Source organism: Streptomyces chisholmiae, from assembly GCF_031845445.1.
In the GTDB taxonomy this organism is placed as follows: Bacteria; Actinomycetota; Actinomycetes; order Streptomycetales; family Streptomycetaceae; genus Streptomyces; species Streptomyces chisholmiae.
This window is the reverse complement of sequence record NZ_JAVREO010000017.1, coordinates 1-57,200: the sequence shown is the minus strand read 5'-3', so window position 1 is coordinate 57,200 and position 57,200 is coordinate 1. Positions and strand designations below refer to the sequence as shown.

The following is a 57,200-nucleotide window of genomic DNA, read 5'->3' as shown; positions in this document are numbered from 1 at the left end:
AATGCGCCCGTGGATACTCCTCCACCTCATGGGTGGCCACGCCCCGGAACGGCTCCCCCTTCGACTCGGGACACGACCGGGACGGGGCCTTCGCGTGACGGTGCACCTAGGTTGGGAGCCATGTCCGCAGAGAATCCGCAGGGTGGGGCCGGGGCTCGGGTCCGGGTGGTGGTGGCCGACGACCAGACCGTGGTCAGGGCCGGCTTCCGGGCGCTGCTCGAACTGAGTGACGACCTGGCGGTGGTGGCCGAGGCGGCCGACGGGGAGCAGGCGGTGTCGGCGGCCCGCCGTACCCGCCCTGATGTGGTGTTGATGGACATCAGAATGCCCGGCGTGGACGGCCTGGAGGCCACCCGACGGATCGCCGCCGAGCCCGACCTGGCCGGCACCCGGGTGCTGGTGCTCACCACCTACGAGGCGGACGAGTACGTCTTCGAGGCGCTGCGCGCCGGTGCCGCCGGCTTTCTGCTCAAGGACGTCGAGCCGGCGGAGTTGCGCGAGGCGATCCGCACGGTGGCCGCCGGCCGCAGCCTGCTGGCGCCGGCCGTCACCCGCCGGGTGATCGAGGAGTTCGCCCGGCTGCGCGCGCCGCTGGCCGACGGGGCCCGCCGGCTGGCTCCGTTGACCGGACGGGAGCGTGAGGTGATGGCGCTGGTCGCCGGCGGGCTGAGCAACGACGAGATCGGCGCCCGGCTGCTGATGTCGCCGCTCACCGCCAAGACCCATGTGAGCCGGGCGATGACCAAGCTGGGCGCCAGGGACCGGGCCCAGCTGGTGGTCATCGCCTACGAGACCGGCCTGGTCAGGGCGGGCGCCGGGGAGTGAGCCCGGCCTGCTCCCGGCCGGCGGCGGGCGTACTCCCGACGCGGTAGCGGCCGACTCCCGGCGGCGGATGGCGGGCGCCGGCCCCGCGCCTAGCGTCGGCGGTGTGATCGAGGTACACGAACTGACCAAGCGCTACGGGGAGCGGACCGCCGTGGACCGCCTCTCCTTCGCCGTGCGCCCGGGCCGGGTGACCGGCTTCCTCGGCCCCAACGGGGCCGGCAAGTCCACCACCATGCGGCTCGTCCTGGGGCTGGACACCCCGAGCGGGGGCAGCTCCTGGATCGGGGGGCGCCCATACCGTTCGCTGCCCGCGCCGTTGTGCGCGGTCGGCTCGTTGTTGGACGCCAAGGGCGTGCACGGCGGCCGGTCCGCCCGGGCCCATCTGGCCGGGCTGGCGGCGGCGAACCGGCTGCCGCGGCGCCGGGTGGACGAGGTACTGGAACTGGTGGGGCTCGACCCGGCCACCGCCGGCCGCCGCACCAGGGGCTTCTCGCTGGGCATGGGGCAACGTCTGGGCATCGCGGCCGCGCTGCTGGGCGACCCCGAGGTACTGATGCTGGACGAGCCCGTCAACGGGCTGGACACGGACGGCATCCGCTGGATCAGGGAGCTGATGAAGTCGCTGGCCGCCGAGGGCCGCACCGTCTTCCTCTCCAGCCATCTGATGAGTGAGCTGGAGCTGACCGTCGAGCAGCTGATCATCATCGGGCGGGGCCGGCTGCTGGCCGACACCCCCATGCGGGACTTCATCGAACGGCACTCCCAGGCCGGTGCCCTGGTCCGGTCCCCGGAGCCGGAGCGGCTGCGGGAGGTGCTGGTGGCGGCGGGGGCCACCGTCCGGCCGGACGCCCGCGGCGGCTGGCTGGCCACCGGCCCCTCGGCCGCGGCGATCGGCGAACTGGCTCGGGCCAACGACCTGACGTTGAGCGAACTCACCCCGCATCGCTCCTCGTTGGAGGAGGTCTACACGGCGATGGTGGCCTCGGCCACCGAGTACCGGGGGCGGGCGGAAGAGCGCGGCCGGGCAGCCGGGCGCCGGGATACGGGGGAGGCGGGCGAATGAGCGACACGCTGGTGGTCGGGGAACGTCAGCGGGCGGTGCCGGTGGGCCGGGCCGGGTTCCGGGAGGCGCTGGCCTTCGAGTGGGTCAAGTTCCGAAGCCTGCGCTCCACTTCCTGGGTGGCCGCGGTGGCCACGCTGCTGCCGGCCCCGGGCGCGGCCTTCGTGGCCGCGACGGAGAGCCTGCAACCGGACGACACGGTGCTCGGCGGCAGCCTGACGCTCAGCCTGCCGGCCCTGTTGCTGGCCGCCGTGCTGGGTGCGCTGGTGGTGTGTGGCGAGTACGGCAGCGGCACCATGCGGGCCACCGTCGCCGCCGTGCCCCGGCGGGGCACGGTGCTGGCGGCGAAGGCGGCCCTGCTCACCGGGGTGCTCTACGTGCTGGCGTTGCCGTCCTGCGCCGCGGCCTACCTGGTGGGGGACGCCCTGTTGGACGACTCCTACGCGCAGGGCGATCCGCTGCCCGCGCTTTTCGGGGTGGCCGCCGCGTTCCCGCTGGCCGGACTCCTCGGGCTGGCCCTCGGCACCCTGATCCGGCACGGCGCGGGGGCGATCACCGCGGTGGTCGGGGTGCTGCTGCTGCCGGAGCTGCTGGCGCCGCTCTTCGGCCCGGCGGAGCCCTGGATCGCCGGCGTCTCGCCGACGGCGGCGCTCCAGAAGCTCACCCAGTCGTCGGACGCCTCGACGGCGGCGATGGGCTCGCTGGGCGGCTGGCCGTCCCTGCTGCTGGTCGCCGGCTACACGGGTGTCGCGCTGCTGGCCGCCGCCGCCCTCTTCGGCCGGCGGGACGTCTGACGGACGGACCCCGACCGGCGGGACGCCTGACCGGCGGGACATCTTCTGACGGGCGAGACGCCTGACCGGCGAGGCGTCTTCTGACGGGCGGAACGTCTGACGAGCGGGACCCCCAACAGGCGTGGTGTCCGAGGGGCGGGGTCCGCGGGCGAGACGGGGGCCTGGCGGGCCGGCGGGGGGCCGGCCGGACGGGCCACGGCGAGCGGGGGCGGGCAGGGCGGGCCAGCGGGGGTGGGGACCGGCGGCCGCGGGGGTGCGCCGGTCCCCACCCCGGTGGCCGGCCAGCGCGTTCACCCGGCTGGCGCACCGCCGGGCCGGCCGGCGCCCGGCACCGGCCGGGCGGGCCCGGGCCGGGGCGCCCGGTGCGCGGCGGCCCCGGCCGCCGCGCGCCCCGGTTGCCCGGCGGGGGCCGGCGCCGCACGGTGACAGCAGGCGTCTGCCCCTGCCCAGGAGGTGCCCATGGACGTGCTCGTACTGATCGGCCGCATCCTCTTCGTGCTGCTCTTCCTCAACTCGGCGATCGGCCACCTCACCCAGACCAAGGCGATGGCCGGGTACGCCGGCTCCCAGGGGGTGCCGTTCCCCTGGCTCGCGGTCTTCGGCTCCGGGCTGCTCCAGCTGGTCGGCGGGCTGATGGTGCTGCTGGGCGTGTGGGCGGACCTCGGCGCGCTGCTGTTGCTGGTCTTCCTGCTGCCGACCGCGCTGCTGATGCACCGGTTCTGGCGGGAGGAGGACGCCGAGGCGCGGCAGAACAGCCTGGTGCAGTTCCTCAAGGACCTGTCGCTGGCCGGTGCCGCGCTGATGCTCTTCGCCTTCTTCGCGCACGCCGGGGACGACCTCGGGCTGACCGTCTCCGGTCCGCTCTTCGACCTCGACTGAGCACCGGGCTTCCCCGTCGCGCCCGGCGGCCGATCGACTACGATCGTCGATCACCGTTAGTAGCGAAGCTCATGACCGTCACTGGTCGCCAGGTGCCGCCGGGAACCCTCGTTCCGGCCCTGCCGTTCCATAACCGACGAACGGGGCGAAGGGGGGTGCCGGGTGAACGCGCTGGATGTGCTGCTGCTGGTCGCGGCGCTCGCGGCGGCGGTCTCCGGGTTCTACCGCGGGCTGCTCGCCGGGGTGATCTCGCTCGCCGGGTTCGTCGGCGGCGCCGCCCTGGGCGTCTGGCTGCTGCCCTTCTTCGTCGGCGAGCTGACCCCCGGATCGGTCGCGGCCACGGTGGTCGCGCTGCTGGTGGTGCTGTTGCCGGCGGCGGTGGGCCAGGCGCTGGCCTGGCCGCTGGCGCTGCGCCTGCGGAACGCGGTGCGCTGGGCGCCGGCCCGCTGGCTGGACGGCGCGGGCGGCGCGGCGTTCAACGCGGTGGGCGTGCTGCTGGTGGCCTGGATCGCGGCCAGCGCCCTGGTGCCCACGCCGTCGCCCGGGCTCAACCGCGAGGTGCAGGGCTCGGCGCTGCTCGGCGCCGTGCAGGACCGGATGCCGGCGCAGGCCCCGACGTGGTTCAGCCGGGCCACGCACGCGCTGAGCGACGCCGGCTTCCCCCAGGTGTTCAACCCGTTCGAGAACGACCCCACGGTCGACGTGCCGCCCCCCTCGGGGGACAACGTCACCGAGGCCGCCGCGATAGCCGCCGAGCAGAGCACGGTCAAGATCGCCGCCAGCGCCGGCTTCTCCAGCGGGCAGGAGGGCAGCGGCTTCGTCTACGCCCCGGAGCGGGTGGTGACCAACGCCCACGTGGTGGACGGCGCGACGGTGGTCACGGCCCAGGTCGGCGGCGTCGGGCAGCGCCTGGAGGCCCAGGTGCTGCTGCTCGACCCGAGCATCGACGTGGCGGTGCTCGCGGTGCCCGGGCTCCAGGCCCCGGTGCTGGAGCTGGCCGAGGACGCCGAGCGGGGCGACCCGGCGGTGGTCGCCGGCTACCCGGAGAACGGCGGCCTCGACCTGCGGGCCGCCACGGTGGCCAGCCGCACCACGGCGCAGGGCCAGGACATCCACGGCCAGAGCGTGGTGAGCCGCGACATCTACTCGGTGCGCGGCCTGGTCCGCCCGGGGAACTCGGGCGGACCGCTGCTGACCACCGAGGGGCAGGTGTACGGCATGGTGTTCGCCCGCTCGGTGACCCACTCGGAGACCGGCTACGTGCTGACCGCCGACCAGATCCGCCCGCACCTGGCGCAGGCCGGCTGAGTCGGCCCGCACCGGGTGCGGGGCGGCCGCCGCGAGGCGCGGTCGGCTAGCCGGCCAGCAGCCGCCGGACCGTCGTCGGCGTCCACCACTCGCTGGCCCCGGGCCGGCCGGCCAGATAGGCGGCGGCCCGCTCGGCCGACCAGCCGTGCCCGCCCATCAGCCCGGCGCCCAGCGTCCGCAGGTAGGCGGCGGCCGGCGGGTTCCCCGGGTGGGTGGCCAGGCCCCAGGGGGCGGTGAAGGTCAGCATCGGCACCCCGGCCAGCACGCCCACCCGCACCAGCGTCTCGTAGCGCCCCGGCCCCAGGCGGGCCCGGTCGGCGGAGCCGAGCAGCGCTTCGAGATCGAGGTCGACCCCGACGGGCCGGCCCATCTCCTGCGCCGCCAGGTCGGAGAACTGCCCCACGGTCAGCAGGTGGGCGAGCGCCGGCGTGCGTCCCTCGGCGTCCGGGTCGAGGAACGCCCGGCCGCCGCTCCAGACCGCCGACTCGGTGGCGAAGTAGAGCGCGCCGGGCAGCGTCACCGGCGCCGAGCTGACCGGTGGGCTCGGGTCCCGGCAGCCGGGGTGGGTCCGCACCCCGCCGGGCGGGCGGCCGCCCCTGAGGTAGCAGTCGAGCCGCTCGGTGCACATGTTGGAGCCGTAGGCCGCGTACCAGACCAGAGCCGGCGGCGCCACGCCCGTCAACTCCGCGCCGGGAGGTCGTCGATCCAGGCGTACCGCGTGCCGCCGCCCTCCGTGGACCGCAGCTGGTAGAGACCCGAGCCGGCGTCCTCCTCCCGGCCGCGCCCGGCGGCCAGTATCAGCGGCAGCGGCACCTGCCCGGTGATCAGGAGATCGACCGTCCGGCCATGGCGCGGCCCACCGTCGAAGCGGACGCGGATCACATGGGGCGTCGAGGAGGTCTCAGCCATGGCGCCAACCTAACCAGGAGCCACCGACGGCGACATGGCGCGCGGGATGGGCCCGACCGCCCCCGACCCGCTGTTTTCCCGGCCCGCCGCCGGCCGCGCCCGCTCCAGACTCGCTCGAAAGAGTGAAGCCGGGAACGTCCGTAGCAGCGCGCGGCGCGGCGGCCCGCCCCCGCCGGTCAGGGCGCCGGGCGGCAGACGGAGCGCTGCCGGCCCAGCCCCTCGATCTCCAGCTCCACCACGTCGTCCGGCGCCAGGTAGGGGAACCGGCCGGAGAGCGCGACGCCCTCGGGCGTCCCGGTGTTCACGATGTCCCCCGGCTCTAGGACCAGGTACTGGGAGAGGTGGTGCACCAGGGTGGCGACCGAGAAGATCATGTCGGCGGTGGTGGAGTCCTGCCGGGGCTCGCCGTTGACCCAGGAACGCATCCGCAGCCGCTGCGGGTCGGGCACCTCGTCGGCGGTCACCAGCACCGGGCCGAGCGGGTTGAAGGTCTCGCAGCTCTTGCCCTTCGACCACTGCCCGCCGGAGTCCTCCAGCTGGAAGGCGCGCTCGGAGACGTCGTCGCTGACCGCGTACCCGGCGACGTGGGCCAGCGCGTCGTCGACCGAGTCCAGGTAGCGGGCCCGGCGGCCGATCACCACGGCCAGCTCCACCTCCCAGTCGGTCCGCTCCGCGCCGCGCGGGATGAGCACGTCGTCCCGCGGGCCGACCACGGTGTTCGGCGACTTGTAGAAGATGATCGGCTGCCGCGGCGGCTCGGCCCCGGACTCGGCGGCGTGCGCCGCGTAGTTCTGCCCGACGCAGAGCACCGCCGACGGCCGGGCGACCGGGGCGCCCAGCCGTTCCCCGTCGATCTCGGTGCTGGGCAGCAGGGACAGGTCGGGGATCAGTCCCGGGTCCTCGGTCAGCGCGGCCAGGAAGGCGCCGTCGATGTCGTCGGTGACCGGCCGCAGGTCGCGGTAGCCCTGACCGTCCGGCGCCACCAGCACCGGTCGTTCCCGTCCCGCCTCACCCACGCGCATCAATCGCATAATCGGCTGACTCCCCTGCTGTAGCTGCCGTTACCGGACATGTGATCCAAAGGGGCACTCTTCCCCAAGCGGCGGCCCGCGCTCAACCACGCGGCCCGGATTGCCGGGCCGGCGATGTTGTCCACAGCCTGTGGACAACGCGGGCGCCGCGACCGCCCCGCCGGCCGCTAGCGAGGCCCGGGCGCGGCCTCGTCGTCCCGCGGCGGCTCCCACCCGTCGGCCGGGCCGGCACCGGCCCGCCCAGTCTCGCCGCCGGCGGCGGCCCCACCCGGGCCGCCACGCGTCGACTGGGCCACCCGGCGGCCGAACGGCCGCCAGGCCACGGCGGTCAGCACCGCCATCACCCCGGCCGCGAGCCAGAACGGCCCGGTCACCCCCAACACCCCGGCGATCGGGCCGCCGACCAGCGCGCCGCGCGGCAGGTTGACCACCACGATCAGCCGTCGCCGGTCGAGGCGATCCACGAAGACCCCGCTGATCAGGGAGAACAGCAGCCAGGGCAGCTGTTGCACGAAGACCGCCCACCCCACCAGGGCCGGGCTGTCGGTGAGCGAGGCGACCAGCAACGGTGCCGCCGCGAGCGTCACGCCGTCCCCGATGTTGCTGACGACCGCCGCGGCCCACAGCGTGTGGAACGGCCGCCCGAGTCCCGCCCGCCGGCCCCCGCCGCCCCCACGTCGCATCAGCGCAGCCTAGGCCGTGCCCGCGGAGTCCGACCAGGCGCCGGGCGGTGACCGACACCCCGTCAGGGACAACCGGCCGGCTGAAGCAGCGGGTCAGCGGCTGCTGTCAGACCCCGCGGCTAGGGTCGGCCGCATGACAGACCGTGAGACCTTCGCCCCCCTCGTCCTCCTTGAGTACAGCCACCGCCCCGGGCACTACGGCCTGATGCTCACGGATGACGCCATGTTCGCCGTGGAAGGCGTGCTGGCGGAGTTCGGGCACGAGTCCAACGGCTACGCGTGGGCCGGCATAGCCAGGGCGGCCGTCGCCACCCGGGCGCCGGAGATCGGGGAGCGGATCAGCTTCGACCCGGAGGCGGGCATGTTCGTCGCCTACGGCGAGGACGCGGCCGCGCTGCGGACGCTGGGCGCGCTGTTGAAGGAGGCGTACGAGGACCCGGCGGTGTTGCGGGAGTTCGTCACGGCGGGCGAGCCGAGTTCGTTCGACTGACCGCCGGCGGGGTCGCCATGGCGGACGGGCCCGAGGCCGGTCAGGGCTCCAGGGGCGGGGGTTCGCCCTTGGTGGTGGCCACGTCGATCACGGAGAGGGAGGCGCCCTGTGGGTCGGTGATCGCGGCCATTCGGCCGAACGGGCTGTCCGTCGGCCCGTTGCGCACGGTGCCGCCCAGCCGCTCGACGGTCGCCACCGCGGCGTCGCAGTCCGGCACCGCGTAGTAGACGTCGATCCGGGGCGCGACGGTGGGCTCGTCCGGCGCCGGGGAGTAGCGCCCGCCGACCATCTGGTCGCCGACGTTCCAGACCCGGTAGTCCATCCCCTCGTCGCCGCCCATCCGCCGGGCGCGGAACGGGAAGACCTTCGGGAAGAACGCGTCGGCCGCCTCCGGGTCCCGGGTGACGACCTCGCTCCAGACGAACGCGCCCGGCGCGTCCACCTTGCCGAAGCCCCGGTGCCGGCCGGGCTGCCAGACGCCGAAGAGCACTCCGCCCGGGTCCCAGCCCAGCAGCATCGCGCCCAGGTCGCCCACCTCCATCGGCTCCGCCAGCAGCTGGCCGCCCTGCTCCCTGATCCGGGTGGCGGTGGCCGACACGTCGGGCGAGGCGAAGTAGAGCACCCAGGCCGGCGGCACCTCCTGCCCGGGCAGCTGCGGGGAGAGACCGGCCACCGGAACGCCGTCCGAGAACGCCTGGGTGTAGTGCCCGAACTCGGCGGCGCCCTCGTCGAAGGTCCAGCCGAACAGCTCGCCGTAGAACGCCTTGCCCGCCGCCAGGTCGGGCAGGGTGGCGTCGGCCCAGCAGGGCACCCCCTCGGGATAGGTGGGCATCAGAGCGACCTCCTGAACGGCTCGCGAGGGCGGCGTGCGCGCCCCGCGCACCAGGCGCGGGGCGCGGCTTTCGCGCCGGTCTGTCCCCTCCACGCTAGCCACCGGCACGCCGTCCCGCAGTTCCACCCGCCTCCCCACCCGGTGCCGCGGGCGTCTCGGGCCGGGGACAATGGGCGCGATGAGCACGCGCACGCCGCCCCGCCTCCCCGAGCCGTTCACCGAGCGGTTCACCGCCGACCCGCACGCGGCGCTGGCCGCGTTGCGCGAGGCCGCGCCGGTGCACCGGGTGGCGCTGCCCGACGGCTCCCCGGTCTGGCTGGTCACCCGGGACGCCGACGTGCGCCCACTGCTCGCCGACCCCCGGCTCTCGGTCAGCAAGCGGCACGCCCGCACCCCCTGGCGTGGCTTCGCCCTGCCTCCCGAGCTGGACGCCAACCTGCTCAACCTGGACGGTGCCGACCATCTGCGGCTGCGCCGGCTCGTCTCGCACGGCTTCGCCCCGCGCCGGGTCGCCGCGCTGCGTCCGGCGATCGAGGCGGCGGCGCGGCGCCACGCCGAGCGGCTCACCACCGACCTGGTGGCGGAGTACACCGGCCCGCTGCCACTGACCGTGATGAGCGACCTGTTCGAGGTGCCGGAGGCCGACCGCCGGCCGTTCGCCGACTGGATCTCCACCCTGCTGACGCCGCCCAGCGCGCGGGCCGCCGCCGAGGCGCTGGCCGGGGTGCGGCGCTTCCTGTTGGCCCTGGTCGCCGACCGGCGGGCCGCACCCCGCGACGACCTGCTCTCCACGCTGATCGCCGCGCGGGACGAGGCCGACCGGCTGTCCGAGGACGAGTTGGTCTCACTGGCCTTCCTGCTGCTGGGCGCCGGCATCGAGAACGTGCGGCACACGCTGAGCGCCGGGCTGCTCGCGCTGAGCCGGGAGCCGGCCCAGCTGGCCGCGCTCCAGGCCGATCCGGCGCTGCTGCCCGGCGCGGTCGAGGAGTTCCTCCGGCACGGCCACCCGAACCTGATGGCGCTGCGGCGCTTCGCGACCGAGCCGCTGACGGTGGCGGGGGTCACCGTGCCGCGCGGGGACACCGTGCTGCTCGGTCTGGCCTCCGCCAACCGCGATCCGCGCCGGTACCGGGAGCCGGACCGTTTCGACCTGCGCCGGGCCGATCCGGCCGGGCAGCTCGCGCTGGGGCAGGGCGTGCACTACTGCCTGGGGGCCCCGCTGGCCCGGCTGGAGCTGACGGTCGCGTTGACCACCCTGCTGCCGCGGCTGCGTCCCGGCTGCTTCGGCGCCCCGGGCTGGGCCACCAACGTCCGCTCGCACGCCCTGGCCCGCCTGCCGCTGGCCGCCGGCTGGTAGCCGCGGCCACCCGCGTCCGGGACGCGTGGGACCCGGCCCGGACGCGGCCGGGACGGCGACGCGGGGCCTCTGGTCCCCTGGGGCGGTAGCCGCTCGACGGCGGGTGGACGTCACCGGTACGGATGAACCACGGCCCGCCGGCGGGCCGGGCCCGGCCCGTCAAGACCGCGCCGGGGCAAGCCGGTTCGGCCACCGGCCGCCGACCGGGGCCGCATGGGCACCCCCGTTCGTTGTGTCACCATCTGCCGCGTTCGACACGTTCGTCGGACGGCTCACTCGACCCTGGGCCGCCGCCCGTCCGGGGCGGCGCCGCCGCACCGGAACTCAGGCGGAGACCGTGAAGATCACCTTTCTGCTGCACAACGCCTATGGCATCGGGGGCACCATCCGCTCGGTGGCCAACCTCTCCGCCGCCCTCGCCGAGCGCCACAGCGTCACGGTGGCCAGCCTCTACTGCCACCGGGACACCCCGGGCCTCGACTTCGACCACCGGGTTCGGATGGTGGGGCTGATCGACCAGCGGGAGGGCTCAGCCGACCTCCAGCTGCCGGCCGCCGGGCAGCCCAGCGCGCTCTTCCCGGCCTCGGTCGGCTCGGTGTCCGCGCTGACCGACCAGCGGATGGCGGACTACCTGACGCACTGCGACGCGGACGTGGTGATCAGCACCCGCCCGGTGCTCAACGTCTACCTGGCCAGGTACGGGGTGCCGGGGCGGTACCTGCGGATCGGGCAGGAGCACTCCACGCTGCGGGTGCGGGAGGAGGCCGGGCACCGGGAGCTGCAACTGGCCGCCGTCGCCCAGCTGGACGCCTTCGCGCCGGTCTCCAGCCACGACGCGGCGGCCTACCGGGCCGCGCTGCCGGAGGCCGCCGGCCGCATCCGGCACATCCCCAACTCCTCGCCGGCGGCGGCGGTGAGCCCGGCCACCGGGGAGAGCCGGCTGGTGGTGGCGGCCGGCCGGCTGGTCGCCCAGAAGCGCTACGACGTGCTGATCGACGCCTTCGCCCGGCTGCGCGCCGACTTCCCCGACTGGGAGCTGCGGATCTACGGGCGGGGGCCGCTGCGGGACCCGATGCTGGCGCAGGTGGACGAGCTGGGGCTGGCCGGGCGGGTCCGGCTGATGGGCGCGGTCGCGCCGATCGACACCGAGTGGGCCAAGGGCGCCATCGGCGCGGTCTCCTCGTCCTGGGAGTCCTTCGGACTGACCATCGTGGAGGCGATGGCCTGCGGGCTGCCGGTGGTCTCCCGGGACTGTCCCTACGGGCCGAGCGAGATCATCACCCCGGGTTCGGACGGGCTGTTGGTGCCCATGGAGGAGGGCGCCGACGGGCTGGCCAAGGCGCTGGGCGCGCTGATGGCCGACCGGGGGCGCCGGCGCGAGATGGCCGCGAACGCGGTGCGCACGGCCGCCCGTTACGAGCCGGCCGTGGTCGCCGAGGCGTACGAGGAGCTGTTCGCCGCCCGGCCGCGCGGCGGCGGGCTGCGGCGGCTGCGCACCCGGCTGCGCCGCCGGCCCGACCGGCGGCTGGTGGTGGCGGCGAGCGCCGAGGCGCCCGCCCGGCCGGCGGCGCACTGCGTGGCCACGCCGGCCGGTGGCTTCACCGTGGCGCTGGCTCCGGCCGAGCCGGGCGATCTGGTGCTGCGGCTGCGGGACGACCCGGAGGGCCGGCAGCTGCGGCTGCCGCTGGACCGGGAGGGCCGGGGCGCCGTGGACCGGGCCGAGCACCAGCTCGCCGAGGGGCGTTGGGACTGCTACGTGACCGCCTCGACGGCGGCCAGGGCCCGCCGGCTGGTCGCCCACCGGGTGGAGCAGGCGGCCCTGGTCGACGCGGTGCCGACGGTGGGCGAGCACGGCGTGACCGCGTGGATCCCCTACACCACCAAGGAGGGGAACCTGACGATCCGCACCTGGCAGCGGCCCACCCACGCCGAGGTCGCCGACATCACGCTGGACGAGGACGCCGCGCTGATCACCGCCACCCCGCACGGGCCGCCGCCGGAGCTGGCCGTCGGCGTGCGGCAACAGGAGCCGGACGTACTGGACTTCGAGATGCCACTGCGGCTGCTGCCGACCGGGCGGGTGCAGCTCACCATCCCCTACGAGCGGGCGCTGGCCGCGCCGCACGGCCGCTGGAACCTGCTGGTCCGGGCGGCGGACGGGACGCTGATCCCGCTGGGCCGGATCGGCGGGGACACCGTGGACCGGGCGCGGACCGATGTCTATCCGCTCGTCACCCGGGGCGCGAGCACGCTGCGGCTCAGCTACACCGGCGACCACGACCTGGTGCTCACCACGGCGCCCGTGCGGCCGACGGAGACCGCGCACTGAGGGCGGGAACCCGGGTCCGCCGAGCCCGGGCCGCGCCGGCCGGGCTCAGCGGACCCGGCCGGGCGGCAGCGGCGAGGCGCCCGGTATCGCCCGGCGGGTGAGGTCGCTGGCACAACCGTCGCAGAGCGCCGTGATCCAGACCTCCCCGCCGCCGCCCCGGAACCGGGGCCGGCCGGCACCGCCACACAGCTCACAGGTGCGCTCGGAGGCGGTCTCCGTCGAGTCGGTCAACTGGGTGGCCAGGTCGGCCCACTGACCGTCGAAGTCGCCCTGGTCGTCGAAGCGGTCGGCGACGCAGATCCGCAGGCCGCCGAGGCCGCGCTCACACTTCTCGATCCGGTAGTCGGGGGCGAGGGCGAACAGCTGCTGGTGCAGCCGGGCCAGCAGGGCCGCCCAACCGGGCCCCACCGACTCCGTCCACGCGGGAAGCTGCCACTCATCGTGGATGACGAGGTCTGCCATACCCCCATGCTGGCGTATGGGTCTGACAATGCGGCCGGCGAAGGACCGCCCACTTCCCGACAGGCGGCAATCGGCCAGGCCGCCCACCGCTCCCCCGTCCCGTCCCCTCGTCCTCGCCCCTCGTTCCGGCCCGCCCCGCCCCGGCCCGCGCCGGGTCAGTGCTGGTGGCACCAGCAGTCGCAGGCCAGGTAGATGACCGGAATGCCCACCGGCGGCGGCGGGGCCACCGCCTTGGTGCAGGAACGATGCCCCCCGATGTGGCACTCGACGGTCCGATAGGCGTCCGGGGGGCGCCGACCGCCCACCGCGACCACCGCCAACACCGCGTGCAGCACCGCGGGATCGGTCAGGCAGAAGCCGCGCGGCGGGATCAACCAGCGGGCGCACGGCCCCTCACTGCGGGACGGCGGGGGGACGGTGAGCCGCTCACCGGCCCCCAGCACCGCGATCCCCGGCAGCCGCCAGCCCTCGGCCGCACCCACCGGCACCAGCCAGAACATCGCGTGCTCCGCCGGGAGATGGATCACCGGGCCGGTCCGGTCGCCGAGCCGCGCGATCGCCCTGGCCCCCTCGGGGCCGCCCGCCCTGACCGCGTCGAACCACCTGCCGCAGGGCAGCACCCGCGCGCCCTGGTCGGCGGTAGGCAGCCACGCTGGATAGGGAAGTTCCGTCTGCACAAAGCACCTCCGGCATCTCTGGCGAGCGACCCGCTACCGAAAGTACCCATGTCATTACTATCAGCATGAGGGAGAGGAATACGAGCTGTTCAGCGGCTCTGATTCGATCGGCCGCCGCCGACCACCGTCAGGCCCGCAGGTGGAACCGCGCGGACATCCGGCGCAGCTGCTCCCGCACCCCGGACCGCTCGCCGCAGATGATCCGCCGCAGCGTGGCCCGGGCGATCGGATGGTTCCTGACCAGCTGCGGGGCGGTGCGCTCGGCAGCCGACAACTCGGCCACCGCCAGCTCTCGTTGGCCCGACCAGAGGTAGGCCCTGGCCAGGTCCATCCGGTAGTGGCCGCGCCGGGAGGCCGGCAGGGCGGCGACGACCGAGGGGTCGAGCCGCTGGTGCAGCCGCAACGCCTCGTCCTGGCGGCTCAGTTCGAGGGCGATGTTCACCCCGTGGATGCCGACGTTGCCGGCGCTGAAGGTCAACGAGTGCCGGTCGTCGGGAAGTTGGGCGGCCACCGCGACCCGCTTGGCGGCCTCGCCGGCCAGCGACAGCCGGTGCCCGGCCTCGCCGGCGTTGCCGGCCCTGGCGGCCGAGACGGCGGCCCGGAGCTGGAGCGATCCCCAGACCCGGAGGGCGGGGGGATCACCGCGCTCGTACGCCTCGGCGGCGCCGCGCAGCGCCTTGTCGCCCAGCGCCAGCGCGTCCTCCCAGTCGGCGGTGGCCCACATGTCCCAGGCGCGCATCCAGTCGACGACCGCCGGCAGCAGCGGGTCGCCGGACCGCTCGGCGGCCCAGGTGGCCCGCTCGGCGGCCAGGGTGATCAACTCGGGGTGCCCCAGGGCGTGTGCCGAGGTGTGGGCGAACTTGCAGGCGACGGCGTAGACCGCGAAGGCGGCCTCGCGCTCGCCGCCGGTCGAGGTCTCGGCCAACGCCCGTGCCTCGCACAGCAGGTCGGGCAGCAGGCTGAGGATGCCGGTGTTGTCGGCGTCGTCGCGCAGCCGGTGCAGCCGGCGCATCGCCGCCCAGAGCGCGGCGGAGGAGCGCGGGGTGCCCTCGAAGCTCGGCGTCAGGTCGTAGCGGCGCAGCTCCCGCAGGGTCATCGCGGCCGAGACCCGCCACTGGTTCTCCGCGGTGCTGCCGTTGAAGGGGCGCTCGATCAGTTCGTTGGGGTGGATGTGCAGCACGCCGGCGAGCGCGTTGATGACGCTCGCCCGGTCCAGCTCGATGTCGCCGCTCTCCACCTTGGAGACCCAGCTCTGGGTCCGCCGGAGGCGGGCGGCCACATCGGCCTGGGTCAGGCCGAGACGCAGTCGGGCCCGGCGCATCCGCTGCCCGATGGACTCGTTCTCCTCCGCCATCACCAGCCCACCCCCGGGCCGTCAACGGCCATACCTGTCAAGGGAGTTGTCGGGAACATGCATGTCCTCCAGGAGCGACCCGGCACTTGGCACCCCGGACGCTACCCCCGGCGTCGGCCCGGTCACCCCTCCTCCTCCCACCCGCGACACCCGTTCGACCGGCCACCCGAACGGAACGAACTTTCGGACCAGGTCGAAAGGGCGGTCGTTCTGCTCGGGTGGGATCAGGATGCGATCGACTCGCGGGTCAGGAGCGGTCGTTCGGATCGTCGCGGGGCGCGCGTCGATCCCAACGCCGTCCCTCAGCCCCGCTCGGGCGGGGCCTCCTCGCCGGCGCCCTCCGCACTCTCCGTCTCCTCGGCCGCCGGCTCGGCCGGGGTGAGGCCCTTCTTCGCGGCCTTGGCCGCGGCCCGACGCTGGGCCCGGTTGCCCTGCGGGTCGGGGGTGACCTCCTCGGCCTCGGTCAGCGGGCGGAAGCCCTGCCTGGGCTGGAAGTTGCTGCCGCGCTGCGGCTGGGGTGCCTTCTTCGCCACGGTGGTTCCTTTCTCGGTGATCAGCTGGTCTGGGTGATCGGATGGTCCAGTCTGCCGGTACGGGGCGACCGGTCGCCCCCCATATAGCGGGGGCAACGCCAGGACTTCCGCCGGGCCGACGGCCCGCCGACGGTGGTGAACGGTGGTGGTGCGGAGGTGCGCCGGGGCGCGGGGCCGATCCGGCGACCGCCCTTCCCGCGCACGACCGAGGCGCTCGCGCGCGGCACGACCGACGAGCGGGCCGCCGGGGCGGGGCCACAAACGAGCAGTGGGCCCGATGCCTAGGCATCGGGCCCACCAACCGTGGTAGCGGGGACAGGATTTGAACCTGCGACCTCTGGGTTATGAGCCCAGCGAGCTACCGAGCTGCTCCACCCCGCGTCGTGATCTCAACTCTACGCCATCCCGGAGGGTGCTCACGACCATCGGGCTTCCCGGCCCCGCCCGGACCTCGCGCGGCCCCCGCGGGTCAGCGCTCGGCCGACCGCGTCGGGTACACGCCGGGCAGCGGCGGCAGGCCGGTGACGCTCGTCATCAGGGAGTAGATCGTGGTGGTGCCGGCGATGAACATGCGGTTCCGCCGGGGGCCGCCGAACCGGATGTTGGCCACCGTCTCGGGGACCAGCAGCCGGCCGAGCAGCGTGCCGTCCGGGTGATAGCAGTGGACGCCACCCTCCAGGGCCGCCGCCCAGAGCCGGCCCGCGTCGTCGAAGCGGATGTTGTCGAACTTGCCCTGGACGCACGTGACGAAGACGCCGTCGTCCCGGAGCGTGCCGTCGTCCAGGACCGTGAACGAACGAATGTGGTTGGCGACGCTGTCCGAGACCAGGAGCCGCTTCTCGTCGGGCGAGAAGACCAGGCCGTTCGGGCCGAGGAAGCCGTCGGCCACCAGGCGCACCTCGCCGGAGGCCGGGTCCACCCGGTAGACGTTGCGGGCGCCGATCTCGCTCTCGGCCCGATGCCCCTCGTAGTCGCTGCTGATGCCGAACTCCGGGTCGGAGAACCAGACCGAACCGTCGGAGCGCACCGCCGCGTCGTTGGGGCTGTTGAGCCGGCGGCCCTGGAACCGCTCGGCGAGCACCGTGACCGAGCCGTCGTGCTCCGTCCTGGTGACCCGGCGGTTCCCCTGCTCGCAGGTGACCAACCGGCCCTGGCCGTCCAGCGTGTTGCCGTTGGGGAAGCCCGCCGGGGCGCGGAACACGCCGACCTGCCCGGTGGTCTCGTCCCAGCGGAGCAGCCGGTCGTTGGGGATGTCGCTCCACACCAGGCCGCGGGCGGCCGGGAGGTAGAGCGGGCCCTCCGCCCAGCGTGAGCCGCGGTGCAACGTCTCCAACTGCCGGTCTCCCCGGTCGCACCAGCCGGTCGAGAAGCGCTCGTCCAGCACCTCGTACAGCGCGGCCCGCGCGTTCACCACGGACATGCCCTCACCTGGCCCTCCGTCAGCCCTGATCTCCGGTCTCCGGGCCATTGTCGCCCCGAGCGGCCGAGCGGCCCACGGCCCGGACCGTCAGCCGCCGGCCGCGGCGGCCGGCACCCGCTCCGCCCGCTGGCCGGAGCCCGCGGCCGACCCGGCCGCCACCGGGCGGCCGCCCCGCCCGGCGCGCTGCCCCCAGAGGACCCCCGAGAGGACCAGCAGCAGACCGACCACCTGCCAGCCGGTCAGCGACTGCCCCAGGAGGAGGAGCCCGGCGAAGGCGGCGACCACCGGGTTCGCCAGGCCGAGGAAGGACATCGACGAGGCCGGCAGCCGCTCTATGCCCCGGAACCAGAGGGCGTAGGCCAGCGCCGTGCCTATCAGCCCCAGGTAGGCGTACCCCACGAGATGACTCGCGGTCGGCACCGGCGGCGCGCCCTCGACGATCAGCGCCACCGGGGCGAGCATCAGGCCGCCGGCCGTCAACTGCCAGCCCGTCAGGGCGAGCAGCGAGACCCCCTCGGGCCGGCCCCAGCGCTTGGCGAGCACCACGGCCAGCGCCATCAGCGCCGTCGCCAGCAGCAGCGCGGCTATCCCCGCGCCGTCCAGCGCCGCCTCCGAGCGCAACACCAGCAACGCGACGCCGACCACCCCCACCAGCGCGGCCGGGACCGTGCCCCGACCCGGCCGCACCTTCAGCACCACCAGGCCGAAGCCGGCGACCAGCAGCGGGGAGAGCGCGCCGATCGTGGAGGCGACGCCGCCGGGCAGCCGGTAGGCGCCGTAGAAGATCAGCGGGAAGAAGGCCCCGAAGTTCAACAGGCCGAGCACCGCGGCCTTCCACCACCACTCGCCCCGGGGCAGCCGGCGGGTGAAGGCGAGGAAGAGCAGCCCGGCGGGCAGCGCGCGCAGCGCGGCGGAGAGCAGCGGGCGCCCCGGCGGCAGCAGCTCGGTGGTGGTGACGAAGGTCGTCCCCCAGGCGGCGGGGCCGAGCGCCGCCAGGCCGGCGACGGCCCAGGGCCGACCGGCCAGCCGCCGCCACACGCCGGGCGCCCCGCGCCGCGACTCGCGCTCCGCCATGACCACCACTTCCTCTCGCTCCCGCCTCCGGAGGCCAACCTCTCAAGGCTGGTCTTCTCAAAGGTGATCTTCTCAACGTTGAGCTAACTTAGGGTAGTCTTGCACCCGGGATTCCCCTACGTCAAGTAGCTGAAGGTTAAGCTAGTGCTCCCACACCCCCGGCCGGCCCGGCCTCCCGAGACCCGAAGGACCGACCCCGATGAAGGACAGCCAAGAGCGGCCGGCGGCCGACCCGGACAGGGCCACGGACGCCGTGGACGAGCTGACGGCGCAGTGGCGGCGGGAGCGGCCCGACCTCGGCGATCTGGAGACCATGGCCCTCGTGGGCCGGATCAACCGCGCCTCGACGCTGCTGTACAAACGGATGAAGCCGGTCTTCACCGCGCACGGGCTGGAGAACGCGGAGTTCGACGTGCTGGCCACGCTGCGGCGCGCCGGCGCGCCGCACGAGCTGACCCCGAGCGAGCTGGTGCTCTCCTCGATGGTCACCTCAGGCGCGATCACCAACCGGCTGGACCGGCTGGAGCACAAGGGGCTGATCGAGCGCCGCCCCGATCCGCGCGACCGGCGGGCCGTCCGGGTCCGGCTCACCGACCCGGGGCTCGACCTGGTGGACCGCACGGTGGTCGCCCATCTGGCCAACGAGGAGCGGCTGTTGACCGCGCTGCCGGAGGCCGAGCGCGAGGTGCTCAACACCGCCCTCCGGCGACTGCTGATCGCGCTGGGCGACACCCGGCTGGGCTGACCCTGGTCCCCGACCGACCCGGGCGGACCGGGGCGGAGGCCGGCCCGCCCCGGGCAGGCGCCAGGGCCGGGGCCGGGTGCGGCCCACCGGGCCGGGGCCAGTGCGGGCGCCGGGATCGAGCGGGCACGCCGGCCAAGGTGGACACCGGGGCCCAGACCGCGGCGGGGCGCCCGGCCAGGCGCGGGAGCCGGGGCGGAGGCCGACACCGGGGCCGGGGTTCAGACGCGGGCCGAGGCCGGGACCGGCGCCAGGTCGGACGCCCGGGGCCCGGACCACGCCGCCGGCGCCCCGCCAGGCCGGACGCCCGGGGGTCAGCGGAGGTGGCGGCGCATCGCCAGCCGGGGCCAGCGGTCCAGGCCCAGCTCCGCCTCCCGCCGCCGCACGGCGCGCAGCTCGGGCCCCAGCTCCTCCGGCGCCAGCTCGGCGAAGCCACACCGGCGGTAGTAGGGCGCGTTCCACGGCACGTCGGCGAAGGTGGTCAGGGTCAGGGCGGGCGCGCCCCGCTCCCGCGCGTACCCGGCGAGGTGCTCCAGCAGCGCGCGACCGATCCGCCGGCGGGCGTGCTCGGGATGGACCGAGACCTGCGCCACATGGACCTCGTCGTCCACCCACTCGGCGATCAGATAGCCGATCGGCCAATCGTCCTGGTCCACCGCGACCCAGGCCAGCCCGGCGGCCAGGTGCTCGGCCAGCTCGGCCACGCCGGGTGGTTCGTCGTCCGCGATCTCCGTCATGCCCAGCGTGCGGAAGGGCTCGCCCGCCGCGCGCTCGATGTCCCGCAGCAGCGGCAGGTCCTCGTCGGTGGCGCTCCTGATGCGCATGCGCCCAGTCTGCCGTCCCCGGCTCCGGCGCGTGACGGCGGGCGCCCCCCGCCGGCCGGGGGTGGCCCTGACAGACTTCCGGTGACCGGCGGGTGCCGGCCCGCGCCGCCGGGCGGGGCGCTCGGGAGCGAGTCGGAGGAGAGGGAGGCGTCAGGGCCATGGCCTCGACCAGTTATGACGCGATCGTGCTGGGCGTCGGCGGCATGGGCAGCGCCGCCGTGCACCGACTGGCCGCGCGCGGCGCCCGCGTGCTGGGCCTGGAGCAGTTCGGCCCGGCGCACGCCAGGGGCTCAAGCCACGGGGGTTCCCGGATCATCCGCCAGTCCTACTTCGAGGGCTCCGCCTATGTGCCGCTGCTGCTGCGCAGCTACGAGCTGTTCGCCGAGCTGGCCGAGGAGAGCGGGCGCGAGCTGCTGCTCAGCTGCGGCGGGCTGATGATCGGCGCGCCCGACAGCCAGACGGTGGCCGGTTCGCTGGCCGCCGCGCGCGACTGGGACCTGCCGCACGAGCTGCTGGACGCGCGGGAGGTGCGGGCGCGGTTCCCGACGCTCACCCCGGCCGCGGGCGAGGTGGCCTTCTGGGAGGAGCGGGCCGGTCTGGTCCGCCCCGAGGAGACGGTGCGGGCGGGCATCGAGGCGGCCACGGCGGCCGGCGCCGAGCTGCGCTTCGACGAGCCGGTGACGTCCTGGGAGGAGCTGCCCGGCGGCGCCGGCGTCCGGGTGCGCACCCCGCTGGGCCGTTACACGGCCGACCAGCTGGTGCTCTGCCCCGGCGCCTGGGCGCCCGGGCAACTGGCCTCGCTGGGCGTCCCGTTCGCCGTCGAACGGCAGGTCATGTACTGGTTCGAGCCGAGCGGCCCGGCGGGCGTCACGCCGTTCCTGCCCGACCGGCACCCGATCTACATCTGGGAGGAGTCGGACGGCACCCAGCTCTACGGCTTCCCGGCGATCGACGGTCCGGAGGGCGGGGCCAAGGTCGCGTTCTACCGGATGGGCGAGGGCGCGTGCACGCCGGAGACCATCGACCGGGTGGTGCGGCCCGACGAGGCGGCGGCCATGGCGGAACACGCCGGCCGGCTGCTGCCCACCCTGCCGGGGCGGCTGCTGCACGCCGCCACCTGCATGTACACCAGCACCTCCGACGACCACTTCGTGATCGCGCGGCATCCTGGGTACCAGTCGGTCACGGTGGCCGGGGGCTTCTCCGGGCACGGCTTCAAGTTCGTTCCGGTGGTCGGCGAGATCCTCGCCGAGCTGGCCCTGGACGGCGCCACCCGGCATCCCATCGACCTCTTCGACCCCGCCAGGTTGACCGGCCCGGCCCCAAGCTGAGTCCACCGCCGGCCGGACGGCGCGGCAGACGCCGGGCGGGCGGACGGCGCGGCAGACGCCGGGCGGGCGGAGGGCGCGGCAGACGCCGGGCGGGCGGACGCCGGGCGGGCGGACGCCGGGCGGACGGCGCGGCGGTTGACCAGGGGGCGGCGTCCACCATGCAACAAGTGGCCGCGCAGAATGCAGGAAGGTGCGTTGGCTGCCCATCGATTATCGACCTTCGCGGCGGCAGAGTTGTCCCCATCGAGAACGCGGCAACCGAACTGCTCCGAAGGGGACATCATGCGAATCCAGGCTCGCGGTAATGCTCTCGCGAACGACAGGTTCAAGCTCCGTCAGTTCGTGTTGTATTCGCTGTTCGGAACGGTCCCGTTGGCCCTCGCGGGCGCCGGCACCGCATTCGCCGCCGCACCGGGACCGGAATGGTCGGTCAGATCCGCCGACCAGGGAAGCACGGCGGTGGGCGCCGACCACGGCCCGGTGGTGGGCGTGTTCGGCGCCACCGACGACGACCTCGACCCCGACGTCCACGACTGGGGCTGAGCCCCCGCAGCCCAGTGCCCGCAGGGGCGCCCGCCGACTCCGCGGCCCGGCACCCGCACGGCCGGAGCGTCACGGGGCACTGCCGGAGCACTGCCGGAGCACCGCTTGGCAGTCGCCGGGGCGCCGCCCCCGGAGCACCACGGAGCGCCGTCGCACCACCCGCACCACCGCCTGGCGGCGGAATCGGATCCCGCCACGATCATTCCCGTGGGATTCCCGCTTCCGACCGTGAATTGACCGGGCCGGAATGTGTCGGCCACCGAAAGTCGATCACCTTCCGCCCCGCGCCTCGACCGCCCCGGACTTCCGTCCGTCCAAACACACCGGAACCGGCCGTCGAACGAATGTCCCGGCCCAGTGGGCAAGTTGGCCGAGCCCGTCGGATTTCCGGCCCGAGCAGGGAATCCGCAACGGTCCGGCCGGCCGCCCGGGCCACCCGGCGCGTCCCCCCGACAGCAGCCGCCGCCCCCGCTCACCGCCCCGCCCCGCTCACCGCCCCGGTGGCCGCGCCCCGCCGGGTGTGTCCCGGGCGGACCGCCCCCAGGTGACATCCCCACCACCCTCACAAGGAACACGATGCAGAGACACCAGGTACGGATCAAGGCCACCCCGGGGTCCCCGCCCGGGGCCGCCCCGGAGACGGCCGCGTTACGGCTGATCACCCTGCTGCCCGGGCAGTGGTCGGCGACGCTCCTGTCGTGCACGGAGGACACCGCCACCCTGGCGCTGACCCGCCCGCGCGGCACGTCCCAGGAGGCGTCGGAGGCCGTGGACCGGACACTGGGCGAGGCCGCGATGCGCGGCTGGGTCAGGGACGGCGAGGTGCGCACGCCACCCGACCACCCGGTGAACACGTGGGAAGGGAAGCGGTCATGACGCAGGAGCCCGAGGAGCCCCGGGACCCCCAGGAAACCCAGGAAACCCGGGGAACCGAGAACCCCCGGAGGACCGAGGACGCGAGCCGGCCGGCCGCCGACGCCGCGGCGGGCGACGCCAAGGCCCCCGCCGCCCCGGCGGTGGACGCGGCCGAGGCCGAGGTGCCCTGGCACGCCGACCCCACCCTGCGCCTGCTGGTGGTCGGCAGCCTGCTCAACGGGCTGGCGTTCTTCGCGACGCTGCCCTTCCTCGCCCTCTACCTCTCGGACATCTCCACGCTCTCCGAGGCCCAGATCGGTCTGGTGGTGGGCAGCGTGGCCCTGGTCTCCTCGTTCGGCGGCGCCGTCGGTGGGCTGTTGACGGACCGGCTGGGCGGCGTGCGGCTGATCCAGTCCGGCCTGCTGTTCAACGTGGGCGCCTACGCGGCACTGGCCGTGACCCGTGAACTCTCCCTGATCATCGTGCTGGTGTGCCTGCTGGGGGTCGGCCGGCTGCTCACCGAGCCGGCGATGAAGAAGCTGCTGTCGCTGGCCGCGACCGGCTCCGGCGAGGCCGTCTTCCGCATCCGCTATGTGACGCTCTGCCTGGCGGCCACCGTCGGGCCGCTCGGCGGCGCCGCGCTCTACGCCGTGGCCAACTGGATGATCTTCCTGACCCCGGCGGTGATCTTCGCCGGCTACTACCTGCTGGTGCTGACCCGCGCCCAGCCGCTGCGCGCCCTCGACCTGCGCCCGCGGGACGGGTCCGACGGCCAGGACGGCGGCTGGCGGGTGGCGGTCCGCGACCGGCTGCTGCTGAAGGTGGTGACCGCCGGGCTGGTGCTGTTCCTGGTCTTCTCGCAGTTCGAGTCGATCATCCCGCTGTACATCAAGAACGTGCGCGGTGAGGACGCGGTCACCTACTTCTCGCTGCTGCTGGCCCTCAACGCCGCGCTGGCCATCGCGATGCAGTGGCCGGCCACCTGGCTCTCCAAGCGGATGACGCAGCAGCGGCTCGCCCTGCTCGGCTGTGTGGCCTTCATGTTGGCGGCGGTCTTCTTCCGGGGGCTGGAGACGCATCTGCTGCTGCTCTTCGTGGGCGTCGTCTTCTGGACGATCGGCGAGGCGCTGCTCTTCCCGATGCCGGACACGGTGATCCACACCATCACGCCGGACTCCAGGAAGGGCGCCTACTTCGGCTTCGCGGAACTCCGCTACCTGGGCTTCTTCGCCGGCCCCGTGGCCGGGGGCGCGCTGCTCGGCGCCTCGTCCACGCTCTACTTCGGCGCGATGGCGGTGACCATCTTCGGCACCTGGGTGCTGCTGCGCGACCGGCGGCTCTACCCGAACCAGGCGGCTGGCGCCGGCGCCACGACCAGCCCGGCGACCGACGCCGAGACCGTGGCGGCCAAGGCCGAGGCCAAAGCCGAAGCCGGCTCCGAGACCGAAACCGGTACCGAAGCCGGCTCCGCAGCCGGCGCCAAGGCCGAGACCCGGGCCGAGACCGGGGCCGAAGGCGGCGCCGGGCAGGCCACCAGGGTCACCAGGCCCCCGGCCAACTCCATCCAGACCTAAGGAGGCAGAGCAGATGAGCGGAATCCTGATGGCTCATCGCATCCCGTCCACCGTCACCCCGCTCGGCGACTGGCTGCACCCGGTGCGCGACGAGTTGACCCTGATCACCAGCGCCGAGGCCAGGGACTCCTACGCCGGCACGCTGCCGAGGTTGCTGTCCTTCGACGGCTACTCCGAGACCCCCGAGGTGGAGGAGCAGCTGGAACGGCTCTGCGCCGCGGGCGGGGTGCGGACCCTGGTCCACGTCACGGAGGACGACATCCTGCGCTGCGCCCGGGTCCGCGACCGGCACGGCCTGCCCGGGCTGCGGTACGCGGACGCGCTGCCCTGGCGCGACAAGTTCGTGATGAAGCGGGCGGTCGCCGCCGCCGGGGTGCCGACGCCCGAGTTCCTGGTGCCGAGTTCGGCCGCCGACGCCGCCCGGTTCGCGGAGCGGGTGGGCTACCCGGTGGTGGCCAAGCCACGACTCGGCTACGCCTCCATGGGGGTGCGGCTGGTGCGGGACGCCGCCGAGCTGGCCGCGGCGGCCGCCGTCTGGGACCCGAACGACGTGCTGCTGGAGTCCTTCACCGAGGGCGAGGTGCTGCACATCGACGGCTTCGCCAGGGACGGCAAGGTGCTCTTCGCCGCCGCCTCGCGCTATCTCAACAACTGCCTCTCCTTCCACGAGGCGTTGCCGCTGGGCAGCGTGCAGCTGGACCAGGGCACGGTGGAGCACGCCCGGTTGACCGAGTTCGCCGAGTGGGTGGTGAGCGCGCTGCCCGGGCTGGACTTCAGCCCCTTCCACCTGGAGGTGTTCCGCACCGCCTCCGGCGAGCTGCGGTTCTGCGAGATCGCCTGCCGGCTGGGCGGCGCGCACATCATGGAGACCCTCACCTACGCGACCGGCGTCAACCCCGCTCGGCTGTGGATCGAGCACCAGATCGGACTGCGGGACGGCGCCGAGGTGCCGCTCGTGGACACCGGTCGGCGGTACGGCTGGCTGCTGGTGCCGCCCCGCCGGGGCCGGCTGGTGGCGGTCCGGCGGCCGCCCGCCGAGGCGGACTTCGTCAGGGACTTCATCGTCAAGACCGCGGTGCCCCGGGTGTTCGACGGAGCGCACGGCAGCACCGACTCCTATCTCGCCTTCACCGTGGAGGGCGCGGACGAACAGGAGGTCGAGAAGCATCTCCGTCAGTGCATGGAAATCGCCACTCACTGCAGCGAATGGGAAGAGCTGGATGTCTGAGTTCGAGTTCTCCGGGCGGCACGTCGTCGCCGACGTCTACAACATCGCCCCCATGGTCATCAACAACGAGGCCCTGATCATGAGAAGCCTGGAGGCTGGTATCCAGCGTTCCGGGGCCACCGTCTGCGGCACGCAGGTCAAGCACTTCGAGCCGAACGGCTTCACCGCCATCTATCTCCTCTCCGAGTCGCACGTCTCCGTGCACACCTATCCCGGGGAGCGGTCGCTCTTCTTCGACGCCTTCACCTGCGGGCAGCGGTGCCGGCCTGAGCTGATCATCAGCGAGCTGGTCGGCGCACTGGGTGACTGCCAGCACCACGTGCAGGTGCTCGACCGTGGGGTGGAGCCGGAGCTGCGGGCCAAGCTGAACTCCGAGGTGAAGGACAAGGTGGCGGCCGAGATCAAGGCCGCCCAGCTGGTCAGCTGAACCACCGAAACGCCGAGCGGAACCGAGCAACACCGAACACTCCCGGAAAAGCACCCCCAGAACAAGCACAGCACGGAAAGCAGCACCAGCAAGGAACGAACTCCGAGCCCGCGAAGGGAAACGCAGTGAAGCTCAACCCGAACAACGGCTTCATCAAGTTCGACCAGCAACTCCCGGTGTACAACTGGCTCTATCCGCTGAAGGGGCAGGAAACCGACACCATCCAGTTCCGGGACGCGTTCACGCGTCTGGACACGAGGCCGATCCGCAGCCGGGCGCTCTACTTCCACATCCCGTTCTGCGAGACGATCTGCACCTTCTGCATGTTGAACCGGGGCGTCGGGGCCGAAGGCAGCGAGGCCATCGAGCTGTACGTCCAGGCGCTGATCAAGGAGGTGCGGACGAAGGCGGCCTGGGAGTCGATCACCGGAGTCCCGCCGCGCGTCATATGGTTCGGCGGGGGCACGCCGAGCATTCTCACCCCGGACCAGATCCGCCGGATCGGCGCGGTCATCCACGAGTGCTTCGACCTGTCCCGGCTTGAGGAATTCACCATCGAGATGGAGGTGAAGAGCGTCACCCGGGAGAAGTGCGAGGCGTTCCGCGACATCGGCGTGAACAAGGCGCGGCTCGGGCTCCAGACGTTCAACCCGCGCTACCGCGAGCTGTTCAACATCACCGCCACGCTGGAGGACACCTACCGGGTGGTCGACCTGCTCGGCGAGTACTTCGACTACCGCAGCTTCGACATTCTCTACGGAATGCACGGCCAGACCACGGCCGATTTCGCCGAGGACATCCAGAAGGCGATCGACCTGGGCACCGAGTCCTGCGAGTTCTATCCCATCAACCACCTGGTCACGCAGAACGCGCTGCACACCGGATACGCCGGGAAGAAGCTCAAGGCGCTGAGCTACGTGGACAAGATGGGGCTGACCGTCTTCGCCAACCACTACCTGCGCAACTCCGGCTTCCGGCTCTACAACGGCCACGGCTACGCCCGGCTGGAGAACCCCGAGCAGGAGAGCGAGTTCATCAGCCAGCGCTACACCAACAAGTACCACGAGTACTGCTGGGCGCACTGGGACGACGACCTGATCGGGTTCGGCGCCAGCGCCACCACCCAGTCCCTGGACTGGACGATCATGAACGACGAGAGCCGCACCAGCTATGTCCGCAACCTGCTGGACAAGGACGACCTGAAGGTCAAGGTCACCCAGGCCGACCACGTGCCGTACGAGCGCGGGCTGGTGCTGAGCCTCCCCTACCACGGGCGGATCGCCAAGGACCGCATCCCGTGGGACCGGGTGCCGGGCGAGGTGGCGGACCGCTTCCACCAGCTGGTGGCCGCCGGCATGTTCGAGGAGCGGGCCGACTCGTACCAGATCAACGAGCTGGGCTGGACCTGGTACGTCAACACGATGTACTACATGTCGCCCGCCGCCGACCGGAAGATCCTGGACGAGTTCGTCGAGGCCAGGTCGAAGAACGGCGGGATCAGCGACGGCGACCGGCGGATGACGTCGATCGACACCAACCTGCTGCGGGCCGAGGTCGGGAAGCCCCTGCCGCTGACCCCGATCGGCTGAGGCGGGGCGTCATGGTCGCCAGAACAGAACCGACGAAGAGCAGGGAACAGCTGTGGGCCGAGGGCCGGCGCTATCTCGCCGGCACCGAGTGGCCGGCGGCCGTGGCGCGCGCCGAGTCGCTGGCCGCCGCCGGACTGGCCAGCAACATCGGCTGGTTGGCGGCGGCGGAGGCGGCCGACGCGGGCACCGCGGACGCCCAGACCGCGCGGTACGCCGAAGTGGCCCGGGCGCTGGGCGGGCTGCCCGGCTCCAGCTGGCTTGAGGTGGACACCCCGCACGTCGGCGTCGACGTGTCCGTCGAGACGTGCGTGCGGGCGCTGCGGACCATCGCCGACGCGCTGCCCGCCGGGCGGATGGTCCAGGTGGGCGCGGAGGACGGTGGCCGGGCCGAGGCCGTGCTCCGCGCGGTGCTCGGCGCGCACCGGCTGGGCGTGCCGGTCCGCGCGACCGTCCAGGCCAACCTGCGCCGGGCGGCGGCCGACCTGGACCGGCTGGTCGCCGCCGGGGTACCGGTCCGGCTGGTCAAGGGCGGCTTCCGGGAGACCGCGGCGACGGCGCTCCAGGACCGGGCGGAGATCGACACGGCGTTCGTCCGGCTGGCCCGCCGGGTGGCCGCCGCCGGCACGCCGCTCAGCCTGGCCACCCACGACCACCGGATGTGGGGTCGGCTGCTGCCGGAACTGCCCGGGGCCACGGTGGAGTTGCTGCTCGGCGTGCGCTCCGACGAGGCACTTCGGCTGGCCGCGGCCGGGGTGCCGGTCCGGTTGTACGTGCCGTTCGGCACGGCCTGGGAGGGCTATGTCGCCAAGCGGGTCGCGGACGCCGAGGAGGTGGCCCGCCGGGAACCGCCGGCGGGCCCCGCCGGGGCGGACCGGAAGACGTGGCAGGCACGGGAGAAGGAAGGGGTGCGCGGGTGAACGAGCATGTGCTGGTGGTCGGCACCGGCGGCGGGCCCGCCCCGCTGCTGCGCGAGCTGGGCGCCACGACCACACTGATGTGCCGGATCGACTTCCTCGGCTACGCGCCGGCCCTGAGCGCCCACCACGCGGTGCTCGGGGTGGCCGGGCAGGCGGCGGACGAGCAGTGGACGCAGCTGGCCAAGTCCGTTGACCAGGACCGCCCGTTCACCCGGGTGGTCGCCTTCGGGGAGCTGGACCAGGACCGGGCCGCCGCGGTAGCCGGCGCGCTGGGGCTGCCGGGGCACGACCCCGAGACGGTGCGGCTGGTGGCGGACAAGCGGGCGATGCGGGAGCGGCTGCGCGAGCGCGGGGTCGACCCGACGCCGTCGGCGCTGGTCGCGGACGCCGGCGAACTGCTGGCCTTCCTCGCCGAGCACGGCGGCCCGGTGGTGGTGAAGCCGCTCCAGGGCGCCGGCAGCGTCGGCGTGACGGTGCTGCGCGAGCCGGACGAGGCGGCGGCGGTCGGGGCCTTCGACCGGGCGGCGGCCGGCTTCGCCGGGGTGCCGCGGGCCGGGGTGCTGGCCGAACGCTTCCACGAGGGGCCGCAGTTCAGCGTGGAGGCGCTCTCCGAGGACGGCGAGCACCAGGTGCTCGCCGTGGTGCGGAAGTTCTACGAGCCGGACGGCTACGTCGAGTTGGGGCACCTGGCGCCGGCCGGGCTGGACGCCGCCGCCGAGCTGGCGGTGGCCGGGCTGGTGGCCGCGACGCTGGACGCGCTCGGCGTCGGGCACGGGCCGACCCACACGGAGGTGGTGTTGACCGCGGCCGGTCCGCGGGTGATCGAGACCCATCTGCGGCTGGCCGGGGACGAGATCCCCGAGCTGGTCGGCGAGGTGACCGGGCTGGACTACCCCCGGCTGGTGGCACGGCAGGCGCTCGGCCAGCGGGTGCTGCCGGAGGTGCGGGCGGCGCTGGCCGATCCCGGTCCCGAGCGGTACTCGGCGATCTGGTTCACCCTGCCGACCGGCGGCGGCACCCTGGTCGCGGCCGAACCGCCGCCGCCCGGCGCGGTCCCGGCGGGCGGCTCGGTGGAGACGCATCCGCTGCTCGACCCGGGCGACGAGATCGCCCACCCCGCCAACTCGGACTCCCGGGTGGCCGCCACGCGCAGCCGGGCCGGCACCGCCGCCGAGGCGGTGCGGGCGGCCCGGGCGGCGGCCGAGGCGGTGCGGGTCCGGGTGGCTCCGCCGCTGGTCACCCGGGTGCTGGGCACGGTGCCCGCGGACGGGGGGCCGGCATGAGGACCATGGTCGAACCGTCGGCGAGCCCGGCGGCCGGCGCGGGCGGCCCCCGCCTGACGGAGCCGGTGGTGCTGGTCGACGCGGTGCTCAACGGGGCCCCGTTCAAGCGGGCGGCGGCCGACCTGGGCCGGCCGGTGATCGGGGTGTACACCTACGACCGGGACACCGTGGCGGCGATGGACCCGGAGCACCGGCGCGGCGACGCGGTCAGTCTCTACGGCGACGACCCGGCCCGACTGGCCGCCCGGGTCCGGGAGTTGACCGACTCGGTGGCGGCCGTGGTGCCGGCGACCGAGCCGGGGGTCGGCCGGGCGGCCGAGCTGGCCGAGCTGTGCGGCGTGCCGGGGAACCCGGCGGCCAGCGCCCGGGCCTGCCGCGACAAGCGGCTGATGCGCGACCTGGCGCGGCGGGCCGGGCTCCGGGTGCCGGCGTACCGGGTGGCGGCCGACGCGGCCGGGGTGGCGGCGGCCGCGCAGGCCATCGGCTTCCCGGTGATCGTCAAGCCGGCCACCGGGGCCGCGTCGCACCACGTCCGGCTGGTCCGGGACGAGGCCGAACTCCACACGTTGGCACCGGTGTTGGACAGCGACCGCCGGGACCTGTTCGGCGGCCGGGTCGACCAGTGGCTGGTCGAGGAGTACGTCGGGGGCCAGGAGTTCGCGGTGAACACCTTCACCGTGGACGGCCGGCACACTGTGCTGGACACCTGGGAGTACCGGCTGCCGTCGGCGGGCGACTACGACAACCCGTACTGGGACTTCGTCCAGGTCGACGGCCGGTCGCCGGCCAGGGCCGAGGTGGAGCGGTTCGCGCTGGCGGTGCTGGACGCGTTCGGCGTGCGGCTCGGGCCCTGCCATGTGGAGGTCAAACTCGACGCCTCGGGACCGGTGTTGATCGAGATCGGGGCGCGGCTGCCGGGCGCCGGCATCCCGGTGATGTGGCAGCGGCACAGCGACTGGCGGCCCTACCACGACACGCTGGCCTGCTACCTGGGCCGCCGGCCCGCGCTGGCCGACCGGCCGCCGCGGTTCGACGCGACGATCGGCATGTGTTTCCTGCGGAACGACGGCCCACCCGGGGTGCTCAGGTCGCTGACCGGCCTGGAGCTGGCGCGCCGGCTGCCGGGGGTGGACGAGCTGCTCGTCCCGCACCGGGTGGGCGACCGGGTGCCCACCACCCGTGACCTGGGCACCGAGTTGGCCAAGGTCCGGCTCTCGGCCCCGTCGGGGCCCGCGCTGGCCGCGCTGATCGGCACCGTGCGGCGCACCCTGCGCTTCGAGGTCGCGGAGCACGTCTCCGCCTGACCACTCCCCGGTCACCCCGTCCCTTCTCGTCGTCCACCGCTGTCCATCCGGCGCGCGGCCGCCCGCACGACGGCGTACGCGCGGGCGCGCGCCCCGACTTTCACCCCTCTTCACCCCACCCGCCCCATCCACCTCTCTGGAGAGTCATGTCCCGCAGACTGTTCACCTCGGAGTCCGTGACCGAGGGGCATCCCGACAAGATCGCCGACCAGATCAGTGACACCGTGCTCGACGCCCTGCTGCGCGACGACCCGGGCGCCCGGGTCGCGGTGGAGACGCTGGTCACCACAGGACAGGTGCACGTCGCCGGCGAGGTGACCACCACCGCGTACGTGGACATCGCCGCCCTGGTGCGGGAGACCGTGCTGGGCATCGGCTACGACTCGTCGACCAAGGGCTTCGACGGCGCCTCCTGCGGGGTCTCCGTCTCGCTCGGCGCCCAGTCACCCGACATCGCCCAGGGCGTGGACACCGCTTACGAGGCCCGCACCGCCGGCGGCGCCGACACCCTCGACCAACAGGGCGCCGGCGACCAGGGGTTGATGTTCGGGTACGCCACCGACGAGACGCCGGAGCTGATGCCGCTGCCGATCCACCTCGCGCACCGGCTGGCCGACCGGCTGACCACGGTCCGGGTCGACGGCACCATCCCCTACCTGCGGCCGGACGGCAAGACGCAGGTCACCATCGAGTACGACGGGGACACCGCGCTGCGGCTGGACACCGTCGTGGTCTCCACCCAGCACGCGCCGGACATCAGCCTGGAGGGGCTGCTGGCGCCCGACATCCGCGAGCTGGTGGTGGCCCCGGTGCTGGCCCGGCTCGACGACGACGGCGTCAAGCTGGACACCGGGAACTACCGGCTGCTGGTCAACCCGACCGGCCGGTTCGAGATCGGCGGCCCGATGGGCGACGCCGGGCTGACCGGCCGCAAGATCATCGTGGACACCTACGGCGGGATGGCGCGACACGGCGGTGGCGCGTTCTCCGGCAAGGACCCGTCGAAGGTGGACCGTTCGGCGGCGTACGCGACGCGCTGGGTGGCCAAGAACGTGGTCGCCGCCGGGCTGGCCAGGCGGTGCGAGATACAGGTGGCCTACGCCATCGGCAAGGCCGAGCCGGTCGGGCTCTTCGTGGAGACCTTCGGCACCGCCGCGGTCCCCGTCGAGCGGATCGAACGGGCCATCGCCGAGGTCTTCGACCTGCGGCCGGCCGCCATCATCCGTGACCTGGACCTGCTGCGCCCGATCTACGCCCAGACCGCCGCCTACGGCCACTTCGGCCGGGAGCTGCCGGACTTCACCTGGGAGCGCACCGACCGGGTCGACGCGCTGCGCCGGGCGGTGACGGCATGACCAGCCAACCTGCCACGTCCGCACGCGAGTTCTCGGTCGACTGGGCGGACGGCGCGGTACTCGCCATCGACCAGCGGCGGTTGCCGGCGGAGACCAGCTGGCTGCGGCTGACCGATGTGGACCAGGTGATCGAGGCCATCCAGACGCTGGCGGTGCGCGGCGCGCCGGCGATCGGGCTGGCCGGCGCGCTCGGGGTGGCGCTCAGCGCCCACCTGCACGCCGGCGCGGGCCCGGCGGCTGACGCGCGGGTGCGCGCCGACGCCGAGCGGCTGATCGCCTCCCGGCCCACGGCGGTCAACCTGGAGTGGGGCGTGCGCCGGGTGCTGACCCGGCTGCCGGACGGCCCGGCGGCGGTGCTCGCCGAGGCGGTGGCGATGCTCGACGAGGACGCCGCGCTCAACACCCGGGCCGTGGCGCGCGCCGCCGAGCTGGTTCTCTCGCTCACCCCCGACCGACCGCTGCGGCTGCTGACCCACTGCAACACCGGGCGGCTGGCGACCGGTTCGGTCGGCACCGCGCTGGGCGCCGTCCGCCGGCTGGCCGACGCGGGCCGGGTGGCCGAGGTGCTGGTGGACGAGACCAGGCCGCTGTTGCAGGGCGCCCGGTTGACCGCCTGGGAACTGGCCGAGGCCGGGGTGCCGTACCGGGTGCTGGCCGACTCGGCGGCGGCGGCCGCGATGGCCCAGGGCCTGGTGGACTGCGTGCTGGTGGGCGCCGACCGGATCGCCGCCAACGGCGACACCGCCAACAAGATCGGCACCTACGGGCTGGCCGTGGCGGCGGCCAGGCACGGCATCCCGTTCGTGGTGGTGGCGCCGGAGTCCACCTGGGACCGGCAGCTGCCGGACGGCTCGGGCATCGTGGTCGAGGAGCGCGCGAGTGAGGAGGTCACCACGTTCGCCGGGGCGCGCACCACTCCGGAGGGCGCCGGGGCGTACAACCCGGCGTTCGACGTCACGCCGGCCGAGTTGATCACCGCGGTGGTCACCGAACGGCAGGTCTTCCGGCCGGCCGGCGGCCGGACCACGCCGGCCGCCACCGCGGGCCAGGCCACCACGCCGGGCCCGGCCGCCACCTCGGAGGCGACCGCGGTACCTGAGGCGACCGCCACCTCGGAGGCAACCGCCACTCCGGAGGCGACCGACGGCGAGGTCGCCGCGCGGATCGTCGGCCTGCTGCGCGGCTACCCCGACCACCCACGGCCCGGCGTGGTCTTCCAGGACCTCTCGCCGCTCTACGCCGAGCCCGGCCTGCTCGCCGAACTCGCCGACCGGGCTGACGCGTTGTTCGCCGGCGCCTACGACCGGGTGCTGGCCGTCGAGTCCCGCGGCTTCGTGCTGGGCGCGGTCATCGCCGCCCGGCGCGGCGTGCCGCTGACGCTGGCCCGCAAGCCGGGCAAGCTGCCCGGCGCCACCCACCAGGCCGCCTACACGCTGGAGTACGGCACGGACAGCCTGGAGTTGCAGCGCGACGCCGTCGCGCCCGGCGACCGGGTGCTGGTGGTGGACGACGTGCTGGCCACCGGCGGCACGCTGGCCGCGGTGGCCGAGCTGGTGGCGGCGGCGGACGCCAAGGTCGCCGGGATGGCGGTGGTGGTCGAGCTGACCGGGCTCGGCGGCGCCGAGCGGCTCGCCGACCACCGGGTGGCCGCGCTCAGCGAGGTGGCGGCCTGATGAGCGGACCCCAGCCGAACCGACCGTCCGACACCGCCCTCGCCGCCGCGGCCGGCCGTGAACTGGCCACGTTCTCCCGGGTCCTGTACGAGCGGGGCTGGATGCCCGGCACGTCGGGGAACCTGTCGCGGCGCGGCGACGGCGCGCGGCGCGACGTCGCGCTGATCACCGCGAGCGGCCTGGCCAAGGGCGAACTCACCGCCGACGACATGGTCGCGGTGCACGCCGAGACCGGCGTCGGGCTGCGGCCCGGCGCACCCCGGCCGTCCGCCGAGACGGTGATCCACGCCGCGATCTACCAGGCGACGGACGCCGCCGCGGTGATCCACGTCCACTCGCCGCACGCCACCGCGGTGGCCTGCCGGTACGCCGACCGGGGCCGACCCGGCACGCTGCCGCTGGAGCGCTTCGAGCTGCTCAAGGGGCTGGGGCTGGCCGACCCGAGCCGGGCCGAGGTGCCGGTCTTCCCCAACTGGCCGCAGGTGGCCAGGATCGCCGACGAGGTGGCGGAGTTCCTCAAGGGCGCCGACCGGCCGCCGCCGGGGCTGCTGATCGCCGACCACGGGATCACCGTCTGGGGCGCCAGCCTGGCGCAGGCCCGCGACCGGCTGGAGTGCTTCGAGGCGATCGCCCAGCTGATCACCCTGGGGGTGCCGCCGGCCGGCGGCCCGGCCCCGCGGTCGTCTCCCGCCCTGACCGCCCCGACCTTCCCAGGCCCCGCGCGGGCCGCCGCACCCACGAGCAGAAACGGACACCGGCATGACCAGCACGACTGAGACGGCGGAGGTCGCGGTCATCGGCGGCAGCGGCTTCTACGAGCTGCTCACCGACGCCGAACGCGTCACCGTGGACACGCCCTTCGGGGCGCCTTCGGACGCCATCACGGTGGGCACCGTGGCCGGGCGCCGGGTGGCGTTCCTGCCCCGGCACGGGCAGGGCCACCGCTACCCGGCCCACCGGATCAACTACCGGGCCAACATCTGGGGGTTGCGCGCGCTGGGCGTGCGGCAGATCCTCGCGCCGTGCGCGGTCGGCTCGCTGCGCCGGGACTGGGGGCCGGGCACGGTCGCCGTCCCCGACCAGCTGGTGGACCGCACCACCGGCCGGACCCAGAGCTACTACGACGAGGGCGCGGTGCACGTCTCGTTCGCCGACCCCTACTGCGCGGAGGGCCGGGGCGCGGTGCTCAAGGCGGCGGCGTCCGCCGGCGCCGAGGTGCGGGACGGCGGCACCATGGTGGTGATCGACGGGCCGCGCTTCTCCACCCGGGCGGAGTCCCAGTGGTACGCGGCGGCCGGCTGGTCGCTGGTGAACATGACCGGCCACCCGGAGGCCGTGCTGGCCAGGGAACTGGCCCTCTGCTACACCTCGGTGGCGCTGGTCACCGACCTGGACGCGGGCATCGACGCGGCGGAGAGCGTGGCCCAGGACGAGGTGTTCCGGGTCTTCGCGGCGAACATCGACCGGCTCAAGGAGCTGGTGCTGCGCACCGTCGCCGCGCTGCCGACCAGCCGCGACTGCCCCTGCACGCACGCCCTTGACGGCATCGACCCGCCGCTGGAGCTGCCGTGACGGCGAGCGGCCGGCGGCACCCCCGCCGGCCGCGCGCCTTCGGCACCACCGTCTTCGCGGAGATGTCGGAACTGGCCGCCAGGACCGGAGCGATCAACCTGGGCCAGGGCTTCCCCGACCAGGACGGCCCGGACTCGGTGCGGGAGGCGGCGGTGGCCGCGCTGCGCGCCGGCCGGGGCAACCAGTACCCGCCGGTGGCGGGTGTCCCCGAGCTGCGGGCCGCCGTCGCCGACCACCAACGGGCCCGCTACGGGCTGGCGTTCGACCCGGAGCGCGAGGTGCTGGTGACGGCCGGGGCGACGGAGGCCATCGCCGCGACGCTGCTGGCGCTGGTGTCACCGGGCGACGAGGTGGTGGTGCTGGACCCGGCCTACGACGCGTACGCGGCGGCCATCGCGCTGGCCGGCGGGGTCCGGGTCTCGGTGCCGCTGCGGCCGGAGCGGGGCGCGTTCCGGCTGGACCCGGCCGAGCTGCGGGCGGCGGTGACCCCCCGCACCCGGCTGCTGCTGGTCAACTCGCCGCACAACCCGACCGGCACCGTGCTGACCCGCGCCGAGCTGACTGGCATCGCCGAACTCGCCGTGGAGCACGACCTGCTGGTGGTGACCGACGAGGTCTACGAGCACCTGGTCTACGGGGTCGAGCACCTGCCGCTGGCCGGCTGGCCCGGGATGCGGGAGCGGACCGTCACCGTCGGCTCGGCGGGCAAGACCTTCTCGTTCACCGGCTGGAAGATCGGCTGGCTCACCGCCCCGGCCGACCTGTTGGGCGCGGTCCTGGCGGTCAAGCAGTACCTGACCTATGTGCCGGCCGGGCCGCTCCAGTACGCGGTGGCCAAGGCGCTGCGGCTGCCGCCGGCGTACTTCGACGGGCTGCGCGCGGAGCTGGCCGACCGGCGGGAGCTGCTGGTCGCCGGCCTGGAACGGGCCGGGTTCGGGGTCTTCCGGCCGGCCGGCACCTACTTCGTGACCGCCGACATCCGGCCGCTCGGGGAGCGGGACGGCGTCGCCTTCTGCCGGGCGCTGCCGGACCGGGCCGGGGTGGTCGCGGTGCCGAGCGCCGTCTTCTACCAACGTCCGGAGCTGGGCGCCCCGTTCGTCCGCTTCGCCTTCTGCAAGCGGCCCGCGGTGCTGCGCGCGGCGGCCGACCGGCTGGCCTCGCTCGGGCCGGCGGGCGGCCGGCCGGCGGCGGCCGACAGCCCGCTGAGCACCGTCTGAACCACCTCGGCCGAGCCGCTGGCCGAGCCACCCGCGGACCGCCACGGACCGCCCCCGGATCACCAGACAGCACCAGACCCCACCACCCAGACCAGGAGAACCGCCATGACCCTGCTGACCAGTTGGCCGGAGTCGGGCCCCGAGACCACGGTGCGCCGGACCACCGACCCCACCGAGATCCGGGCCGCGCTCGCCCCGCTCGGCGTCCGCTACGAGCGGTGGCCGGTGCGCGACGACGTCCCGCCCGGCGCCGACCCCGCGACCGTGCTGGCCGCCTACCGGACCGAGGTCGAGAAGCTGAACGCGGAGGAGTCCTTCAGCACCGTGGACGTGGTCTCGCTGCACCCGAGCGACGACCCCGAGTGGGCGGCCAAGGCCGCCGGTGCCCGGCAGAAGTTCCTCAGCGAACACACCCACGACGACGATGACGAGGTCCGCTTCTTCGTGGCCGGCGCCGGCGTCTTCTACCTCCGGGTGGGCGGCGAGGTGCACGCCGTCTACTGCGAGCGCGGCGACCTGCTGGGCGTGCCGCGCGGCACCGCCCACTGGTTCGACATGGGCACCCGTCCCTCCTTCACCGCGATCCGCTTCTTCCACGAGGAGGACGGCTGGATCGGGAACTTCACCGGCGACCAGATCGCCACCCGCTTCCCGGACTTCGACACCCTGGCCGCGGACCGGGCGGCCCTCGGGTGACCGGGCACCGGGAGCGGGCGGCGTGCGTGGTGCTGGACATCGAGGGCACCACCAGCGCCACCGGCTATGTGGTGGAGGTGCTGTACCCGTACTCCAGGGCCCGGTTCGGCGCACTGCTCACCGAGCGAGCCGACCACCCCGAGGTGCGCCGGGCGGTGGCCGCGGTGCGGGCCGAGCTGGGTGAACCGGCGGCCGGGCCGGCCCGGATCGAGGCGGTGCTGGCCGGCTGGCTGGCCGAGGACCGCAAAGCCACCCCGTTGAAGTCGCTCCAGGGCCTGCTGTGGTCGGAGGGCTTCGCCCGGGGCGAGCTGGTCGCGCACTTCTACCCGGACGTGCCGCCGGCGCTGCGGCGTTGGCGGGCCGCCGGACTGGACCTGCACGTCTACTCGTCGGGCTCGGTTGCGGCCCAGCGCGCCTGGTTCGGGCACGCGGCCGGCGGCTCGCTGCTGGAGCTGGTCGGGCGGTGCTACGACACCGAGAACGCCGGCCCCAAGCTCGAAGCCGACTCCTATCGACGGATCGCCGACGATCTGGGACTGCCCGGCGAGCGGATTCTCTTCCTTTCCGATCGGGCCGGCGAGCTGGACGCGGCGCGCGCCGCGGGCTGGCGCGCCGTGGGAGTGCGCCGCCCTGGTGAGCCGCACTACCGGGCGGGCGTCGGGGACCATCCGGCGGTGCGCGACTTCTCCGCCCTGACGGTGCGTCCCCCGGCGGTCGTTGGCTAGACCGCGCCCGCACCGCGCGTGCCCGGGTGGCGGCTCCCCGCCACCTGGGCACCTCGTGCTTGCTCCAGGGTTCGGGACGGGGCACCATCGTTCGGTGCGGGGAGCCGTCTCCTCTCGCCCCGGTCGGGGCGGGGTGGCCGGCGCGCCGCCGGGGGCGACGGGGGCTCAGCTGGCGCCCACACCCACGGCTGCCCGGCGTGACCGGATCGGATTACCACCTGACCGCTTCCGGCCCGTTTTATAACATGTGCCACCAGCACGACTGATCGCCGCCGTTCCGTATCGCACCACCCGTGCCCGTTCACGCACCACCGAGGCCCGTTCGCCGTGCCCGGCCGCCGGAGCATCCGGGTGGCCGGCCCGGGCGACCGCGGGCCACCCGCTTCGGCCCCTCCCCTCCGCGTCCCGACCCCGGCCGCAACTCCCCGCGGCGGCCGACCCGCTCGTCCGTCCGACCGTCGTCGACGAAGACTAGGGAGTGCTATGGCGCAGGCGAACCTCGACTTTCTGGGTGTCCCGCCGGACGACGAGGAGGTGTACCGGCTCTTACTCCGCAAGGGGCACTTCCGGCAGTCCGAACTCGGCCGCAAGCTCTCCGGGGACGCCGTCGCCCAGGACGACGTGGTGGAGATCTACCACCGGCTGACGGAGTGGGGGCTGGCCAGGGAGGCCCCCAGCGGCCAGCTGGCGCCGATCTCGCCGGCCAAGGCGGTCGAGGGTCTGGTGGAGCGGAAGGTCGCCGAGTTCCGGGCCGAGTTGGAGGCCGAGGCGTCCCGCAGGGGGGTGGTCGACTCGCTGCTCGCCGACCACGAGAAGTCGCTCACCGAGGCCGCCAGGACCACCGACGTGAGCGAGTCGATCCAGTACATCGAGGGGATGTCGGCGGTCCGGGCGGTGATCGACGAACTGACCTTCTTCACCCGCACCGAGAGCGTCACCACCAACCCCAACGGGGTGCTCACCGAGGAAAGCATCGCGCACGCCCGGTTACTCGACACCAGGGTGCTGCGCCGCGGGGTGTACATGCGGAGCATCATGGGCGCGGCCGCCCTGGACTCGCCGGTCACCATGAACTACGTGCGGGAGTTGACCGCGCTGGGCGCCAAGATCCGGATCTCGTACCAGCCGCTGGAGCGCCTGATCATCTGCGACCGGGCCGCCGCACTCACCCCGATCGACCCCGCCCAGACCGCCAAGGGCGCGATCCTCACCCGCGACCCCGGCCTGGTGGCCCCGCTGGTCGCCCTCTTCGAACGGATGTGGGGCACCGCCCAGGACCTGCCGGCGGGCGAGGAGCGGGAGGACGCGGACGCCGCGCCGATCACCGAGTTCGAGCAGCGCATCCTGCGTTCGCTGGCCACCGCCGAGAAGGACGAGACGGGCGCCCGCGACCTGGGCATCGCCGTCCGCACCTACCGCAAGCACGTCGCCACCATCATGCGGCGGCTGCACGCCACCAACCGCTTCCAGGCGGCGCTGCTGGCCAGGGAACGCGGCTGGATCTGAGCCCCGCGGCGCCGAGGCGCCGGCCGGGTCACCCCTCGCGCACCGGGAAGGGCACGAAGGTGCTGTGGTGTTCGTCGACCGCCAGCGCCCGGCCCAGCGGCGGCACCGCACGCTGCGGGCAGTCCAGCCGTTCGCAGGCCCGGCAGCCCATGCCGATCGGCGTGGCCGCGGCGCCGTCGCCCAGGTCCAGGCCGTCCGAGTAGACCAGCCGCGCGGCGTGCGACAGTTCGCATCCCAGGCCGATGGCGAAGCACTTGGCGGGGGCGCCCCAGCCGCCCTGCCGGCGGGTGACGGTGCGCGCGATCCACAGGTAGCGCTGCCCGTCCGGCATCGCGGCTACCTGCACCTGGATGCGGCCGGGCGCGGCGAACGCCTCGTAGACGTTCCACAGCGGGCAGCTGCCGCCGGCGTGCGAGAAGTGGAAGCCGCCCGCCGACTGCCGCTTGGACATGTTGCCGGCCCGGTCCACCCGCACGAAGGAGAACGGCACCCCGCGCAGTCGCGGTCGTTGCAGGGTGCTCAGCCGGTGGCAGACGGTCTCGTAGCCGAGGTCGAAGACGTCGGCCAGCCGTTCCACGTCGTAGCGCAGCGTCTCGGCGGTCTCGTGGAAGACCCGGTAGGGCATCACCAGCGCGGCGGCGAAGTACCTGGCGACCCCGACGCGGGCCAGCGACCAGGCGTCGGAGCCGGCCGGGAAGTCCTCGTCGGCCAGCGCGGACAGCTCGGCGTCGTGCTCCAGCAGGGCCAGCTGGGTGGCCATCCGGAAGGCCCGCTGCCCGGGCCGCAACCGCCCGGAGAGGCCGAGCAGCCGGGTCTCCGGGTCGTAGCGGTGCTGCTCGGGCCCGGGCCGGACGGCGACCCGCACGCCGTGCCGCCGGGCGAGCCGCTCGCCGAGCGGGCCCAGCGCCTCGCCGGGGCGCACCCCGATCTCGGCGGCCAGGTCCTCGGCGGCCAGGTCGGTCGCGTGCAGGTAGTTCCGCCGCCGGTAGAAGAACTCCCGCAGCTCCTCGTGCGGTGACCGCGGGCCGCCGGCGCCGCGCGGCCCGGCCGCCGCCGGGTTGCCGGCCGGGTGCGCGGTGGCCTCCGCCAGCCGGCTGGCCAACGCCTGGTTGCGGCGGCCGAGTTCGAGCAGCAGCTCGGCGACGGCCGGTCGGCCGGCGGCCAGTTCGCCCAGGTCGTCCGCGGTGATCCGGCCGCCGTCCACCTCGTCGGCGAGCGCCTCCCGCAGGTCGGCCAGCAGCCGGCCGGTGTCCCGGCCGGAGAAGAACCCCGGCTCCACGCCGAGGGTCTCGGTCAGCCGCAGCAGCACCGGGACGGTCAGCGGGCGCGAGTCGTGTTCCATCTGGTTCAGATAGCCGGGCGAGATGCCCAGCAGCCGGGCGAGTTCGGTCTGGCGCAGCCCCCGTTCGGCGCGCAGTCGCCGCAACCGCGGCCCCGCGTAGACCTTGGCCACCGGAAGTCTCCTTCGACATCTCCCGGATCGACCCGAGCCGACCCGAAACGCACCGGAATTGGCAAGTTCAGCAAAAAGCTGCCGTAAGTCTTCTTGAAGTTAGCACCGATCCAGCCTTGTTGGCACCCAGTGCCAGCGTCACAGTGTGAGCACGGCCCGCCGGACCCCGGCGTCACCGCCCCGAAAGCCCCTCCGGAACGTGCCCACCCACGCCACGATCTTGGGGGCGCGGCAGGGGCGGTGCGACCGCCGGCACCATTGCACACCGTTCCACCAGCGGCGGGGACCGGCGGGCCGCCACCCTCCACGGCACTCAGTGCCGTGCCTCGCACAGAGGTCACTCCGATCACTTCAGGGCAGATCCACAACGGAGGCGATCATGACGAACCACCCCAACCCCCCGTCCCCAGCGGCCCCCAGAACCGCCGAGTCCCTCGCCCGGCGGTGGGCCGACGACCCCAGGTGGCGGGGCGTCCAGCGCACCTACGGGCCGCAGGACGTGATCCAGCTCGCCGGCAGCGTCCAGGAGGAACACACCCTCGCCCGGCGCGGCGCCGAGCGGCTGTGGCGGCAGCTGCACGAGCTGGCCTACGTGCCGGCGCTGGGCGCGCTCACCGGCGGCCAGGCCGTGCAGCAGGTGCGGGCCGGGCTCCAGGCGATCTACCTCTCCGGCTGGCAGGTCGCGGCGGACGCCAACCAGGCCGGCCAGACCTACCCGGACCAGAGCCTGTACCCGGTCAACTCGGTGCCACAGGTGGTCCGTCGGATCAACAACGCGCTGCTGCGCGCCGACCAGATCGCCACCGCCGAGGGCGAGGCGCACCCGGTCGACTGGCTGGCCCCCGTCGTCGCCGACGCGGAGGCCGGCTTCGGCGGCCCGCTGAACGCCTTCGAGCTGACCAAAGCGCTGATCGCGGCCGGCGCCGCCGGCATCCACTTCGAGGACCAGCTGGCCGCCGAGAAGAAGTGCGGCCACCTCGGCGGCAAGGTGCTGGTGCCCACCGCCCAGCACATCCGCACCCTCAACGCGGCCCGGCTGGCCGCCGACATCGCCGACGTGCCGACCCTGCTGATCGCCCGCACCGACGCGCTCGCCGCCACCCTGCTCACCAGCGACGTCGACGAACTGGACGCGCCGTTCGTGACCGGCGAGCGCACCGCCGAGGGCTTCTACCGGGTGCGCGCCGGCCTGGCCTCGGCGATCGCCCGCGGCCTGGCCTACGCGCCCTACGCCGACCTGCTGTGGATGGAGACCGGCACCCCCGACCTCGACCAGGCCAGGGAGTTCGCCGAGGCGATCCACGCCCGGTACCCGGACCAGCTGCTGGCCTACAACTGCTCCCCCTCCTTCAACTGGAAGGCGGCCCTGGACGACGACCAGATCGCCAGGTTCCAGAAGGAGTTGGGCGCGATGGGCTACCGCTTCCAGTTCATCACGCTGGCCGGCTTCCACTCCCTCAACCACGGCATGTTCGAGCTGGCCCACGGCTACGCCGAGACCGGCATGCCCGCCTATGTGGACCTGCAGGAACGGGAGTTCGCCGCGCAGCGGGCCGGCTTCACCGCCGTGCGCCACCAACGCGAGGTCGGCACCGGCTACTTCGACCTGGTCGCCACCGCCGTCAACCCGGCCTCCGCCACCACGGCGCTGGCCGGCTCGACCGAGGCCGAGCAGTTCCACTGACCGCCGCCCCCGACCGCCGCCGCTGACGGCCCGGGCCCGGCCACCGCGGCCCGGGCCGTCAGCCCACCACCCGGTGGGCCTCGACCACCGGGCGGGCCCCCTCGGTGGCGCTGCCCATGGCCACCGGGCGGGCCCCCTCGGTGCCACCGGCCCCGACCACCGGGCGGCGCAGCGCGCTCCGGCCGGCCCGCCAGGCCGGCAGCAGGGCCCGCGCCAGGGCCTCCTCGACCAGCCCGGTGGCCTCGATCCCGAAGACCACGTCGGCCGCCAACTCCGGCTCCGCCGCCAGCAGTCCGGCCACCACCTCCCGCCTGACCAGCTGCTCGTGGACGGCGTCCGCCTCCACGTGCTCCAGGTAGAACCGCTCGGCCGCCGGCCCGGCACCGGTCCGCCGCAGCGCCTCGGCCAGCCGCCGCGAACCCGGCGACGAGGTGATCTCCACCGCGGCGAAGTGCCCGACCAGCGCACCGCGCAGCGCCCGGCGCAGCCCGAACAGCGACATCAGGTTGACCACGGCCAGCGCCTCCGCCGGCGCCCCGTCCAGCTGCCGGCCGTACCCGGCGTCCAGCGCCAGGTCCGCCATCAGCTCGGCGAACAGGTGGGCGTGCGCCCGCTCGGCCCGGCCGGCGCCGAACTCGTCGAACTCGATGGCCACCATCGCCGCCTTCGCCCGCCCGGACAGCCGGGGCAGCACCCAGGCGTGCGGGTCCGCCTCCTTCAGGTGGTAGAGCGAACGCACCGCCGCGTACTCGCGCAGCTGCCACAACTCGCCGTGCCGGCACAGGAAGTGGCTCAGGCTCGCCGGATCGTCGCCGGCCGGCTCGGTCAGCAGCGCGGCCAGCGCCAGGTCCACCCGGTCGCCGCCGCCGGTCCTGGCCCGGAGGGTGGCCAGGAACCGCTCCTCGGCCGCGACCCGCAGCCCCAGCCCCGCCGGGTCCCACTCCCGGTCGTCCGGCACCCCGGCGAAGCCCCGGTAGTGCAGCTCGTAGAGCACGTAGAGGGCGAGCTGGAGGTCCTCGCCCAGCGGCTCGGCGCGCGCCACCGCCTCGTCCCCGGGCAGCTCGCCGGCCGCGTCCCGCAGCCAGCCAAGCACCCCGGCGGACAGCTCCCCGCGCGCCCGCGGCAGCTCAGGACCCCGCCTCATCCGTCCTCCCCGGAACCGCGGGCCCGCGCCCGGCGCCGGTGGCTGGTGTCGCACCACGGATAGCCGCGGCTGCGCCGACAGGTGCACAGGGCCACCAGGAAACGCTCGTTGCGCACCACCCGCCCGTCCGCCAGCTCCACCTCGACCGGGCCCTCGACCAGCAGCGGGCCGTCCCGTTCCGCGATCACCCGGCGGGCCCCATCGGCGCCGGTCACCGCTTCTCCCCCCGGATGACGACCAGTTCCTCCGTCCGTTGCCCCGGCGCCACCAGCCCCCGCCGGCGCAGCCACGGCAGCCGGGCGCGGAGCACCGGGCCGAACGGGATGTGCGCCCGGTCCACCACGCTCGCCCGCAGCCCGGCCCGCTCCAGCCGCAGCAGCGTCTCGTCGGCCGCGCAGAGCCCGGAGTGCACCATCAGCAGCACCCCGTGCGGCCGCAGCCGGGCCGGCGCCTCGGCGCAGACCCGGTCCACCAGCAGCCGGCCGTCCAGGCCGGCGTCCCAGGCCCGGGCCGCGCCCCTGGCCGGCGCGGCCTCGCCGGGCGCCGGCACGTAGGGCGGATTGCAGAAGACCAGGTCGAAGGTACGGTCCGGGACGGCGGCCAGCAGGTCGCCCCGGCGGACGGTGATCCGCCGGCCGGCCAGCAGCGCGTTGATCCGGGTGCTGAGCACGGCGCGCCGCCCGACGTCCACGGCGGTGACCGAGGCGCCCAGCCGCGCCGCGAAGACGGCCAGCGCCCCGCTGCCCGCGCACACCTCCAGCACCTCCATCCCGGGGCACAGCCCCTCCCGGCGCAGCGCGGCGGCCAGCATCAGGGTGTCCGACTGCGGGGCGTACACGCCGGGCATCACCACGACCCGGCCGAGCCCCGGCGTCACACCGGGCGGTATCAGGGAAGCACCCAAGGGACCACACCTCCACCCACCCCCTGACCGGCCAGAACGCGCGGCCGGGTACCCGGCCGCGCGGGACGGAACCGGGCCGGTGCCGGCTTTCACTCCGATGGCCGGCGGCCGGGCCGCCCGGGGTGCGGGCCCGCGGGCGGCCCGGCCGCTCAGCGCGGCAGCAGCGCGAGCGTCGTCTCCCGGGGCTCGCCGGCCACCATCGGGTCAACGTACGTGCCGCCGTACCGCTGGTACTTCGACCGGTAGGCCGCGTCCACCGCCTCGTTGACCGCCGGGTCGGCCTCCTCGACGAAGGTCACCGCGCGGTCCAGGCCGCCCGCCTGGACGTTCCCCACGCCGCGTGCCCTGGCCGCCCGGTACCAGCGGCCCGACCGCCCCTTCGCGGACCGCACGTACAGCCCGTCGCCCTCCCGCACGACCCAGATCGTCACCGGCTCCCGGGGCGTCCCGTCGCCGTCCAGCGGCGCGATCCGCAGCTCGTCCGCGCCGCCGATGGTGTCCAGTTCCTCGCTGCTCCAGCCCGCCATCCGGGTCTCCTCGCCTCAGCTCCGCGCCGTGGGACCCAGCGCCGCCTGGCGCCGGTCGGCCCCCTCGGCCTCCGCCCCGGGGCATCGGCCGGTCCCGGCCGTCGGGAGACCGCCGGTCGGTGCGGGGTCCGCCGAATGGCCGGCCCGCCGCCGGCGCAGCGCGGCCCAGGCCAGCGGCAGGCCGACGCCGACGGCCGGCAGCCACAGCCAGGACGCCGAGGGGGCCGCCACCGAGGCGCCGGCCAGCACCCAGACCGCGTTCCCCGGCGCCGTGCCCAGCGCGGTGGCGGCGGCGAACGGCGCCCACCGCATCCGGGAGACGGCCGCCCCCAGGTTGACCACGGCGAACGGCAGCACCGGCAGCAGCCTGGCCAGCAGCACGGAGCCGAAGGCCCGCTCGGTCAGCCGCCGCTCCAGGCCGGCCAGCCGCCGCGACCGCAGCACCGGCAGCAGCGCCTCCCGGCCCAGCGCCCGCCCGGCCCAGAAGCCGAGCAGCGCGCCCAGCACCGTGCCCAGCGTGGCCAGCGCCAACCCGTACCCGGCGCCGAAGAGCACCCCGGCGGCGACGCTCAGCGCCGGCTTCGGCACGAACGCCACGGTGCCCAGCGCGTACAGCGCCAGGAACGCCGGGCCGGCCCACGGCGAGGTCGCCTCCGCGGCGAGCGACTCCCGCACCAGCTCGACGGGCCCCACGGCGAGCGCCAGCAGCGCGGCGCCGCCCAACAGGACCCCCAACAGCGCCAACCGCCCCCAGGGCGCCACCACCGCCCGTGCCAGGGCCCCGACCACCATGCCCCCATCATGCCGGGCGCCGCCCCCGACGGTGCCGGGGGCGGCGGGCTCCGGGGCGGCGGTCCCGCCACGGACAGCGGTCCTGGTCGAACGTGATCACCAGCGGACGGCCGGCAGCGCCTGCCCCGCTCACGGCCGGGTCGCGTGCACCACATAGGTGCGGATCTCCGGCGGTATCAGCGGGGAGATCTCCACGGTCGACTCCAGGCCGTGCCGGTGCAGCAGGGCCCGGATCGCCGCCAGCCGGCCGTCGATGTCCTGGACCTCCAGGACCACCTGGTCGATCTTCGGCCAGTCGCCCGCGTCGATCCCGCGCAGCACCTCCAACTCAGCCCCCTCGACGTCCACTTCGAGCAGATCGACGCGCGGCCGGTCGGCCAGGAAGTCGGACAGCCGCGCCACCGAGGCGCGCACCTCGACCCCGGCGTGCTTCTCCGCGACGACCGCGGCGCCCTCGATCGGCGTCAGCACCGTCTTCTGCAACTCCTTCTCCGCCGGATAGCGCGTGGAGTTGCCGGGAATGACGGGATAGTAGGTGAACGCCACGTCCGGCTCGTGCGCCGCGCCCAGGGCGCACCCGTGGACGGTGACGTCGGTCAGGCCGTGCAGCGAGACGTTCCTCCGCAACACCCGAAGCGTCTCCGGAATCGGCTCGAAGGCCAGGATCTCGGCATCGGGAAAGCGCTGCTTCACGAAGAGCGAGAAAAGCCCGATGTTGGCGCCCACGTCCACGACGAACGACCCGGCGGAAAGCCGCACCTTGTCGTAACAGCCCAGCTCGAATATCTCCCGGTACTGGAACCGGGCCTCGTCCGGGCTCTGCGCGAAGCACTGGAGTCCGTTGTCGAAAGTGATCAGTTCGGGGTTCGGCATCGGCGCGGCACACCATTCGTCGTCGGGTGATCTCTCGGGTCGGACCGGTTCCGTTCGGGCCGGCTCGGGCGGGGCCGGTCCGGCGCGGCGGCCGGGTCGCCGGGCGGCCAGCAGCGTGTAGCCGAGACCGACGGCCCAGCCGATCACCGTCGCCCACAGCACGCCGTCCACCCCCCACGCGCGGCCGAGCCCGTAGGACAGCGGCAGCCGGACCACGCCCAGCGACAGCAGCGTGCAGACCAGTGGCACGACCGCCCTGCCCTGCCCGTTGAACCAGCCGTGCAGCACCACCATCAGCGTGTAGCACCCGAAGAACGGCGCCGTGACCAGCAGATACCGCTCGATGATCAACCGGGTCTCCGCGCTGCCGGAGAACAGCGCCGCGATCGGCCCGCGTTGGGCGAGCAGCAGCCCGGACACCACGACGCTCAGCGTCACGCCCAGCCACACGGTGCGGCGCAGCCCCTCCCGGACCCGGGCCGGCCGGCCGGCGCCGGTGTTCTGCGCGGTGAACACCATCAGCGCCCCGGACAGCGTCAGGAACAGCACGCTGGTCAGCAACTCCAGCCGGGCGATGACCGTCAGCGCCGCGAGCGCCGGCTCCCCGAACGGCGTGACGATCCACACCAGCGCCAGCACGCCGAGCCCGATCAGCAGGTACTGGGCCGCCATCGGACCACCGATCCGCAGCCCGCCCCGCAGCTCGGCGCGCACCGCCTCGGCCGTGACCGGGGCCGTGCCGGCCGGCCGTCGCCGGTACTCGCGCACCAGCCCGGCCAGGCCGACCGCCGCGGCCAACGCGTTGGCCAGCAGCACCGCCAGCGCCGCGCCCACGACCCCGAACCGCCAGACGCCCACGAACAGCCAGGCGAACGCCCCGTTCAGCAGGCTCGCGACGATCATCAGCCGGGTGGCCGCGCGGGCGTCGCCCCGGCCGGTCAGCACCGTGCACACCGCGCCCAGGGCGTACACCGCGACCAGACCGGAGCAGAGCGTCAACAGGAAGGCACGGGCCGCCGCGGCCACCTCGCCGGTCACCCCGGCCAGGGCCAGCAACGGGTCCGTCGCCAACAGCGCGACCCCCGCGGTCAGCACCGACCACACTCCCGTGCACAGCGCCAGCGCCAGCAGCGCGCTCGGGTCGTCCCGCCGCCCGGCGCCGGCCAACTGCCCCAGCCGCACCGCGAACGCGCCGGAGACCCCGGTGAACAGGGAGCTGACGATGGTGTACAGCGGCTGGGCCGCGCCCATCGCGGCCAGCCCGGTCACCCCGACATAGTGGCCGACGACCGCGCTGTCGACGACCAGATAGCCCTGCTGGAGCAGGTTGGCCAGCGCCAGCGGGGCGGCGATCCCGACGATGCCGGCCAGCGCCGGCCCCCGCGTGAGGTCCGGCACGTCAGTCCCCGGACGGGTTCAGCAACTCGTCGAGCCACGCGTCGTCCTCGTCCGGCGCCGCCGCGTCGTACTTGGCCTCGATCAGCCGGCCGACGGCCACCACGGTGCGCTCGCTCAGCAGGTCGACGGTGTCGAACGGGCGGCCCAGGCAGGCGGCGATGTTGTTGCCGATGGTCAGCGCCATGATCGAGTCGCCGCCCAGGTCCCGGAAGTCGGCGTGCACGTCGATCGTCGGATAGCCGAGGGCGTGCGCCAGGCAGCGGCCCACCAGCCACTCCCGCTCCGAGTAGTCGCCGTCAGGACGCCCGGTCAACCGCACCTCGGTGGCCTCCACCGCGGCCCGGACCCGGGCCACCGCCTGCTCGCCGCGCGCCTCGATCGCCGCCCGCGCCGCGTCGATCTTCTCCGTGATGGCCGGGGAGAGCGCCAGCGGGTACGTCGGCAGCACGCTCGTCAACTCGCTGTCGTAGTTGACCTCCCCGGCCAGGAAACCGGGCAGCTCCCCGCGCAGCGCCGCGTCGACCAGGTCGAGGCCGGCGCCGGTGCGCAGCGAACGGAACATCAGGTCCTCGTTGGCGCCCGAGACCACCGCCATGCCGATCTCCCGCCAGGCCACCCACTCGACGCTCACCACCCGGTGCTCCGGCGTGTTCAGGGCGCGGGCCAGGTGGTCGAGGTAGAAGTTGGCGGCCGCGTAGTCGGCCTGGCCGAGCGCCGGGAAGACCGCGGCCACCGACGACATGTGCAGCACGAAGTCCGGCCGCTCGGCCTCGGTCAGCCGGTGCAGCAGGTACCCGCCGCGCAGCTTGGGCCGCAGCACGGCGGCGAAGTCCGCGGCGTCCCGGTAGGCGATGAGGTTGTCGCCCGGCACGCCGGCGCCGTGCACGACGCCGGCCAGCCGGCCGTGCGCGGCCCTGATGGTGGCCACCACCTCGGCCAGCGCCGGCTCGTCGGACACGTCGGCGGCCACCGGGTGGACCGTGGCGCCGAGCGCCTCGATCTCCCGGACCGCGGCCACCCGCGCGGCGGCCGGATGGTCCGGATCGTCGGCCACCGTGGCCCACTCGGCCCGCGGCGGCAGCCCGCCGCGGCCGAGCAGGTACAGGTGCGGGTCGGCCGCGTTGGTCGCGAAGTGCCGGGCCGTCGCCAGGCCGAGCGCGCCGAGGCCGCCGGTGATCAGATAGGCGCCACCGGGCCGCAGATACGTGTCGCGGACCGCCGGCACCGCCGGCAACTCGACGAACGACTCGCGGTAGGTGTCCTTGCCGCGCAGCGCGTACACGCCGGACCGCGGGGCGAGCAGCTCGGCGCCCAGCAGCGCGGCCGGCACCGCGTCGTCGAGGTCGAGCAGCCGGGCCGTCACATACGGGTACTCCCGGCCGATCGCCTTGACCAGCCCGGCGAGCGCCGCGTGCTCCACCACCACCCCCGCCTCGCCCGGCTCCACGGCCAGCGCCCGCCGGGTCACCACCACCAGGTCGAGCCTGGCTCCCGCGTGCATCAGCGCCTTCGCCAGGCGGAAGAGGCCGACCAGGTCCGTCTCGACCCGGCGGTCCAGCTCCGCGACGTCGGCCGCCGGCCGGTCCACGAAGGCCGGCGCGTAGACGAGGTGGGTGTACTCCTCCTCCACCACCTCGTCGGCGAACCCCTCCGGATCGGCGGCCGCCGCGTCCACCGCCCGCAGCACCGCGCCCGCCGGCAGGGCGGCGGCCACCGGCTCCTCGGCGGCCGGCCCGACCAGGGCCAGCACCCGGGCCGCCGGCCCGTCGAGCGCCGCCGGCTCGACCGGCTCGGCCGGCACGAACTCCACCCGGTGTGTCAGCGGATGCCGGACCGGCGGGGTGGCCAGCGTGAACCGCTCCCGCCAGGTGTCGGGGAAGTCGATCCAGGCACGGGTCTCGTCGAACTCGTAGGGCGGCAGGTGCACCGTCCGCGGCCGCTGCCCCGCGTACGGGGCGAGCAGGTCGACCGCCGCGCCGCCGACCCAGGCGCGGGCGGCCTCGGCGCCGGCGGCGGCCGGCTCCTCGCCGGCCTCGGTCGCCGCCAACGCCGCCCGCAGCTCGGCCAGGTCGGCCACCGCGTAGGCGAGCCGGTGCGGATGCCCGGCCCGCGACACGTTCGACGTCCAGCACACGTCCCGCACGCTCCCGGCGACCCGGCCGGCGTCGATCGCCTCCCGGTGGCGGGTGACCAGCCGGCCCAGGCCGGCCGGGCTGCCCGCGCTCAGCGTGAACAGGTACCGCCGGCCCGCGGGCGGCACCGGCCCGGCCGGCCCGGCCGGCGGCACGAACTCCTCCAACACCACGTGCGCGTTGGTGCCGCCGAGCCCGAAGGCGCTGACCCCGGCGCGCCGCGGGCCGTCCCCGGCCGGCCACTCGGCCGCCTCCAGCGGCACGTACACCGGGCCGTCGCCGAGGTCGATCGCGCTGTTCGGCCGGGCGTAGTTGGCCAGCGGCGGGATCACCCGGTGCCGCAGCGCCAGCGCCGCCTTGATCACCCCCAGCACGCCCGAACCCTCGAAGAGGTGGCCGATGTTGGCCTTCACCGAACCCACCGCGCAGAACCGCCGCTCGTCGGTGCGCGCGGCGAACGCCCGCCGCAGCCCCTCGAACTCGACCGGGTCGCCGACCCGGGTCGCGGTGCCGTGCACCTCCAGGTAGCCGATGTCCCGGGGCGCCACCCCGGCCGACCGCCAGGCCGACTCCAGCAGCTCGGCCTGGGCGCCGGCGTCCGGCGCGGTCATCATCTCGGACCGGCCGTCGTGGTTGACCGCGCTGCCCCTGAGCACCGCGTAGACCTGGTCGCCGTCCGCCAGCGCCCGGTCCAGCCGCTTCAGCACCACCGCCCCCGACCCCTCGCCGAAGCCGGTGCCGTCCGCGCTCTCGTCGAAGGTGCGGGTCACGCCGTCGGACGACTCGATGCCGATCCGGGTGTGCGGGTGCCGCACCGGCGCCAGCACCACCCGGGTGCCGGCCACCACCGCCATCTCGCAGTCCCCCAACAGCAGCGCCGACCTGGCCTGGTGCAGCGCCACCAGCGACGCCGAACAGGCGCTGTCCACCACCATGCTGGGGCCGCGCAGGTCGTACAGGTACGACAGCCGGTTGGCCAGCATGGTGGTGATGTTCCCGGTGATCCCCAGCTGCCCCAGCGCCGGGTCGACGCGGCAGAAGTAGTCCAGGTACGTCATGCCCGGGTTGCCCGCGTAGCCGACGTAGACCCCGGTGCGGCTGCCGGCCAGCCGCTCCCCCACGTAGCCGGCGTCCTCCAACGCCCGGTACGTGGTGCGCAGGATCAGCCGCTGGTGCGGGTCGGTGACCGCGGCCTGCTTCGGGGTCATGCCGAAGAAGGCGTGGTCGAACAGGTCCACCCGGTCCAGGAAGCTGCCGTCGTGGAACGCCACCTCGCCCACCGCGTCCGGCACCAGCGCCGACTCGAAGTGGTAGCGCAGGTACTCCTCGACCTCCCGGCGCCGGCCCGCCGGGAACGGCCTGGTCAGGCTGCGGCCGGCGCGCACGATCTCCCAGAACGCGTGCTGGTCGGGCGCGTCCGGCACCTCGACCGACAGTCCGACGACGGCGATGTCCGTGCTCATACGCGTTCCTCCGTAGGCTGATCCGCGATCCGTGCGATGAAGGCGGTGAGGGTGGTGCCGTTGACCTCGTCGAAGTGGTCGACGCCCGCGGCGCGCAACGCCCGGACGGTGCGCACCCACTCGACGGGACGGTGGATCTGGCCGCTGAGCAGCCGCTCCGCCCGCTCCGGGTCGAACGCGGCGCCGGAGACGCTGGACATCACCGGCGTGTGCCCGGCGCGGAACGTCGCCGCGCGCAACACCGGCGCGAACGCCCGGCCGGCGGCCACCATGAGCGGCGTGTGGAACGGGCCGCTGACCGGCACCGGGAGCACCCGGACGCCGGGCCCGCGCAGCGCCCGCACCGCCAGCCCCAACTGCCGCCGGTCGCCGGCCACCGTCACCTGCCGGTCGCTGTTGCGGTTGGCGACGTGCACCAGGTTGAGCCCGGCGGCGCGCAGCGTCGCCTCCACCCGGTCCGAGGACAGGCCGACCACCGCGACCATCGCGCCGCCGGTGACCTCGGCCATCAACGCCGCGCGGCGCCGCACCAGCTCCAGGCCGGCCGGCAGGTCGAGCACGCCGGCGGCGACCAGCGCGTTGAACTCGCCCAGGCTGTGCCCGGCGAAGTAGTCGTACCGGCGGCCGGCCCGCTCAAGGTCCAGCCAGGCCAGCGCGTTGACCAGGAAGACCGCCGGCTGCGCGGCGCGGGTGTCGGCCAGCGCGCCCTCCGGGTCGTCCCGGCACAACTCCGCCACCTGGTAGCCGAGCAGCTCGCTCGCCTCCGCGGTCTGCCGCGGATACCGCTCGAACAGCTCCGCGCCCATGCCTTTGCGCTGAACGCCCTGACCGGGGAAGACCAGACAGTGCATGTGGGGAACGCTCCTTGTCGGACGGGGCCTTGTTCGGTCGGTCGGTGACCCGCGTCCCGGCCAGCCGGTTCGGATCGCGGGCGGCCCGGACCGGCCCGGCCGTCTGGCCTGGGCCCGCTGGTCTGGGCCCGCTGGTCTGGGCCGGTACGTCTGGGCCTGCCTGGTCCGGCCTTGCCGGCCCGACCAGTTGGTCTGGCCTTGCCGGACCGGGGCGCGTCGCCGGCGCCCGCCGGCCCGCACCCGCCGACCGACTCGGCGTGCCGGCCGGACCGTTCTGGTCCCGGGGTCACCGGGCCCTCGGGTCGCTCGGGGCCCCGGTTCGGTCGGGGCCGCCGGATCGATCGGGGGCGCCGGGGCCCTCCGGCCACCGGTCATCCGGTGGGCGCCGGAACGCTGCGGTAGCGCAACCCCTCGTGACTGCCGCGCAGGCTCTCCCGAGTGAAGACCCGCGCCGACGAACCCGGCCCGAAGTCGACCACCTGGTCCGGCCGGCAGCCATCGACGGCCGCCCGCACCGTGCCCGGCCAGTCCAGCGGGCGGCACACCGACTGGGCCAGCACGTCGGGCAGCAGGTCGCCGCGGTGCTGGAGGTTGACCGGCGCGTCGGCGACGTACACCGGCACGGCCAGCTCCTCGCCGGTGAGCGGCACCGTCATGAAGTGCCGCTCCGCCAACGCCGCGCGCACCGCCGGCGCCAGCAGCGGCGTGTGGAACGGGGCGGTGCTGCGCAGGTACGCCCAGCGCACCCCGGGCTCGGCCAGCCGTCGCGCGTGCCGCGCCCGGAACGCGGCCAGCTCGGCCGGCTCCCCGGCCAGCACGTGCGAGCGGCCCGAGTTGGCGAGGGCCAGGTGCACCGGCGAGTCCGCCACCAGCTCGCGCAGCTCCCCGACCGGCACGCCGCCCACCGCCGCCATCGGCGTGGCCTCGGCCGCCCGTGGCGGCGCCAGCTGGTGGCAGCGGACCAGGGTCAGCGTGGTCATCGCGATCAGGTCGTGGCAGAGGACCGTGTAGCGCCGCCGGCTGGCCAGCCGGTATCCGGCGACCATCGCGCCGATCAGGCCGATGCTGTGGCCGATGGCCGCCACCGGCGTCGGCCGGTCGGCGGCCGGGCCACCGACCGCGGGTTGCAGCAGGCACAGCTGGTAGATGGTGGCGCACAGGCCGTCCACCAGCGAGTGCTCCAGAGCCCCCTCGTCCGGCGTGGCACCGCGCAGCCAGTCGGTCAGCGGGATGCCGCCGGGCAGCTCCCGCCGGTAGGCGTCCGCCCCGACATGGTCGAGAACGCTCGCCACCGCCTCGGCCGCGGCGGTGAAGTACCGCGCGTTCTCCGGCCGTTCGTACAGCGCCCGCAGCGCGGCGAGTGGCGGGCCCTGCACGCCCGCCAGGCCGCTGAACAGGAATAACTGTCGCACGCTTGCCTCCTGGTGCGGGTGCTACCGGCCGCTGACCACGGCCGGCAGGATCTGGGGGAGGGCGGCGCCCTCGTCGATGAGGAGCCGCGCCGCCCGCTGTTCGAGCAGCCGCAGGTGCGCCAGGCCGCGGCGGATCTGGTCCGCCGACAGGGCGGACAGCCCGGCCAGGAACGCCTGCACCCGGTCGGTCAGCCCGACCGCCAGCCGCGCGATCCGGGCGTACGCGGCGCGCACCGGCTCCCCGTGCGCCGTGTGGGACAGGAAACGGCAGAACAGGCTCCGCGAACCGGCCAGCAGCGCCAGGCTGTTCACCCCGGGCGCCCGGTACGCGGCGGCACCGTGCGCGGCGCGCTCCACGACGAGGCCGTCCCCGACGACGTCATAGAGCTCGAAGCCGTCGCGGAAGCCGGCCAGGAACGCGCGGTACCCGGCCTCGAACCCGTCCCGGTCGGGCTCCCCGACCTGCCGCACGGTGGCACAGCCGGTGAACCAGCGCTCCGGCTCCCTGGCGTGCCCGTCCCGCAGCACGTCCCACCCCACGGCCAGCGGGAAGTACTCGTGGTCGTCGGCCGTGTTGTCGACCAGCAGCACGTCCTCGCCGCTCACACCGCAGACCAGGAACGAGTGCAGCAGCCGGTACTCCTCGGGGATCGTGCCGGTGCGCCGCATGAACTCCACCCAGTGCGGAAAGTGGTACCGCGGCGCGTAGAAGAACGCCGGCTGCCCGGCGGCCAACAGCTCGGGCAACCCGGCCACGAAACGGGGCAGGTCCACCGTCCCGACAGAGCTGACCTCGAACCCGAGCAGGCGCAGGTCCGCGTCGGTCACGTACGGGGTCTCGTAGGACCAACGGTCCCCACCCCGCAGGTAGCAGTGCCGGTGGACGGCGGCGGTGGAACCGAGCGCGCCGTACATCAGCAGGTCGGACCAGGGGGTACGACTGCCGGCGTACGACAGGTACTGGGCCTTCCGGCAGTGCAGGTGGTTGTTCGGGTCCAGGGTGCGAATCCGCTCCACGCCCGGCAGCCTGATCATCCGGTCAACGGACAACAGCGTGAACCTCCGTTCGGCGATCGCGCCCGTCCCGGACGCGGGATCGCGAATGAGAGCTTCGAGGTGAGAGAGAGCTTCGAGGTATTCGAGGTAGGGGAACGCCTCCCGGCGGGCCCACCCGTCGGTGGGCACGGCAGAGCGCGGGGAAGACGTGGTCGCGGGTGCCTGGGCCAGGGCGACGATGTCCTGGTGGTCTGCGAACTCAGCCGGTGGGTCTCGACGTTGAAGACCCGGGCGAGGCGCGCGGCACGGACGAGGAGAAGGAACTCCGGAACTCGTCGGCAGATTGTGCGACGACGTCCCGGACGATCAACCAGGTGTTCGATGGCGAGTTACACGGTGTCATCGCCCGTGCCACCGGTCAAAGGCCACGGACAATATCCGCCACCCTCCGACCCCACCCCCCACCACCCCGTCCGGCCCCCCGAACACCACCCCTGACCAGCGACAACACCGCCAACCCCGCCCTGCCCATCCCCCAAGACCCACCCCATCCCCGCTGGTCAGCGCCACCCCGGTTAACCACGGGTATCGTCTGACCGACGGTGCCACCGAGACGCGATATGCCCCACGTGACGCCCCGAGACCCCCGCTACACACGAGCCCCGCACGTCACCCCGGCAACGGCCCTCGATCGCCAGGCCCCATCGATACGTCAGAGCGGTGGGGTGACGACGTAGCGGCCCGCGCGGGCGACAGCCCGTCCAAACGGCCTCAGCCGTAGAACTTGGTGATCCTCGCGGGGGGTTCCCCCTCTTTGCGCCAGGCCCGCGCGACACTGCCGGACACCAGCGCGAACTCCTCGCGGCTCATCTCACTGGTCTCTTCCTCTCCGGTGTCTCCGACAGCGGAGGCAGGGCAGAGGGAGCCGTCTTCCAGAGAAAGCCGCAGGTCTCCGACCGGATCTCCCTCGACATTGGAAGAGAAGATCTCCCGGCTGTCGACGTCAAGGACGAGGAAGGCGAACCGTTCGCCGCCGTCCATGATGATTCGGTAGAGATGCGCCGCACCCCTGCTTTCGGTCAACTGGGCGAGAAAAGACATCATCATGGGTGAGGGACCCCCTTCAACGGCCTCGCCGGAATCCTTGCCCGTCCCGCGACGGGGCCTCGCCGTCCCAGGCCAGGCCTGCGTCGATGGTCGCCCTGTGGGCTTCGCTGTAACTGGGGTTCCCGGTGTCGCGCATATAGTTCGACTCGTGCAGTTCGTGGCGAAGAAGCGTGATGTCCTCCGGATGCGGAGTTCCCTCTCGGAGGCGATGCCAGGCCTCCGCCATGCGCGGGTTGGATTCGAACCGAGCCATTTCTGCCGGGACTCCGTAGTCCACGTAGCTGTCCAGCAGATGCTCCTCTTCGAAGACGTGGGATTTGATCTGCGCGATCTCATCACGGGTGAAGCCGTATTCTGCCACGTTGGCGGCAATGGCATCCACGTCGTCCGTTGAACGAATCGCATCGTATGCGTCGTCTGCCCATGCGGAGTCGAAGTCGTCCTCGCTGCGCGCGGGACGAATCTCCCCTCCCGTCTGACGGCCCGGTGGGGTGGGGACGTCGGCGCCTCGACGAAGTCCACTCGCGATGTCCCCCAACCCCCCGCGGGCAAGTCCACGCAACCCCGCGGCCAACCCACCGAGGGTCGTGATGCCTTTGAATCCGGGGATGCAGTCCAACGCCGCGAACGCGACATCGAGGAGGCCCGCTTCACCACGCGCGTACTTGATCAACGTGTCGGCGAGGACGACCAGCGCGGCGGCCAGCACCACCCAGGCCAGCGGACCACCGATGATCATCACCACGACGCCGAGCACCGCGACGATCACCTTGCAGATCTCGACCAGCGTGTCCCAGTTGTCCGTCACCCACTTGATGGCGTCCTGCCACCACTTCCGGTTCTGAATACCGGCGTCCGACGCCTCCTCCACACCCCGAGCACACTCCCGGGCCGCCTCCTCCCGCATCTCCAGGGCGTCGAGGGCGAGTTGACGGGCAGCGGCCAGGCGCTCCTCCGCGTCGTCCACCCGCCCCTGGGCGGCGCCGGCCGCCGCCTCCGCCGCCTGATGATCGCGGGTCGCGGCCCGCACATCCGCCTCATCCGGCGGCTCCGCGTCCGCCCGCTCACCCTCCCGTTGCAGCCGCT

Annotated in this window: 51 protein-coding genes, 1 tRNA gene and 2 pseudogenes; 28 read left to right on the top strand and 26 right to left on the bottom strand. The window is 74.4% G+C overall.

The window, feature by feature from the left end; genetic code table 11:
* Positions 1-120: 120 nt before the first annotated feature.
* From RM844_RS24730 to RM844_RS24710, 5 genes are all read left to right on the top strand, one after another.
* Positions 121-825: a response regulator transcription factor gene (locus RM844_RS24730; protein ID WP_311669574.1), complete on the top strand. Its 705-nt coding sequence runs from the start codon at positions 121-123 to the stop codon at positions 823-825.
* A 103-nt stretch (positions 826-928) separates the two neighbouring features.
* Positions 929-1,888, top strand: a complete 960-nt coding sequence (locus RM844_RS24725; RefSeq protein ID WP_311669573.1) for an ATP-binding cassette domain-containing protein — start codon at positions 929-931, stop codon at positions 1,886-1,888.
* On the top strand, positions 1,885-2,679 hold the full coding sequence (locus tag RM844_RS24720) for an ABC transporter permease subunit (protein WP_311669572.1): 795 nt from the start codon (positions 1,885-1,887) through the stop codon (positions 2,677-2,679). Before RM844_RS24725 ends, RM844_RS24720 begins: the two co-directional genes overlap by 4 nt.
* A 459-nt stretch (positions 2,680-3,138) precedes the next feature.
* Complete coding sequence (locus tag RM844_RS24715; RefSeq protein WP_311669571.1) at positions 3,139-3,558, top strand: DoxX family protein; 420 nt, start codon at positions 3,139-3,141, stop codon at positions 3,556-3,558.
* A 162-nt stretch (positions 3,559-3,720) separates the two neighbouring features.
* Entirely contained in the window at positions 3,721-4,866 is a 1,146-nt protein-coding gene (locus RM844_RS24710; RefSeq protein ID WP_311669570.1) for a MarP family serine protease, read from the top strand.
* A gap of 46 nt (positions 4,867-4,912) precedes the next feature.
* Here the strand turns inward: RM844_RS24710 and RM844_RS24705 are convergent, their stop codons facing one another.
* The 4 genes from RM844_RS24705 to RM844_RS24690 all read right to left on the bottom strand — a co-directional run bounded on the left by RM844_RS24705 (position 4,913) and on the right by RM844_RS24690 (position 7,489).
* Positions 4,913-5,494: a histone deacetylase gene (locus tag RM844_RS24705; RefSeq protein WP_311669661.1), complete on the bottom strand. Its 582-nt coding sequence runs from the start codon at positions 5,492-5,494 to the stop codon at positions 4,913-4,915.
* A 50-nt stretch (positions 5,495-5,544) separates the two neighbouring features.
* Positions 5,545-5,775: a hypothetical protein gene (locus RM844_RS24700; RefSeq protein ID WP_311669569.1), complete on the bottom strand. Its 231-nt coding sequence runs from the start codon at positions 5,773-5,775 to the stop codon at positions 5,545-5,547.
* A gap of 176 nt (positions 5,776-5,951) precedes the next feature.
* Positions 5,952-6,806, bottom strand: a complete 855-nt coding sequence (locus RM844_RS24695) for a fumarylacetoacetate hydrolase family protein (protein WP_311669568.1) — start codon at positions 6,804-6,806, stop codon at positions 5,952-5,954.
* A 167-nt stretch (positions 6,807-6,973) separates the two neighbouring features.
* The gene (locus RM844_RS24690) at positions 6,974-7,489 is read right to left on the bottom strand and encodes an MFS transporter (protein WP_311669567.1); all 516 of its coding nucleotides are present in this window, start codon (positions 7,487-7,489) and stop codon (positions 6,974-6,976) included.
* Positions 7,490-7,622: 133 nt separating this feature from the next.
* Between RM844_RS24690 and RM844_RS24685 the strand changes: the two genes are divergently transcribed.
* Positions 7,623-7,979 carry an immunity 51 family protein gene (locus RM844_RS24685; protein ID WP_311669566.1) on the top strand — a complete coding sequence of 119 codons (357 nt, stop codon included), beginning with the start codon at positions 7,623-7,625 and terminating at the stop codon, positions 7,977-7,979.
* A 40-nt stretch (positions 7,980-8,019) separates the two neighbouring features.
* Here RM844_RS24685 and RM844_RS24680 read toward each other — a convergent pair whose 3' ends face one another.
* Entirely contained in the window at positions 8,020-8,811 is a 792-nt protein-coding gene (locus RM844_RS24680; protein WP_311669565.1) for a VOC family protein, read from the bottom strand.
* A 178-nt stretch (positions 8,812-8,989) separates the two neighbouring features.
* Here RM844_RS24680 and RM844_RS24675 point away from each other — a divergent pair, with 178 nt between their 5' ends.
* Both RM844_RS24675 and RM844_RS24670 read left to right on the top strand, forming a co-directional pair.
* Positions 8,990-10,168, top strand: coding sequence for a cytochrome P450 (locus RM844_RS24675; protein WP_311669564.1), 1,179 nt, complete (start codon positions 8,990-8,992; stop codon positions 10,166-10,168).
* A 337-nt stretch (positions 10,169-10,505) separates the two neighbouring features.
* Complete coding sequence (locus tag RM844_RS24670) at positions 10,506-12,497, top strand: glycosyltransferase (protein ID WP_311669563.1); 1,992 nt, start codon at positions 10,506-10,508, stop codon at positions 12,495-12,497.
* Between the two features lie 45 nt (positions 12,498-12,542).
* On the opposite strand, the gene RM844_RS24665 is transcribed toward RM844_RS24670, so the two are convergent.
* The 7 genes from RM844_RS24665 to RM844_RS24635 form a co-directional block, all read right to left on the bottom strand.
* Positions 12,543-12,959, bottom strand: a complete 417-nt coding sequence (locus RM844_RS24665; protein ID WP_311669562.1) for a hypothetical protein — start codon at positions 12,957-12,959, stop codon at positions 12,543-12,545.
* A 155-nt stretch (positions 12,960-13,114) separates the two neighbouring features.
* Positions 13,115-13,636, bottom strand: coding sequence for a hypothetical protein (locus RM844_RS24660; protein ID WP_311669561.1), 522 nt, complete (start codon positions 13,634-13,636; stop codon positions 13,115-13,117).
* Between the two features lie 127 nt (positions 13,637-13,763).
* Positions 13,764-14,990: a helix-turn-helix domain-containing protein gene (locus RM844_RS24655; RefSeq protein WP_311669560.1), complete on the bottom strand. Its 1,227-nt coding sequence runs from the start codon at positions 14,988-14,990 to the stop codon at positions 13,764-13,766.
* A gap of 302 nt (positions 14,991-15,292) precedes the next feature.
* Positions 15,293-15,523 (bottom strand): hypothetical protein, encoded by a 231-nt coding sequence (locus tag RM844_RS24650; protein ID WP_311669559.1) that lies wholly within the window; start codon positions 15,521-15,523, stop codon positions 15,293-15,295.
* Between the two features lie 304 nt (positions 15,524-15,827).
* Positions 15,828-15,904 (bottom strand) — tRNA-Met (locus tag RM844_RS24645).
* An 88-nt stretch (positions 15,905-15,992) separates the two neighbouring features.
* Entirely contained in the window at positions 15,993-16,943 is a 951-nt protein-coding gene (locus RM844_RS24640) for an SMP-30/gluconolactonase/LRE family protein (RefSeq protein WP_311669558.1), read from the bottom strand.
* 87 nt (positions 16,944-17,030) lie between these two features.
* Positions 17,031-18,017 (bottom strand): EamA family transporter, encoded by a 987-nt coding sequence (locus RM844_RS24635; RefSeq protein WP_311669557.1) that lies wholly within the window; start codon positions 18,015-18,017, stop codon positions 17,031-17,033.
* 199 nt (positions 18,018-18,216) lie between these two features.
* On the opposite strand from RM844_RS24635, the gene RM844_RS24630 reads away from it, so the two are divergent.
* Entirely contained in the window at positions 18,217-18,762 is a 546-nt protein-coding gene (locus RM844_RS24630; protein WP_311669556.1) for a MarR family winged helix-turn-helix transcriptional regulator, read from the top strand.
* 311 nt (positions 18,763-19,073) lie between these two features.
* Here the strand turns inward: RM844_RS24630 and RM844_RS24625 are convergent.
* Positions 19,074-19,598 (bottom strand): annotated as a pseudogene (locus RM844_RS24625) (GNAT family N-acetyltransferase); the annotation flags it as partial.
* Positions 19,599-19,741: 143 nt separating this feature from the next.
* On the opposite strand from RM844_RS24625, the gene solA reads away from it, so the two are divergent.
* From solA to RM844_RS24535, 18 genes are all read left to right on the top strand, one after another.
* On the top strand, positions 19,742-20,914 hold the full coding sequence (gene solA / locus RM844_RS24620; protein ID WP_311669555.1) for an N-methyl-L-tryptophan oxidase: 1,173 nt from the start codon (positions 19,742-19,744) through the stop codon (positions 20,912-20,914).
* Between the two features lie 282 nt (positions 20,915-21,196).
* Positions 21,197-21,457, top strand: coding sequence for a hypothetical protein (locus RM844_RS24615; protein ID WP_311669554.1), 261 nt, complete (start codon positions 21,197-21,199; stop codon positions 21,455-21,457).
* A 576-nt stretch (positions 21,458-22,033) separates the two neighbouring features.
* Positions 22,034-22,333 carry a hypothetical protein gene (locus RM844_RS24610; RefSeq protein WP_311669553.1) on the top strand — a complete coding sequence of 100 codons (300 nt, stop codon included), beginning with the start codon at positions 22,034-22,036 and terminating at the stop codon, positions 22,331-22,333.
* A complete protein-coding gene (locus tag RM844_RS24605; RefSeq protein ID WP_311669552.1) occupies positions 22,330-23,886 on the top strand; it encodes an MFS transporter in 1,557 nt (518 codons plus the stop codon). Before RM844_RS24610 ends, RM844_RS24605 begins: the two co-directional genes overlap by 4 nt.
* 13 nt (positions 23,887-23,899) lie before the next feature.
* Positions 23,900-25,114 carry an ATP-grasp domain-containing protein gene (locus RM844_RS24600; RefSeq protein WP_311669551.1) on the top strand — a complete coding sequence of 405 codons (1,215 nt, stop codon included), beginning with the start codon at positions 23,900-23,902 and terminating at the stop codon, positions 25,112-25,114.
* The gene (speD, locus tag RM844_RS24595; protein ID WP_311669550.1) at positions 25,107-25,541 is read left to right on the top strand and encodes an adenosylmethionine decarboxylase; all 435 of its coding nucleotides are present in this window, start codon (positions 25,107-25,109) and stop codon (positions 25,539-25,541) included. Before RM844_RS24600 ends, speD begins: the two co-directional genes overlap by 8 nt.
* A 125-nt stretch (positions 25,542-25,666) precedes the next feature.
* Positions 25,667-27,130 carry a radical SAM protein gene (locus RM844_RS24590; protein WP_311669549.1) on the top strand — a complete coding sequence of 488 codons (1,464 nt, stop codon included), beginning with the start codon at positions 25,667-25,669 and terminating at the stop codon, positions 27,128-27,130.
* Positions 27,131-27,141: 11 nt separating this feature from the next.
* The gene (locus RM844_RS24585; protein ID WP_311669548.1) at positions 27,142-28,047 is read left to right on the top strand and encodes a hypothetical protein; all 906 of its coding nucleotides are present in this window, start codon (positions 27,142-27,144) and stop codon (positions 28,045-28,047) included.
* Positions 28,044-29,330: an ATP-grasp domain-containing protein gene (locus tag RM844_RS24580; protein WP_311669547.1), complete on the top strand. Its 1,287-nt coding sequence runs from the start codon at positions 28,044-28,046 to the stop codon at positions 29,328-29,330. Before RM844_RS24585 ends, RM844_RS24580 begins: the two co-directional genes overlap by 4 nt.
* A complete protein-coding gene (locus tag RM844_RS24575) occupies positions 29,327-30,634 on the top strand; it encodes an ATP-grasp domain-containing protein (protein WP_311669546.1) in 1,308 nt (435 codons plus the stop codon). Before RM844_RS24580 ends, RM844_RS24575 begins: the two co-directional genes overlap by 4 nt.
* A 146-nt stretch (positions 30,635-30,780) precedes the next feature.
* Positions 30,781-31,989: a methionine adenosyltransferase gene (gene metK, locus RM844_RS24570; protein ID WP_311669545.1), complete on the top strand. Its 1,209-nt coding sequence runs from the start codon at positions 30,781-30,783 to the stop codon at positions 31,987-31,989.
* On the top strand, positions 31,986-33,662 hold the full coding sequence (gene mtnA, locus RM844_RS24565) for an S-methyl-5-thioribose-1-phosphate isomerase (RefSeq protein ID WP_311669544.1): 1,677 nt from the start codon (positions 31,986-31,988) through the stop codon (positions 33,660-33,662). The genes metK and mtnA overlap by 4 nt, the downstream gene beginning before the upstream one ends.
* Positions 33,662-34,438 (top strand): methylthioribulose 1-phosphate dehydratase, encoded by a 777-nt coding sequence (gene mtnB / locus RM844_RS24560; protein WP_311669543.1) that lies wholly within the window; start codon positions 33,662-33,664, stop codon positions 34,436-34,438. The genes mtnA and mtnB overlap by 1 nt, the downstream gene beginning before the upstream one ends.
* Positions 34,422-35,234, top strand: coding sequence for an S-methyl-5'-thioadenosine phosphorylase (locus tag RM844_RS24555; protein ID WP_311669542.1), 813 nt, complete (start codon positions 34,422-34,424; stop codon positions 35,232-35,234). The genes mtnB and RM844_RS24555 overlap by 17 nt, the downstream gene beginning before the upstream one ends.
* Entirely contained in the window at positions 35,231-36,451 is a 1,221-nt protein-coding gene (locus tag RM844_RS24550; protein ID WP_311669541.1) for a pyridoxal phosphate-dependent aminotransferase, read from the top strand. The genes RM844_RS24555 and RM844_RS24550 overlap by 4 nt, the downstream gene beginning before the upstream one ends.
* Positions 36,452-36,556: 105 nt before the next feature.
* Positions 36,557-37,147: a 1,2-dihydroxy-3-keto-5-methylthiopentene dioxygenase gene (locus RM844_RS24545; RefSeq protein WP_311669540.1), complete on the top strand. Its 591-nt coding sequence runs from the start codon at positions 36,557-36,559 to the stop codon at positions 37,145-37,147.
* Positions 37,144-37,872: an acireductone synthase gene (gene mtnC / locus RM844_RS24540; RefSeq protein ID WP_311669539.1), complete on the top strand. Its 729-nt coding sequence runs from the start codon at positions 37,144-37,146 to the stop codon at positions 37,870-37,872. Before RM844_RS24545 ends, mtnC begins: the two co-directional genes overlap by 4 nt.
* 483 nt (positions 37,873-38,355) lie before the next feature.
* Positions 38,356-39,378 carry a helix-turn-helix transcriptional regulator gene (locus tag RM844_RS24535; RefSeq protein ID WP_311669538.1) on the top strand — a complete coding sequence of 341 codons (1,023 nt, stop codon included), beginning with the start codon at positions 38,356-38,358 and terminating at the stop codon, positions 39,376-39,378.
* Between the two features lie 28 nt (positions 39,379-39,406).
* Here RM844_RS24535 and RM844_RS24530 read toward each other — a convergent pair whose 3' ends face one another.
* A complete protein-coding gene (locus RM844_RS24530; RefSeq protein WP_311669537.1) occupies positions 39,407-40,831 on the bottom strand; it encodes a short-chain fatty acyl-CoA regulator family protein in 1,425 nt (474 codons plus the stop codon).
* 379 nt (positions 40,832-41,210) lie between these two features.
* Between RM844_RS24530 and aceA the strand changes: the two genes are divergently transcribed.
* Entirely contained in the window at positions 41,211-42,515 is a 1,305-nt protein-coding gene (aceA, locus tag RM844_RS24525; protein WP_311669536.1) for an isocitrate lyase, read from the top strand.
* Positions 42,516-42,573: 58 nt separating this feature from the next.
* Here aceA and RM844_RS24520 read toward each other — a convergent pair whose 3' ends face one another.
* The 12 genes and pseudogenes from RM844_RS24520 to RM844_RS24465 form a co-directional block, all read right to left on the bottom strand.
* Entirely contained in the window at positions 42,574-43,659 is a 1,086-nt protein-coding gene (locus tag RM844_RS24520) for an iron-containing redox enzyme family protein (RefSeq protein WP_311669535.1), read from the bottom strand.
* A complete protein-coding gene (locus RM844_RS24515; protein WP_311669534.1) occupies positions 43,656-43,874 on the bottom strand; it encodes a CDGSH iron-sulfur domain-containing protein in 219 nt (72 codons plus the stop codon). The genes RM844_RS24520 and RM844_RS24515 overlap by 4 nt, the downstream gene beginning before the upstream one ends.
* Positions 43,871-44,506 (bottom strand): HemK2/MTQ2 family protein methyltransferase, encoded by a 636-nt coding sequence (locus RM844_RS24510; protein WP_311669660.1) that lies wholly within the window; start codon positions 44,504-44,506, stop codon positions 43,871-43,873. Before RM844_RS24510 ends, RM844_RS24515 begins: the two co-directional genes overlap by 4 nt.
* Before the next feature lie 206 nt (positions 44,507-44,712).
* Entirely contained in the window at positions 44,713-45,090 is a 378-nt protein-coding gene (locus tag RM844_RS24505) for a DUF2255 family protein (protein ID WP_311669533.1), read from the bottom strand.
* 15 nt (positions 45,091-45,105) lie between these two features.
* Positions 45,106-45,882 carry a TVP38/TMEM64 family protein gene (locus RM844_RS24500; RefSeq protein ID WP_311669532.1) on the bottom strand — a complete coding sequence of 259 codons (777 nt, stop codon included), beginning with the start codon at positions 45,880-45,882 and terminating at the stop codon, positions 45,106-45,108.
* Between the two features lie 129 nt (positions 45,883-46,011).
* Positions 46,012-48,153 carry an MATE family efflux transporter gene (locus RM844_RS24495; RefSeq protein WP_311669531.1) on the bottom strand — a complete coding sequence of 714 codons (2,142 nt, stop codon included), beginning with the start codon at positions 48,151-48,153 and terminating at the stop codon, positions 46,012-46,014.
* Position 48,154: 1 nt separating this feature from the next.
* Positions 48,155-51,748, bottom strand: a complete 3,594-nt coding sequence (locus RM844_RS24490) for a type I polyketide synthase (RefSeq protein WP_311669530.1) — start codon at positions 51,746-51,748, stop codon at positions 48,155-48,157.
* A complete protein-coding gene (locus tag RM844_RS24485; RefSeq protein ID WP_311669529.1) occupies positions 51,745-52,599 on the bottom strand; it encodes an ACP S-malonyltransferase in 855 nt (284 codons plus the stop codon). The genes RM844_RS24490 and RM844_RS24485 overlap by 4 nt, the downstream gene beginning before the upstream one ends.
* A gap of 371 nt (positions 52,600-52,970) precedes the next feature.
* On the bottom strand, positions 52,971-54,011 hold the full coding sequence (locus tag RM844_RS24480) for a hypothetical protein (protein WP_311669528.1): 1,041 nt from the start codon (positions 54,009-54,011) through the stop codon (positions 52,971-52,973).
* 21 nt (positions 54,012-54,032) lie between these two features.
* On the bottom strand, positions 54,033-55,061 hold the full coding sequence (locus RM844_RS24475) for a hypothetical protein (RefSeq protein WP_311669527.1): 1,029 nt from the start codon (positions 55,059-55,061) through the stop codon (positions 54,033-54,035).
* Between the two features lie 717 nt (positions 55,062-55,778).
* A complete protein-coding gene (locus RM844_RS24470; RefSeq protein WP_311669526.1) occupies positions 55,779-56,114 on the bottom strand; it encodes a hypothetical protein in 336 nt (111 codons plus the stop codon).
* Between the two features lie 16 nt (positions 56,115-56,130).
* Positions 56,131-57,200 (bottom strand): annotated as a pseudogene (locus tag RM844_RS24465) (hypothetical protein); the annotation flags it as partial.

Coding starts and splice junctions, on each gene's coding strand:
- RM844_RS24730 (WP_311669574.1), top strand. CDS start 121: ATGTCCGCAGAGAATCCGCAGGGTGGGGCCGGGGCTCGGGTCCGGGTG.
- RM844_RS24720 (WP_311669572.1), top strand. CDS start 1,885: ATGAGCGACACGCTGGTGGTCGGGGAACGTCAGCGGGCGGTGCCGGTG.
- RM844_RS24715 (WP_311669571.1), top strand. CDS start 3,139: ATGGACGTGCTCGTACTGATCGGCCGCATCCTCTTCGTGCTGCTCTTC.
- RM844_RS24705 (WP_311669661.1), bottom strand. CDS start 5,494: ATGTGCACCGAGCGGCTCGACTGCTACCTCAGGGGCGGCCGCCCGCCC.
- RM844_RS24700 (WP_311669569.1), bottom strand. CDS start 5,775: ATGGCTGAGACCTCCTCGACGCCCCATGTGATCCGCGTCCGCTTCGAC.
- RM844_RS24695 (WP_311669568.1), bottom strand. CDS start 6,806: ATGCGATTGATGCGCGTGGGTGAGGCGGGACGGGAACGACCGGTGCTG.
- RM844_RS24690 (WP_311669567.1), bottom strand. CDS start 7,489: ATGCGACGTGGGGGCGGCGGGGGCCGGCGGGCGGGACTCGGGCGGCCG.
- RM844_RS24685 (WP_311669566.1), top strand. CDS start 7,623: ATGACAGACCGTGAGACCTTCGCCCCCCTCGTCCTCCTTGAGTACAGC.
- RM844_RS24680 (WP_311669565.1), bottom strand. CDS start 8,811: ATGCCCACCTATCCCGAGGGGGTGCCCTGCTGGGCCGACGCCACCCTG.
- RM844_RS24675 (WP_311669564.1), top strand. CDS start 8,990: ATGAGCACGCGCACGCCGCCCCGCCTCCCCGAGCCGTTCACCGAGCGG.
- RM844_RS24665 (WP_311669562.1), bottom strand. CDS start 12,959: ATGGCAGACCTCGTCATCCACGATGAGTGGCAGCTTCCCGCGTGGACG.
- RM844_RS24655 (WP_311669560.1), bottom strand. CDS start 14,990: ATGGCGGAGGAGAACGAGTCCATCGGGCAGCGGATGCGCCGGGCCCGA.
- RM844_RS24640 (WP_311669558.1), bottom strand. CDS start 16,943: ATGTCCGTGGTGAACGCGCGGGCCGCGCTGTACGAGGTGCTGGACGAG.
- RM844_RS24635 (WP_311669557.1), bottom strand. CDS start 18,017: ATGGCGGAGCGCGAGTCGCGGCGCGGGGCGCCCGGCGTGTGGCGGCGG.
- RM844_RS24630 (WP_311669556.1), top strand. CDS start 18,217: ATGAAGGACAGCCAAGAGCGGCCGGCGGCCGACCCGGACAGGGCCACG.
- solA (WP_311669555.1), top strand. CDS start 19,742: ATGGCCTCGACCAGTTATGACGCGATCGTGCTGGGCGTCGGCGGCATG.
- RM844_RS24615 (WP_311669554.1), top strand. CDS start 21,197: ATGCGAATCCAGGCTCGCGGTAATGCTCTCGCGAACGACAGGTTCAAG.
- RM844_RS24610 (WP_311669553.1), top strand. CDS start 22,034: ATGCAGAGACACCAGGTACGGATCAAGGCCACCCCGGGGTCCCCGCCC.
- RM844_RS24605 (WP_311669552.1), top strand. CDS start 22,330: ATGACGCAGGAGCCCGAGGAGCCCCGGGACCCCCAGGAAACCCAGGAA.
- RM844_RS24600 (WP_311669551.1), top strand. CDS start 23,900: ATGAGCGGAATCCTGATGGCTCATCGCATCCCGTCCACCGTCACCCCG.
- speD (WP_311669550.1), top strand. CDS start 25,107: ATGTCTGAGTTCGAGTTCTCCGGGCGGCACGTCGTCGCCGACGTCTAC.
- RM844_RS24585 (WP_311669548.1), top strand. CDS start 27,142: ATGGTCGCCAGAACAGAACCGACGAAGAGCAGGGAACAGCTGTGGGCC.
- RM844_RS24575 (WP_311669546.1), top strand. CDS start 29,327: ATGAGGACCATGGTCGAACCGTCGGCGAGCCCGGCGGCCGGCGCGGGC.
- metK (WP_311669545.1), top strand. CDS start 30,781: ATGTCCCGCAGACTGTTCACCTCGGAGTCCGTGACCGAGGGGCATCCC.
- mtnA (WP_311669544.1), top strand. CDS start 31,986: ATGACCAGCCAACCTGCCACGTCCGCACGCGAGTTCTCGGTCGACTGG.
- mtnB (WP_311669543.1), top strand. CDS start 33,662: ATGAGCGGACCCCAGCCGAACCGACCGTCCGACACCGCCCTCGCCGCC.
- RM844_RS24555 (WP_311669542.1), top strand. CDS start 34,422: ATGACCAGCACGACTGAGACGGCGGAGGTCGCGGTCATCGGCGGCAGC.
- RM844_RS24545 (WP_311669540.1), top strand. CDS start 36,557: ATGACCCTGCTGACCAGTTGGCCGGAGTCGGGCCCCGAGACCACGGTG.
- RM844_RS24535 (WP_311669538.1), top strand. CDS start 38,356: ATGGCGCAGGCGAACCTCGACTTTCTGGGTGTCCCGCCGGACGACGAG.
- aceA (WP_311669536.1), top strand. CDS start 41,211: ATGACGAACCACCCCAACCCCCCGTCCCCAGCGGCCCCCAGAACCGCC.
- RM844_RS24520 (WP_311669535.1), bottom strand. CDS start 43,659: ATGAGGCGGGGTCCTGAGCTGCCGCGGGCGCGCGGGGAGCTGTCCGCC.
- RM844_RS24510 (WP_311669660.1), bottom strand. CDS start 44,506: ATGCCCGGCGTGTACGCCCCGCAGTCGGACACCCTGATGCTGGCCGCC.
- RM844_RS24505 (WP_311669533.1), bottom strand. CDS start 45,090: ATGGCGGGCTGGAGCAGCGAGGAACTGGACACCATCGGCGGCGCGGAC.
- RM844_RS24500 (WP_311669532.1), bottom strand. CDS start 45,882: ATGGTGGTCGGGGCCCTGGCACGGGCGGTGGTGGCGCCCTGGGGGCGG.
- RM844_RS24490 (WP_311669530.1), bottom strand. CDS start 51,748: ATGAGCACGGACATCGCCGTCGTCGGACTGTCGGTCGAGGTGCCGGAC.
- RM844_RS24485 (WP_311669529.1), bottom strand. CDS start 52,599: ATGCACTGTCTGGTCTTCCCCGGTCAGGGCGTTCAGCGCAAAGGCATG.
- RM844_RS24470 (WP_311669526.1), bottom strand. CDS start 56,114: ATGATGATGTCTTTTCTCGCCCAGTTGACCGAAAGCAGGGGTGCGGCG.